We start from the raw sequence: 44,966 nt of genomic DNA, 5'->3' as shown, positions 1-44,966 counted from the left end.
AAATGCTAAGTTTATCCTAGCAGACAGTGGTTATCAAGGCATACAGCATTTATACAAGCAAGCCTTTACGCCACTAAAACAAACTAAGAAATATCCACTTGTACAAGAAGCCAAAGATTATAACGCATTATTGTCTAAAACACGGGTGAGAGTAGAACATATCTTTGCCAAGTTTAAGGCCTTTAAAATGTTCTCAACCACCTATCGTAAATCATTGGCAAGATTTGAACTTAGGGTAAAGCTCGTGTTTGGGTGGATTGGGTAGTTTTGCAGGATGTCTACTACAACTCTTTTTTTATCGCAATAAAACAGTGCTTAAAATTGGCGGTTTATAGGTCTTGACTTTTGGATTGAGCTGGTTATACTCATTGCGTAACTTCTCTTTTTGGGCGATTTTATCGTCATCTTATCCCCATTCTCAATCGGCAATTCGCCAACCTGACATTTAATTTATCATCTTTGCGAGCAATTTATGAGAATTGAGCGTTATCACGCCTGTGCGTCATTTGTCAAAGAACTACATAAAAACCAAGTAGATAAAGGTGGTGGTCCTTACTATCATCATTTGTATGAAGTGGCGGACAATGCCAAACAAATTTGCAATCAATTAAATATTAGCGATGAAAACTTTGTTTTTGACTGTATGGAAATTGGACTTTTGCACGACAGCGTGGAAGATTGTGGGTTATCTTATGATGTCATTCAGGCAAATTATGGCGAGACGGTTGCAAATGGCGTACGCTTAATGACCAAACCGTACAGTGATAATGATACAGCATTAAGCGAAAATTGTTTATTTAAACAAAATTATGTGGATTATTTGGTGCGGTTGTATCAGTATTATTTAGATGGGCAAGAAGTGGCATTTAAAGCAATGATTGTTAAATTGTCTGATTTAAAAAGTAATTTAAATTATCAAAGATTGGGTGTAAAAAGCATTGATGAATTAAACCAAAAACAACTCAAAAACCTTTTAAAATATCATACCGCCTATCAATCATTGGCAAGCATTATTTTTGATAAAAAGTGGATTGGTATTGATGCGTTTAAAACGCAATTATTATCCGCTAAATTTTCTGATAATATTGATATAGATTGCCTTAAACAGTCCATTCATCAAATCATCAGTTAACCCTTTTAATGGAGTTTTATGAGCAAAGAAATCGTCATTGACAAATTTAGCATTCCTGATTGTGGGTGTTATCAGGTGTATTATACGGGTAAACGATTTTATTTTACTTTGATTCCTGACTTTAAAATTTTAAAGGAAAAATATGGCAAATCAGCATTATTTTATGTTGATGATGAAACAATGGACGATGTTAATTATAACAAATATCCTTTTCAAACCATTGAGCGGATTATTAAGGCGATTGTAAATTATGTCAATCACTCGTCCTATCAACAGGGTGTTGATGAGATTAAACATTTTAGTTTTACATCAAGCACCGAGCGAAAAGATAATATTTATGAACGCTATGCCAAGCGTATTGTTGAAAAATTAAATGGTGATTGGGATTATAGCAGTTATGGGGGGTGAATTTCACTTTTTTATCAAGGAATAAATTGGGAGTTTTAAAAACCGATTGAGCAAAGTTTTGTGCTAAATAACAAAAATATGGACTATGTTTAAAAACCCCTTGAAATCCCCACAATTTTTAAGTAAAATAAGGATCTATCTTTTTATTGGAGTATGACCCATTAAACCGTCAAATCGTCTAAATGTCAATGAAGACATTCGTGCAAAAGAAGTCCGCCTAGTACAGGCTGACGGCGAACAGCTTGGCGTGGTAAGCCTAAAACAGGCATTAGAGACCGCTCGTGAAAACAATCTGGACTTGGTTGAGATTGTCCCAGATGCCAAACCGCCCGTTGCCAAGATTATGGACTACAAACGTCATTTGTACGAACAAAAGCAAAAAGCCAAAGAAGCCAAAAAGAACCAGAAACAGACCCAAGTCAAAGAAATCAAGCTAAGACCAGGTACCGAAGAAGCTGATTATCAGGTCAAATTGCGTAAAATTGTTGAATTTCTAGAAGACAAAGACAAAGTCAAGGTTTCTATTCGTTTTCGTGGACGTGAGATGAGCCACCAAGAGATTGGACGAGCCCAACTTGAACGTATCATCAAAGATACCGAAGAGATAGCCAGCGTAGAGCAAGCCCCCAAGGTGGAAGGTCGCCAAATGGGTATGCTACTAGGGCCTGCCAAGAAGAAGTGAGCGAAGTCCAAAAACCCCAATCAAAATGCCGATTGGGGTTTTATCTTATCTCATGTCCGCCTTAAAGCCACGTTTTTTATCCATTTGCCAATCACGTTCTTTGAGTGTGGCTCGTTTGTCGTGGAGTTTTTTGCCTTTGGCTAGGGCGATTTCGCATTTGACCCGACTGCCCTTCCAGTAGCAGGATAAGGGGACGACTGCATAGCCTTTTTGATTGACCATGCCAAAGAGTTTGTCAATCTGCTTGCGGTGCAAAAGCAGTTTGCGTGTGCGGATATTGTCAGGGTTGATGTGCGTGGAGCTAGTCAGTAGGGGCTGAATGTGAGCCCCGAACAAGAACGCTTCGCCATTTTTAAAAATCACATAAGCATCCGTGATTGCCATTTTGCCTGCTCGTATTGATTTGACTTCCCAACCTTCAAGCGATAAACCTGCTTCAAAGGTTTCTTCGATAAAGTATTCGTGGCGGGCTTTTTTGTTGGTACAGATTTGGTTTGACGGTTTTTTTGCCATGTTTGTATCTCAATATTGTCTAGGGCGTGCCTGCCTTTGGTGTTTGCAATGAAAAATAGAGGAAATTGTCCGTTTTTCAAGGAAAAGTCTGCCGTTGATATTGAAATATCAACAAGAATTTTGACGTAGAAAAACCAGATTTAGCCATTTTTCATGCAAAAATGGATTAAAGTGTTAAATTTTCATCTTATTTTATAAGAGTGTTATCAAGGGTAGACATGCCCTACCTATTATAAGAGATTTGGTGGATAATTACAAACAAAGTCACGCCCCTGTTACATTTGTCTAATAAAACAGCATTTGCCTTTGGAGGTAATACTTGATAAGATAAGGCAAATTTATCATCATAGGATTTGCCATGCTTGACTCAAAACCAACCCTAGAAACCCTGCTAAATCACCGCTCGGTGCGTAAATACACTGGCGAGCCAATCTCTGATGAGATGCTAACTGCTATTTTGGAAGCAGGGCGTGCTGTCTCGACATCAAGCTACCTACAAGCGGTGAGCGTGGTGCGTGTGCGTGATAAGGCAAAGCGGACGGCATTTCGCCAAATCTCCAACAACCTAAGCGAAGACAAATATAACAACCTTATCGCCCAAGGCAAGCGGTTGGGACATGGCTATGTCGAAGACTGTGCCGAATATTTGGTGTTTTGTATGGACGCTTATCGTCATCATGCCCTTGCCGATGTCAATACCGACTGGACAGAAGTCATGCTCATCGGGGCGATTGACTCGGCTCTTATGGCCCAAAATATGCTGGCAACTGCCGAGAGTCTAGGGCTGGGCGGGGTCTATATCGGCTCACTGCGTAACGACATTCAGCGAGCAGGCGAGCTGTTGGCACTGCCCAAACACGTCGTGCCACTGTTTGGGCTGTGTCTAGGACACCCTGACTGGGATTCCAAAATCAACCAATCGCAACGCCCACGCCTACCGCTTGATGTCATTGTCTCAACTGACACCTATCAAACCCCAAGCGATGACGTATTGTCCGCTTATAATGATGAAGTTAAAGCCTACTATGGCGGTCGTGGTTTGGAGCTTGACTGGAGGGCCCAAATTGCCGAGACCTTTGGTGGGGACGTGCGTCCGTTTATGCTGGACTATTTGCAATCGCAAGGTTTCGCCAAACGCTAAGAAAACACCAAAAGTCGGACAAAAGCTGGACAACAGTTCGGCTTTTTCTTTTTTTATAAAAATTTAAAATAAAATCCCCAAAACCGCCAAAAATTTGCTACCATAAGCACTTTTTAATATCATTTCTAGCAAATTATACAAGCCATGACTACAAAAAAAGCCCTATACCCCGGCACCTTTGACCCCATTACCAACGGACACATTGACCTTGTCAATCGTGCCTTAAAAATCTTTGATGAAGTCATCATCTCGGTGGCGTTCGCTCATCACAAAAAGCCGTTATTTAGCTTTGATGAGCGAGTGGCACTGGTGCAGGAGATTTTTAAGGGCAATGAACGGGTGTCGGTGGTCGGTTTTGAAGGGCTGCTGGTGGATTTTGTCAAGGAGCAAAATGCGGTGGCAGTCATTCGAGGCTTGCGTGCGGTGAGTGATTTTGAGTATGAATTTGGGCTTGCCAACATGAACCGTAGCCTAGATGAGAGCTTTGAAGCGGTATTTTTAACCCCCGCCCAAGAGTACTCATTCGTCTCATCCACGCTCGTGCGAGAAGTGGCAAAACTTGGTGGCGATGTCTCAAAGTTTGTGCCGTCTTGTGTGCTTGACGGCTTTGCCAAAAAGTTCGGTGGGTAAGACGTCATGTTTTTTGCGGTCATTAGTATCTTGCCCCAGATGTTCGGGGCGACCACAGAGTATGGCATTACGGGGCGTGCGGTGGGGCGTGGACAGGTGGTGGTACATACCATTAACCCCAGAGATTTTACCGCGGATAACTATCGGCGGATTGACGAGCGCCCCTTTGGCGGGGGGCCGGGCATGGTCATGCTTGCCGAGCCATTGGAGCAGGCGATATTGCACGCCAAAGCCCTAGCTGATGAGTATTTTGGGAGCGTGGGTAAGGATAACCCTACCTGCCCTGTCATCTATCTGTCGCCACAGGGCAAGACCCTAGATGAACAGACGGTGGTAGAATGTAGCCAGTTCGATGGCATGATACTGCTGTGTGGGCGTTATGAAGGCATTGATGAAAGGCTACTTAGTGCCTATGTCGATGGCGAGATTTCCATTGGTGACTATGTGCTGACAGGGGGCGAGCTACCTGCGATGGTGCTGATGGATAGCGTCATTCGCCGTCTGCCAAGCGTGATGAATGATGACCAATCCGCCCTAGAAGACAGCTTTGTCGATGGGCTACTAGATTGCCCCCACTATACCAAGCCTCTGATTTTTAAGGATAAAAAAGTCCCTGATGTCCTGCTGTCGGGTCATCATGCCAATATTGCCAAATGGCGGTTTTTAGAGCAAGTCAAACGCACCAAAGAGCGTCGCCCTGACTTATGGGAGCAGTTTAAACCCACCAAAGAGCAGGCGAAGTGGTTGGCGGAGCTTAATGAATAGTCACGCCCTATCCGTCATCATCATCACTGCCTCACTAATGTCAGAGAGCTTCTCACGCACCATAAACAGACGGTCAAGCCCCAACGCAATCCCACTACATGGCGGTAAATCATCGCACGCACGGATTAGGTTTGTATCAATCGGCATGATTGGCAAGCCTAGTTTTGCCCGCTCAACATTGTCCTGTGTAAATCGCTGATACAGCTCATCGCCACTGGCAAGCTCATCATAAGCATTGGCAATCTCTATGCCGTTGATATACAGCTCAAAGCGTTTGGCAACAGTATGACCGTCCACGTCTGTCGCCACTTTTGCCAAAGACGCAGTCGCCACAGGATAATCGGTGATGAGTGTTGGCAAATCAAACCCCAAAGTCGGCTCTATCGCATGACTAAATAACAAATCCAGCCAACCCTGTTTATCATCGCCCATATCTAGGTTGATGCCCTGCTGTAATGCCGTTTGTCGTAGTGTCTCAATGTCGGCAGAAAAAGGGTGAATGCCGAGCATGTCCATAAAGGCTTGGGCGTAGCGATAGGTTTTAAAGGGTAGATTTTTATGCAGTGCCACGCCGATGAGAGCATTTAATTCATTTGCCAAATCGTCCAAACTAAAATGCGGACGATACCATTCTAACATGGTAAATTCTATATTATGTTTATGCCCTTTTTCATTATCACGAAACACTTGACAAATTTGATAAATCGGTATTTGATAATCCGCCAATACTCTTTTCATGGCAAATTCTGGCGATGTGTGTAGATAACCTGTTTTTAATTGACCAGTTTGTTTAAAATTGACACTCACACTTTCTATAAAAATATCGGTATTGCCATGATTGGATAGTATGGGCGTGGTAATCTCTAACACACCCCGACTTTTAAAAAACTGACGAATGTCGCCAATCATCTCAGCTTTACTCATTGCCAAATCTAAGGTCATGCTTGGGCGGTAATCGGTATTAGTCATAAAGCCATTCTCTTTTTAAATCATATTCTTTTCTTAATTTATCAAAATCCGCTCCATGTACGTTATTGGTGCAAATGTGGCGTAACTCGTTGTCATCTTTTAAAATGTCATAATAGCTTTTTAAAATATCGGCATTTCCTTTTAATAATTCATTTTTTAATGTTTGCCAATGGTAAGGATTGGGCGGTAATAACTTATCCATATTTTGTAAAATAGGTAAATTAAAATGCTCACAAAATGCCTGATAAATCATGTCTGTCCCACGCAACTTGCCGTCTAGGGTATAGCCTGCAATGTGGGGTGTGGCAAGGGTAAGGTTATCAAGCAGTGCCTTATCAATGGTTGGCTCAAAAGGAAACACGTCTAATATTGCATTTAAATTTTTATTATCCATTGCCCATAATAAATCATCTTGTCGGATAATCTCACCCCGAGCGGTATTGATTAAAATGGCGTTGTTTTTTAATTGTTCAAAAACGGATTTATCAAATAATTGATAAGTAGGATAATCGCCTGTTTTGGTTAATGGCGTATGAATGGAGATAATGTCGCTATTTGCTAATAATTCATTAAAATTTGCGTTATTAATGTCCGATGTTGGTAAATAAGGATCATATCCTAAAATATCCCAATTTAAGTCCTTGGCATATTTGGCAAGCACTGATCCGATATTGCCCAAGCCAATAATGCCCAGTGTTATTTTTTTATGGATTGAGTTGGGAAATTTAGTTAAAATGGCGGTAATAACATATTGAGCAACCGAATGTTTGCTTGACCCTTTGGCATTGGCAAAATGGATATTGTTAAAATGAATAAATTCATTATCCACATGGTCTGTACCAATGGTTGCCGAGCCGATAAATTTGATGTTATGGGGGTTGGCAATGGTGTCGGCATTGATGGGTGTTACCGAGCGAATGAGTAGGGCGGTTGGGTTGTATTTGTGGATGGCGGATTGGTTAATCTCACGCCCTTTTAATTTGATGAGTGTGGTATTCTCATGGCAAAAATAATCATCCAAATGGGCGATATTTTCATCAGCTAAAATGGTTATCATGAGGTCATGCCTTTGGCGGGATGGGTATGTTAGATGGGTGAATACTATTTACTTTGGTAAATTAAGCCGAAGATAAGAATTGTACCTCTTTTAAAAATAATAAGGTGCAGTTAAGCACCCTATTAAAATGGCTTGAATTAATCACTAGCGATTGGTATTCACCTGCTGTAAAATCTGACTAATCTCGGCATTGGCTTCGTTTTCGGTGGCTAGGTCGCCATTGGGGGTTAGGTCGTTCACCACTTGTGGCAGTAGCTCGGCAATGCCTTGGCAGACTTCTGTCTCGCTGGCTCCTGTTTGCTGACAGGCACGGTTAATCTCATCTTTGCCAAACAGACTCATCACGTCTTGGGCGTCTAGTCCGTCATTATCGGTATCGATGTTTACCCATGATTGGGCTTTATTGCCCAGTCCGTTGCCTTGGAATTTGGCAAGCACGCCTGACAGACCGCCATTTTTTTGGATATAGCCCAGCACGATGGGGATAAGAGCAAGGAGTAGGGTGTTTTTGTTAAACCCGCCTTTTTGTTGGGCGGACTGACTGCCAAGCACTTGACCCAATACACTGCCTAGGTCACTGGCAGGGACGTTTTGGCGAGTCTGCCCACCGCCTAGGAGCGAGCCTAGCATACCGCCTAGTCCGCCTTGGGCTTGGGATTGACCACCGCCAAGCTGACTTGCCATCACTTGCCCAAGCATACCGCCCAGACCGCTGTTTTGTTGGGCTTGACCGCCAAGTACGCTACCTAGCATGCCACCGAGTCCGCTGTTTTGCTGTTGGGCTTGACCGCCTGTTAGGGCATTTTGGGCGACTTGGGTGATGATGTTTTGTAATAAACTCATGGAGTATCCTATCAAATAAAGTAAATATTGGCGAAATTGCCAAATCATGCATTATCTTATCAGAATTTTAGTGAACCTGCGTTATTTTTATTAAAGGTTTTTGTAAATGGATGAGGTATTAAGCGACGTGGGTTTGTTTATGGTGGTGTCTGTTTTATTTTACATCATGCCAAAAATTGACATAAGAAACATAATGATTTGGCTTTTATAAAAAATAATGTGGACATTATCCAAACTAGGATTTGCTCTATGGTTGTCTTGTAAAGGCATGGATTTGCCCCCATGATGGGTTATTCTAAGCTGTTTTTAAGCCATTTTTTTAGCCCATTTTGAGCCATTGCCATGACCGATTTATCCGCTGTTTTTGACCTTATTTATGACATTGTGCCTGCTGATGTGGCAGATGATGTTAATATGACGGATGCTTTGCATTTTGCGTTGACTGAGCGTCTGATAACCGCCGATGATGTGGCGTGTGTCAGTCATTTTTTTGATGCACGCCGTCTGCCTTGCCCCATGCCTTTGTTAAAGGCAAAAGTAACCTTGCGAGATGTGGGGGCAGGGCGGGGGTTGTATCTGCTTGCCACCGATAAAAATTCACAAACCGACCTTGTGGCGTATTGCCAAAAAAACGGGCTGACGGTCAAGACATGGGCGTATGGGCAAACAGATACAATCTTTCACTTTTTGATTAGAGCGTGTTGAACGTTGGTATTTGCAATGAAAAATACCTGTTTAAAAAAGCAAGGGAATCGCCTGTTTTTCAAGGAAAAAGTGAAGTTTGATGGTCGTTCTATCAGACAAGCTTTTGACTTCGAGCCACAAGATTTAACCATTTTTCATGCAAAAATAATTTAAAATCATAAAATTTCACCAAATGTTAATAAATGTTATCAATGTTCACACGTCCTAACAAAAAGGTGTAAAAATCGCTAGCATTTGGGCGGATTTCGGCTTAAAATGGGGTGATATTTAAGATATTTAAACTGATGATTTGTTGGTAGAAAGAAAACATGCCCAAAAATTATGATTATGATGGTTTTGATGACTTTGACGATTATGGCGGTGATTATGCCGATGAGCGTGATTTTAAGTCGTCTGATATGTTAGATGAAGATGAGTTGGATGATGGATTGGATGAGCTTGACGGTTTTTCTGATGAGCTACTGTCTGATGAGTTGTTATCTGATGAATTAGACGAATTGGACGGCTTTCATGAGATTGATGACGCTGATGAGCTGGCATTGGATGAGTCAGAGAGTGAATTAGAAACGGACGAGCAGTCCCATGATGGGGCGAGCCTTGCCCCTGTGCTTGCCAGTCATGCCCCGAATGCCGTACCACGCTATGACGTCGCCACCAAGGATTTGGTGCCTGCCATGCCCACCAATTTGACCGCCCCAGGGGTGAATTTGGGGGCGTACATCAATACCGTACATCAGATTCCTATCCTAACCCCCGATGAAGAGCGAGAGCTTGCCGAGCGGTACTATCAAGATGGCGATGTGGAAGCGGCACGGCTACTGGTCATGAGTCATTTGCGGTTTGTGATACACATCGCACGCAGTTATTCAGGTTATGGTCTGTCGCAGGCGGATTTGATTCAAGAAGGTAATTTGGGACTCATGAAAGCGGTCAAACGCTTTGACCCTACCAAGGGCGTACGCCTTGTGAGCTTTGCGGTGCATTGGATTAAGGCGGAGATTCATGAATTTGTCATCAAAAATTGGCGGATTGTCAAAGTTGCCACCACCAAAGCACACCGCAAGCTGTTTTTTAATTTGCGTAGCCTTAAAAAATCAAGCAATCAGCTTACCTTAGAGGAAGCCGAAGCCATCGCCAAAGACCTAAACGTCACGGTCAAGCAAGTCCTAGAAATGGAATCACGCTTGACCAGTTATGATGCGTCCTTTGAGTTACAAGACTCTGACGATGAAGATGGGCGTTATGCTCCCCAGCTTTTTTTAGAAGATGGGGTCAATCCTGCCGAGATGGTCGAAGATGCTGACTGGGAAGAGAATACGACCACCGCCCTAAAAGAAGCGATGGACGGCTTGGATGAGCGCTCTCGAGACATCATCACTCAGCGTTGGCTTGCCGACCAAAAATCCACCTTGCATGACTTAGCAGCGGTTTATAACATCTCAGCCGAGCGGGTGCGTCAGATTGAGAAAAATGCCATGGATAAAATCCGTGAAGCAATGACCATTGATAACATGCTTTTTGATTAGAACGAACAGATGAACAAATGATAAACTGGATAAAAGTAGCAGGCGTGAACCTTGCGACAGCGGTGGCACTCGGGGCGTTTGGGGCTCACGGCTTAAAGAAAATCGCCACGCCTTATGAGCTTGATATTTGGCAGACCGCCACACTCTATCTGTTCGTGCATGGCTTGGGGATATTGGCGTTGGGCGTATTGGGGGCGGTATCTGCCTATCGCATTCATAGGGTTGCCATGACCTTGCAAATAGGCATTGCCATTTTTAGTGGTACGCTTTACTTGATGGCACTGGGGATGCCTAGATGGCTTGGGGCGATAACCCCGATGGGTGGAACGCTACTCATCATCGGATGGCTGATGTTGGTTTTTGTCAAGAAGTCGGATGGCTGATGGGTTGATTGATGATTAATTATGATAAAAGAGCAAATTTTTGCTCTTTTTGTTTTTATCCAAACATCGCCATGCCCCACAGCACCGCCACCAAAATAAGTGCCAGCGACTGAGCGGACGAGCCGACATCTTTGGCGATTTTGGCAAGGGGGTGATGCTCCATAGATGTGTGGTCAACGGCAGCTTCTAGGGCGGTATTAAAAAATTCCACAATGAGCGACAAAAACGACCCTGCCACAAGCATCATCTTGACCGCCAACGCCATATCGAGCCACAACGCAAGGATTATCAAAGGCATATGGAGCAGGATAAGCTGAAAAATCGCAGGCTCTTTGATGGCCGCCTTAAAGCCGTCTTTGGAATACGACAGCGTATTGATGATGCGTTTTAGCCCTTTGGTTTTGTTAAATTCGGACATGGCGATTTGGTGGGTTGATAATGGGAAATTTGTGCCATTATACCCACCCATTATCTATTTTTCAATCCGCCCAAAACCTGCTAAAATACTAGGGCATGCCTACCATTGATAATATTCTTATAAAATAAGATGAAAACTACCCCATTCTCAAATCCATACAAGTGATTGATTTATCAAGGGAAAATTGCAATTTGCCCCTACAATCCAAAAAATAATTGTCAGACAATCAATAAGTTAGCGTCTTAAGCTAAGAGCGAAGTGAAAACTTAAAATTGCAATCAATTTTGCATGAAAAATGGCTATCCAACCGCTTAAATTTAAAAAATTAAGTTACAGCTAACAAAATTGAATTTTACCACACAAACCGTTCGCCACAAGCTTGCCTGCGGGTCGGTTTCCGTCATGGGCAGGCTTAGCTCACCACGAACGAAAAACCGTGGTACTTTTTCATTTTGTAGAGTGTAAAATTCTTAAAATTTACCCAGTTGAATGGTTCGGATTGTGGCTCGAATTTAAAAGCTTGTTTGATAGAATAACCATCAAGCTTCACTTTTTCCTTGAAAAACGGGCGATTTTTCGTGATTTTCATTGCAAATACAGAAGGTGGGCCTGCTTTATTTTATGTGGATTTGTGGTATTTTTTGGGGTTCGGTGGATGTACTTTCCAAAATATCAAGAGATTTTTGGGGGTTAAAGATGAGCTTGTAACAAACAAAAACGGCAAACCAAGTTGCCGTTTTTGTTATTTTTGAACAGGATTATATCTTTTGTGCTTATTAAATGAGCGGTCAAATAAGCGAAACAGTGCTAATATCAACCATGAGATAAGCAGATAGATGATACCTGCAGCAAAATAAATCTCTAAGGTCAGGTACGTCTTGGCGATGATGACTTTAGAGGCGTACATCAAGTCCATGACCGTGATGGTGCTTGCCAGTGCCGAACCTTTGAGCATAAAAATCACTTCGTTGCTGTATGCAGGTATCATAATCCCAAAGGCACGGGGCAGGGTAATGCGGGTAAATTTCTGCACAGGCGACATGCCCAAAGCGTCCGCCGCTTCAAGCTCGCCACGAGGAACTGCCTGTATCGCCCCACGCACAATCTCAGCGACATAAGCGGCGGTGTTTAGCGTAAAGGCGATGATGGCACACCAGTAGGCTTGACTAAGCACAGGCTTCCACAGCACGCTCTCTTGAATGGCTTTAAACTGCCCAAGACCATAATAAATCAGAAAAATCTGCACCAATAAGGGCGTGCCACGAAAAAAGAAAATGTATAAAAAAGGAAAAACCTGCACCAAAGGATTTTTGGAGAGTCTAAGCAGTGCCAAAACCACCCCAAAAATCAGCCCGATGACACTGGATAATACCACAAGCTCCAAGGTGGTGATGGAGGCTTTTAGAAGTTCGGGAAAGTGCGTGATAATCGCTTGCCAGTTCCAGCTCATGCGTTTGCCCCTGTATGTTTTTGTTTAAGTAATTTTTGGGCGTAACGTTTGGCGGGATTGGCTCGCCACTCGCCAAAACTGATGCAGGCAGTGACGACCGCTGTCAGGCATAGATAAATAAGAGCTGCCACAAGATAAAAGGTAAAAGGTTCTTGGGTGGACTGGGCGGCACGAGATGAATAATAAATCAAATCTTTAAGCCCGATGAGCGAGACAAGGGCGGTGTCTTTTAATAGCACCAAAAACAAATTGCCCAAACCAGGTAAGGCAACCACCCACATCTGTGGCAGGATAATGCGAAAAAAGGTCTGAGCAGGTCGCATGCCTAGTGATTGGGAGGCTTCCCATTGTCCTTTGGGAATCTCTTGGATTGCCATGCGAAACACTTCGGTGGCATACGCCCCAAACATGACCGATAGGGCGACCACACCCGGCCAAAAACTACCAATGTCAATCCGTCCGCCATAACCAAAGACTTCTTTGGCAATAAACGATACAAGAATATCGCCCCCAAAATAGATGGCAAAGACTACCAAGAGTTCAGGAATGCCACGCACCACCGTTGTGTAGATGTTGGCAAGGTTTTTAAACAGCCAAATATTAGAGAGCTTGGCAGTCGCCCCCAATAGCCCGAAAATCAAGCCGAAAATCAGGCTCGTTACGCCTAATTTGACGGTTAAAATCGTGCCTTGCCAAAGTAAATCGGTGTATCCGTGGAGTTCTAACATGGTGTGGCGGTCTTTGTGGTTATTGTGTTGATGGCTGTTCAATAAAAATAGACAAGGCTTGCTTGTCTATTTTGGCTGTATTGCTTTGTTAAGGGGTAACCTTATCAAAGGGGTAAAATAGAATAAAACGCTTATTTTACCAATTTTTCAAAAATTTTGCTTAACTATTTTTAGTGCTCTCACTCACCGCAGTATTTTGTGTCTCGCTTGTATCCGCAGGCTCGCTTACAGGTTTGGTATCGCCAGCAGGGGCAGGAGCGTTGTCAGGAACACTGGCAGACCCAGTGATTGCAAAGTATTTTGCCACAAGCTCGTCATATTTGCCGCTGGCTTTTAGGCTTGCCAAAGCGGTGTTAAACTCGCCTTTTAGGGCGTCATCTTTACGCACGGCAATGCCTACTTTGTCATTGATGTCAATCGGCTCGCCTTTAATCTCAAAGTTCGCCCCTGCATCGGTTTTTAGCCAATCAGACGCTGGCACGAAGTCGGCAAGCATATAATCAATACGCCCTGCACTTAGGTCAAGATGGACGTTGTCCTGCTTGTCATAAGCCTTGACGGTAGCGTTAGGCTGATGTTTGGCAAGATATTCGCCCGAGACGGTGGCTTGCTGTACGCCCACGGTTTTGCCCGCTAGGTCGTTAATGGTGATGTTGTCGCCTTTTTTGCCGACTAGGATAAGCGTGTTATCAAAGTAGGCATCAGAGAAATCCACCACTTCTAGGCGTTCTGGCGTGATAGACATGCCTGCCATGATGGCATCCGATTTGTTCGTTTGTAGACTTGGAATGAGACTGTCCCAGTCCTGTGCTACGATGTCGCAGTCGGCTTTCATCTCGGTGCATAGGGCATTGGCAAGGTCAATCTCAAAGCCGACCAGATTGCCTGTATTGTCCAAATAGCTAAATGGCTTAAAGCTCGATTCGGTCGCAATCAGTACTTTTTTGCCGTCATTGGTGCCAGTGGTGGCGGTGTTTGCGGTAGTATCGGCAGGTTTGTCACCGCCACAGGCAGTTAGGGCGAGGGTGGTTAAGGCGATGGCTAAGTATTTGATTTTCATGATAAAACCTTTTGGTTGGTGGGTGGTTTTAAATTATTCGCTTTTTGCAGGTTCGGCAGTAGCAGACTCTTCTGCTTTGACAGTGTCAGCAGGTTCGACAACCGCTGGCTTGGCAGTATCGCCAAAGTGCTGTTTTTCTAGCTCGGCAAGTCTGCCATTGGCTTTTAGGGTGGCGAGTGCTTTATCAAAGTCCGCTTTTAGAGCATCGCCTTTACGCACGGCAATGCCTAGATTGTCGTTGTTGTCAATCTCATCTCCGACCAGCCCAAAGCCATCGCCATTTTGTTTTAGCCAGTCCATTGCCGAGACTTTCTCTGCCATGACCGCATGATTTCGCCCTGCTTTTAGGTCAAGATAAGAGTTGGTGTAGGTGTCATAAAGTTGAACACGGTTGCCGTCTTTGCCATCATATTTTTGGGTGATGTAGTCTGCCCCTGTGGTAGAACGCTGACTGCCTAGTACCAGATTTTTGATGTTGCTCGGGTCAAATGAGCCGTCCGTTTTTGAGAGCCACACGATGGTATTACTAAAATACGGCTCAGAGAAATCAACCTGTGCTTGGCGTTCGGGCGTGATAGACATACCTGCGATGACTGCATCGTATTTGTTGGTCAAAAGACCGGGTAATAAGCCGTCCCAGTCCTGTGCCACGATGTCGCAGTTTGCTTTAATCTCGGCACAGACGGCATTGATGACGTCCACATCAAAACCGACAATTTTACCATCGGCAGTCATGTTATTAAAGGGTGGGTAATTGGCTTCGGTGGCGATGACCAGACTTTTGCCTTCGCCTGCTTGTGGAGCGGTGGCGTCTGTCTTTGGTACATCGGCAGGTTTGTCACCCCCACAGGCAACTAGGGTGCTGGCTGTGAGTAGGCTTAGGGAGAATTTGGTAAATGCGTTCATAACAATCCTTATGTTCGGGGTTGATAAAAAGTCGGTAAAAGGGTTGGGTGCTTACTTTATCGATGAGACGCCATAAATTCTTTGACACGCTCGGATTTGGGATTTTCAAACACTTCGGTTGGCGTACCCATCTCTTCGATACGTCCTTGATGTAAAAAGACGACTTTGGTTGAGACTTCTTTGGCAAATCGCATTTCATGGGTAACGATAAGCATGGTACGCCCTTCACTGGCAAGCTCACGCATGACCGCCAGTACTTCGTTTACGAGCTCTGGGTCTAGGGCGGACGTGGGTTCATCAAACAGCAGAACTTTGGGTTTCATGGCAAGCGAACGGGCGATTGCCACACGCTGACGCTGACCGCCTGACAGGTTGTCAGGGTAGGCGTCTTTTTTGTCCAGTAGTCCCACTTTGGCAAGCAGGCGTTCACCTTCGGCAATGGCGTCTGCCTTGCTCACGCCCAGCACATGAATGGGGGCTTCGGTGATATTCTCCAAAATGGTCTTGTGTGGCCATAGGTTAAATGATTGAAACACAAAGCCAATCTCAGAACGAAGTTTTTCAAGTTGTTTGGGATTTTTGGCGGTAAGCTCGCCTTTTTTGGGGGTGAGTTGTAGCTCTTCATTGCCCACAAAAATCTTGCCAGCACTGGGCTTTTCTAATAAATTGATACAGCGAAGCAGGGTAGATTTACCCGAACCTGATGACCCTAAGATACTGATGACATCGCCGTCATAAGCGGTCAAAGAGACACCTTTTAAGACTTCAAGCGAGCCATAATTTTTGTGAATGTCTTGTAAATCAAGGGCAATGGGGCGGTCAGTCATGAATTTCTCGGTTATTTTTTAAAATCAAAATTTAATCGTATATTTTGAACAAATCTGATAAAAAAGGCAAATCATTTTTACCAAAATCGGCAAAAATTTTTAATTTTTTTCAAAATAATTAGGTAAAAAGGGCAAAATGAGAAAAATTTGTTTTATAAATGAGCGAATTTGACAGATTTTTTACCAAGTCGGTCATTGTTGGTGGTTTATCAATTACTGACAATCGCCAAAAATATGCTATAATTAGCCATTTATTGTCCTATTCTCAATTTTAATCATTACCATTTTAATGCCATTGACATTGTTACGGTGAGCCATGCCAAACACCCAAAAAGCCAATCCCCCAGCCGCCAAAAATACAGGATTTTTTAATCGTCTTTGGCAGGGTTTTTTGACAACCGTTGGCACAGAGCGATTTTTTAAGATTTTCTCGCCGTGGGTCAAGTGGCTTGCCCTGATTGCCTTTGTACTCATGAGTATTGGCACGGTATGGGGACTCATGTTCGCTCCGCCTGATTATTTGCAGGGCAACAGTTATCGCATTATTTTTATTCATGTGCCGACCGCCAGCCTTGCCATGAGCATTTATTTTGCCATGAGCGTGCTTGGGGTCATTTTTTTGGTGTGGAAAATCAAAACCGCCAACATTGTCGCTCAAGCGGTCGCCCCGATTGGCTTTATCTGCTGTGTGCTAAGTCTCTTGACAGGCTCGATTTGGGCGAAACCGACATGGGGGACATACTGGGTGTGGGACGCACGTTTGACATCAATGCTGATTTTGGCGTTTTTGTATGCAGGGGTCATGGCACTTTTTAGTGCTTTTGAGCATAGCCAAAATCGGGGCAAGGCGGCGGCGATTTTATCCATTGTTGGGGCGGTCAATCTGCCGATTATCAAATACTCGGTAGAGTGGTGGAATACCCTACATCAAGGGGCAACGTTTACCGTAACCAACGCCCCAAAAATGTCCGCCAGTATGTGGGTGCCACTGCTTATCATGATGCTCGGTATGTATTTTATGGTGGCAGCTCTTGCCATTTATCGCACCAATTCCTTGATTTTACAACGTGAACACAACAAAGCATGGGTAGCCAACTACCTAAATGCCAAAAATAGCCAGCTCAAAAGGGGCAAGCAATGACACCGTATTTTCAAAATTTAGCAGACTTTATCTACATGAATGGTCATGGGGCTTATGTGTGGACGTGTTATGCCTTAGTGTTTGGGGCGATAGTGCTTATGATTTGGTATGCCAAAAGCGAACGCACCAAGACCATTGCCAAACTGTCCACCCAGACCAAAAAACTCACCAACAAACAACGCCAAGCACTGGCAAAGGGTTAAGTTATGAATAATGCACGCCAAAAAAAACTCATGTGGGTCATCGCCATGCTGGTGGGTGTGGCGGTGGCGGTGGGACTCATTTTGTACGCCATTCGTCAGCAGACGGATTATTATTTTGACCCGACCGCCATTACTGCTGGTAAAGCCCCTGAGAATAAGCGTATCCGTGCAGGGGGCATGGTGGTGGCAGGCTCGGTTAAGCGAGACCCCAATGACCCGTTAAATATCCAATTTCAAATCACCGATTATAAAGCGGTTGTACCAATGACGTATCGGGGTGTATTACCTGATTTGTTTGCCGAAAATTCAGGGGTAGTGGCAACAGGCGAGTTGCAGGGTGGGACGTTTGTCGCCAGTGAAGTGCTTGCCAAGCATGATGAAAACTACATGCCCCCCGAAGTTGCCAAATCGCTAAAAGCCGAACACGCCGAACGGGGAACGGACGTCAATAACGGGCAATTTATCCCTGCCACGAGTATGGCGGAGATTGACCAAAGACAAGCCGAGCAAAGTCAAAGTCAAAATCAAGCCCAAGCCCAAAGCTCAACCCAAAATGAGAGCCGTGCACCTCAGTAGCGTGTAAAAGCCATTTTATTTTACAGAATAAAAAGAGTGTCTATCATGGACACTCTTTTTTGTTAAATGATGATTATTTTAAAATGTTATAATATTTCAATTGGCTCTAGACCATCATAACCACTGGGGCAATCTAGATTATACCTTATCCCTACGAGCCAATAACGTGCTTGATGAAAAAGTGTATATCCATAACTCATTTTTGCCCTTTGTGCCACAAATGGGGCGTAATTTTAGCCTAAGTGCCACCGTTAAGTTCTAGGGCGTGCCTAACCTTTATAACACAATTTAAAATATAGAAATTTTTTAGAAATAAAACAATGTTTTTGCATGAAAAATGGCTAAATCTTGTTTTTCATAATAAAAGCTTGTTTGATAGAACGACCATCAAACTTCACTTTTTCCTTGAAAAACGGGCGATTCCCCTGCTTTTTTAAACGGGCATTTTTCATTGCAAATACAAAAGGCAGGCACGTCCTAGTATGGCATAAAAAATCCCCATGATTGGGGATTTTTGGGTTTATTCAAATGTCTGCTGACCGAACTCGGCTTGCTCGCTGTCTTTTTGTTCATCAACGGTTGGATAGCGAGTGCTGGGTTCTTGGGAAAATGAGCTTTGTTTGTTCATCGCTTTGTCGGCAGTGGCGGTCATGGCGTTACAGCCAGTTAGGGCGAATGCCAATAGGGCAAGTAGGCTAAGATGTTTCATAAAGATACCTTGCTAAAATGGAAAAATAAAAACCATCAATAATCACGCAATAGCCATGCAAGAATCATGCCGATTTTTCATACCGCACAAACTCAAACCCAATCCCGCTCTTATCGTCTGTCTGTCTATCCGACCGCCACACTTCACAAAAATCGTCCGTAACGGTAGGATAATGCGTGTCACCTTGCACGTCCAAATCCACTTCGGTGATTTCCAAAATGTCCGCCATGCTTAGGCTTTGGCGGTAAATCTCGCCCCCGCCAATGATAAAAATCCTATCCTTGCCCAGTCGCACTGCGTCCGTCTTAGCACTGTCGATAGCCGTCGGCAAGTCATGAGCGACCGCCACACCGTCCACCGTCCATGTCTTATCTTTTGTGATGACGTGGTGCGTGCGATTGGGCAGGGGGCGACCGAGCGACTGGAAGGTTTTTCGTCCCATGACAATCACGCCCCCTGTGGTAATTTCTTTAAAATGCTTTAAATCGGCAGGGATGTGCCAAGCCAAATTATTATCCTTGCCGATACAGTTTTGACGGTCTTTGGCGACCACATGGACGATTTTTGTCATAACAGCTCCTTATTTTTTACACCGCCACATCTGCCTTAATTCTTTCGTGCGATTGATAATTCACAATCTTAATATCATCAAAGTTAAATTCAAATAAATCTTTAACATCAGGATTTAACTCTAACTGACAAAGTGGCAAAGGCGTGCGGGTTAATTGCAATTTAGCTTGTTCAAAATGATTATGATACAAATGCGTATCGCCCCCCGTCCATATAAATTCGCCCACCTCTAAATCACACACTTGGGCAATCATATGCGTCAAAAGGGCATAGCTTGCAACATTAAACGGCACGCCCAAAAATACATCTGCCGAGCGTTGATAAAGTTGGCAAGAGAGTTTATTATTCACCACAAAAAATTGAAATAAAGTATGACAAGGTGGTAAGGCAACTTGTCCTGCTTCAATCGGATTCCAACCAGAGACAATCAAACGGCGAGAATTGGGGTTGGTTTTGATTTCGTTTACAAGCCACGCAAGCTGGTCAAAGCCGTCTGTATTATAGTCGCCATTGTCGTTTTTGCTTGCCCCAAAATTACGCCATTGATGACCGTACACTGCCCCCAAATCGCCCGCTTGTCGTCCAAAACGGGCGGTTTGCTCTGCCGTTGCCCACTCGTCCCAAATGGTTACGCCATTGTCTTGTAAATATTTGACATGGGTATCGCCTTTGATAAACCACAAAAGCTCATGCGTGATTGATTTCATATGCACTTTTTTGGTGGTGAGTAGCGGAAAGCCGTCCGCCAAATTAAACCGCATTTGATAACCAAAGACAGAGCGAGTGCCTGTACCTGTGCGGTCGCCTTTGTCATCGCCATTGTTTAGGATATGAGAGAGAAGTTCTAGGTATTGTTTCATGGGTTTTTCTCTTTTAATAAGTGTTCAAAAAATGCCACTGTGGTTTCGGTATCAAAATAATGCTCATCTAGGCGGATATAAGTGGCATTTACTTTGGCAAATTGTTGCCAATCGCCTTTTTCATCTTGATAAATAAACGCTAATGTATATATCAATTTGCCTGTCTTGTAATCTTTTACTTCATGGGCGTATAGTTTAGACGCTTCATAGGATAAATATCTGGGTTTGATAAGTTCATGTTCTACAAAGGCGATTTTGTCAGGATATAATATCAGTTTTGGTTTTTGATATAAAAATGCCATGACAGCAAACAAGATAAACATGACAATGCCAAATATCGCACCAAACGTATTTTTGCCAATAAGACCAGCAATTGCAAAAAATAAAGAAATCAGTGGAAAAAATACAGTAAAAATAAGACCGATACGCCCAAAATAAACATAAACCCTAATTGGAAATTCAAAAGTTTTGCCATCAAAGGTAAATGTATTCATGTCATATTTCCCAATTTAATCTTATTAAAAAATGCTAGGGTTTTTTGTTGGTCAAAATGATGTTTTTGATTGCCAAAATACGCATTTTTTGGATTAAGATAAATAAGCAGTTTTTGCTTATCTTTATCATTCTTATCAAGGGTATAAAAATACAATAAAGACTGCTTGCCGTTTTGGTTTGTTATTGTCTGTTCCAAAAAATACAAGTCTTGCCAAGCGATATGGTGTGGCGTGGGTCTTGTTATGACCACCTTGTCGGTGTGTAATATCATGGCAGGCTTTTTTGCGGATAATAATGCCGACGTTATCAATAGTGCAAATACGGCATATATCGCCAATGTCCATGCGTTTTGAGTAATTGTGGCAAACCCCACCGCCACACCAAAGCCGATAAGGTTTATGAGTATGGCGGTTAGTAATAGGGCTTTTTCCGAATAGGGCGTGGCATAGACGGCAATGGGAAATTCAAAAGTTTTGCCGTCAAAATTAAATGTATCCATTTGATTTTTTCACATTGTTGCAACCGTGCTTTATTTAGGCTTTTTGCCAATCATAAATCGGCTTTTTATAGGCAAGAGCCATTAACGCCACCCCAGCGATAATCATCGGCAGGCTATATAGTTGCCCCTTACTCATCCAGCCAAAGATGAGTTCATAGCCCACGTCAGGCTGGCGGAAAAACTCTGTGGTAAAACGGCTACACCCATAACCGAGTAAAAACAGAGCGGAGACGGCATAACGAGGGCGAGGCTTGCTACTAAACCACCATAAGAGGATAAATAACAGTACGCCCTCTGTAAAGGCTTGATAAAGCTGGCTTGGGTGGCGGGGCAGTAGGTAGTATTCGCCCATTTTCACGGCAATTTCATGTAAACTCGGGTCAGCATTGATAAGTTCATGGTCAGCGTGAACCGCTTGGGGAAAGTACATGAGATGAGCATAATCACCATGTGACACCCGCCCCCATAGCTCGCCGTTAATAAAGTTACCAATCCGCCCAAACAGCAAGCCTAACGGCACGCAAGGGGCGATAAAATCCAGCACGGCAAAGGCGTGTTTTTTGTATTTACGTCCAAAAAAGAACATGGCAACGACCACACCGACAAATCCGCCATGAAAGCTCATGCCCCCTTCCCACACCTTAAACAGATAAGCAGGGTTTGCCAAAAACTCGCCAAAATTGTACAAAATCACATAGCCAATACGACCGCCCAAAATCACGCCCATCGCCCCAAAAAATATCAAATCTGAGACCATCTCGCCTGTAAAATCGCCCCGTTTTTTGCCACGATAAGTCGCCAATATGTAGGCGGATAAAAAAGCAAGCAGGTACATGAGTCCATACCAATGCACTTGGAGAAAGCCCAAATCAAGGGCAACAGGGTCAAATTGGGGGTGTGTGATTGCCATAAAAAATCGTCAGCTAAATTGGTGATATGTAAAAACTTCGCCCGTTATTTACATTTTGTTTAAAATAAAACTCTAACCACCCACAAGAAGTAAAGGTCAAAGTTTTTCCTGTAATGTCATCTTTCTTGGCTAAAGATGAATGTGGCTTAATGGTGCTATAGAAATTGACAAAACGGTTTAGCTCTTGCTTGCGGTGTTCGCTGTCAGTAAATCCTGTTTTATCAGGCAGTATCGCAACAAACAGATATTCTCGTCTGTCTATAATGCTCTGTCCTTTGATCAGGGGTAAGGGAGCAACCCTGTGTTTTTGATGTTCATTTGCAGTATTTTGCCTATCCTGTAAATAACGGTGGTTTGTCTTACAGCTTGGGTTATTATTGTAGCATATTTTGGTTGTGGTGGATATGGTTTGATGATATCGAATAACCCCACTCTCAACTTAAAACCACCAAAGCAAGAGATTTATGGCACCTGTCTAATCGTGTGATTAGAAAACCCTTGGCTTACAGTCTTTGTGTGCAGATTAACAAACAACTTAGCAATCCACCACTTACACCCAAGAAACTTTAAAATTACTACAAATACAATGATGTGTGGACGTAGGGGCGTGCTGAGCATGCCTTGTATAGTAATATCATCAAAGGGTGTGCTCAGCACACCCCTACAAACCCGTGATAAATATCAAGTTGGTTGGGTGTACGTAATTGGTGAAAGCTACCGTAAGTGCTATTAAAAGAGCCTATGTTTAGGCTCTTTTTTATAATCAAGGCAGATTGTCATCTTATCACATCAAAATCTGCCGTTTACCAGCATTATCCATCGGACTGACCAATCCCGCCTCTTCCATCATATCCACGATACGAGCGGCACGGTTATAACCAATGCCCAGTTTACGCTGAATGCTGGATATGGAGACTTTACGGCTTTCCATGACAAAGGTCACCGCCTGATGATAATATTCATCATCACCGCCCTTACCCAGTCCATCCCCTGACCCTTCGCCTTCAAAAGTGTAACTATTTGACAGGTCAATATAATCAGGACTACCACGCTCACGCCACGCATCGCAGACACGGTTAACCTCATCATCATCCACATACGCCCCATGCACACGGCGTGGGGTGTTCTCGCCCGGCCCGATGAACATCATGTCACCATTACCAAGCATACTCTCCGCCCCACCCTCTTCGATGATGGTACGACTGTCCACCTTTGAGTTCACTCGTAGGGCGACACGAGAGGGGATATTTGCCTTAATCAGACCTGTGACGACATTCACCGTTGGACGCTGAGTGGCAAGCACCAGATGAATGCCAGCGGCACGAGCCTTTTGGGCAAGGCGGACAATCGGCTCTTCGGCAGTTTTACCTAACTGCATAATCATATCCGCAAATTCATCCGCCACGATGACGATGAGCGGTAAAGGCTTGAGCTTGGGGGCGGTCTTGATGCTGACATTTTCGTCCGCTCGCCACAGTGGGTCAAATATCGGCTCGCCTGAAGTCTCAGCTTGTAGCACTTTTTTGTTAAATTCTGAGATTTTACGCACACGCAGTAAGCTCATGAGCTGATAACGTCGCTCCATCTCATTCACGCACCACGTCAGAGCAGCGGTCGCCTCAGTCATGTCCGTAATCACAGGCGTGAGCAGGTGTGGTATGTCGCCATAGTTGGCAAGTTCTAGCTGTTTAGGGTCAATCAGCACCAGTTTGAGCTCATCAGGGGTGTACTTAAAGAGCATGGAGAGCAAGATAGAGTTCACAAAAACTGACTTACCTGAGCCTGTCGTGCCCGCCACCAGCATATGCGGGGCTTTGGCAAGGTCAGCGATGACCACCTTGCCGCCGATGTCTTTACCGATGGCGACACCGATTTGCTTATCAGGGTTTTTATAATCAGGTGTATCCAGCAGTTCGATGAGTCGCACCATCTCTCGCTTTTTGTTAGGCACTTCAATGCCGATATAAGGCTTGCCTGGTATGACTTCGACCACACGTAGGCTTGCCATAGAAAGCGACCGTGCCAAATCCTGTGCCGCTCCCGTCACTCGGCTTGCTTTAATCCCTGCCGCCAGCTCCACCTCAAAGCGAGTCACCACAGGACCGACCATGGCACTAACCACACTTGCTTTGATGTTAAACTCTTTTAGCTTAATCTCTAACAGTTCAGATAACTTTTCTATCTCTCGCTCAGTGTAGCTTGGCTGTTTGTTGGCATCAGGCTTATCTAGGATAGACAGCTCAGGAATAGGCGATAGGCTCATGCGATGGGTGAGCGTGTCCATCGCTCGTGACCGCTGTGGGTTTGGTGCATCCGCTCCTACATCTTTAAAATGTGCCTGCTTGGGTGTATCTTCTACGGACAAGGGTCTTTTTGGGATAAAATTATCAGAATGTAAAGGTGGCTGGGTCAGCTCTTCGTCCAATATCCCTGTCATTCCATCTGTTGTCACATCGTTTTTAACATCAGCTTTACCTGATGAATTTATTCGCATGCCCTCATTTAATCTCTCTTGTGTATCAATCTGCAAATCCTGTTCTTGTATTTCTTGATTTAGTAAATCCTTTGACAGTTTCACCCACTCATCATCAAAGACATTATCACGACTGATGTTAGTGGTTTGATTGGTTCGGTTGTTTTGGTAGACAAAATCCACCTCATCATCAACATTTATCTCAATCCCCATCTTTGCATCAACAGTTTGATTGTCATTGATATTTACTTGCTCATCAATATCATTCGTACTAACAATTTTTACCTTAGTTTTGGGCGTCAACTCAACGATATCATCAGAATCATGATTTAAAACCTCAATCATCTCATCATCATTCATGAACTCTAACGGCTTGCTCTTGCTCTCATGATGAATCCCATCTGCCTGCCGAGCATGCAACTGATTGGCGTCCAGTGTCAAATTATCTACTTTTAATACCACTTCATCAGCATGAATCTCCACACGACCCACTTGTGACTCTCCGTCTTGTTTGCCCTGCTGAGTATTTGCCAGTATCTCATCACGCAGTCCTGATGTCTGCAAAAACTCTGATAGGTCTTCACTATTGTGATGAACAGATGACACGATTGGTGCGTCATCCTTGACCACTTCAAACAGCTTGGTGTCTTCTTGATTTGGCTTGACCGATTCGGCAGGTTTGGCTTTTTTATCGCCATCAAGCCAACCCATGAACCAGCCAAAAAATGCTGATGGACGCACTTCAAATGCCAACACCGTGACAACACCCGTTATAATCAGCAAAAATATCGCTGTCGCCACATTGCCAAACTGCTGCACCAATGCCTGATATAATCCAGCCCCCATGACACCACCAGTGATAAGTCCTGTGTCATGCTCGCCTGCTGTCCCCCATCCTGCCAACAGCCCACTAAGGCACACCAACAAAAAACCATACGCAAGCACCCGAAGCTGCCACATGACCTGCGACTGTCGCCACCATAAAAGTGCCACTTCATACATCATGACCAGCACCAGCCACCATGACCCATACCCAAAAAACACGTGCAGAATGTCAGCAACCCAAGCCCCAAGGCGACCGCCAACATTGGTAATCTCCTGTCTGCCACCGACATGCGACCATGCAGGGTCTAAGGTGTTATAGGATAATAATGATAAAAACAAGAACCCAAGCACCGTCGTGCCAAACACGCTAAAAAACAGACGTTTGATGATGGGCATTTGACTGATGAACTCGGCGATTTTTTGATTTTGTAGTATTTTTTTCATGAGTGAATTTTGGGGCTAGGATGGCTTGGATGTTAAGCGGTCTATTATATCGAATAATGGCAGAGTTTATCAAAATTTTTTGATGGCTTGTAGCAGCGTGAATTTTGAAAATCTAATGTAATTTGTAGAGAATTTTACACAACTGCCGTAAGATTGGCAAACTTAGCTAAAAGAAAAACTTACACCCACTCATTTTTCCCTTGTAATTTCCCCCATTTTGTTACAAAATAGGGGGTTAATTTTTAAATTAGAGAATAATGATGAATGTATTGATTATGGCGGCAGGTACAGGCGGACACGTTTTCCCTGCGTTGGCGGTGGCGGACGAGCTGACAACTCGTGGGGCGGTGGTGCATTGGCTTGGCACGCCAAACGGCATGGAAAATGAGCTTGTCGCCAAACACGGCTACACCATGCACCATATTGATATGCAGGGGCTTCGGGGTAAGGGATTGGCACGCATGATTAAACTGCCCTTTATGCTGTTTAAAGCGGTTATGGCAAGTAAAAATATCATCAAAAACAATAACATAGACGTGGTTATCGGTTTTGGTGGTTATGTTACTGTACCGGGGGGACTTGCGAGCAAATTATCAGGCAAACCGCTCATCATTCACGAGCAAAACGCCATTGCAGGCATGAGCAACAAGACCCTAGCCCCCCATTCGGCAAAAGTGTTACAAGCCTTTGACGGGGCATTTAGTGGCATGGGCGACAGACTTGTTACGGTGGGTAATCCTGTACGCACTGCGATTATCAACGCCACACCGCCAAGCGAGCGTTATGACTTGGCGGATACATCGCCCCTAAAAGTGCTGGTGGTGGGCGGTTCGCTTGGGGCAAAAGCCATCAATGAAGCGGTGGTAGAGCTGTTAAAGTTGTCCGACAAGCCCCTAACCGTGCGACACCAATGCGGTAAAGACAACCATAACGCCATGTTGGTCGCCTACTCGCAAGCAGAGATTGACACAAGCCTTCATGTGTTTGAAGTCATGCCGTTTATTGATGACATGGCACAGGCGTACAGTTGGGCGGACGTGATTATTTGTCGGGCAGGGGCTTTGACGGTAACGGAGATTGCCAGCGTGGGCGTTGCTCCGATTTTTATTCCGCTACCGCACGCCGTGGACGACCACCAAACCGCCAACGCCAAGAGCCTAACCGAGCATGGGGCGGGGATTTTGTTGCCCCAACATGAGCTGTCGGGCGAAAAACTTGCACAGATTTTGGGCAATCTTGACCGTCAGCAATGTCTAGATATGGCAAATAACGCCCGAGCCTTTGCCAAAACAGACACGACCACACAAGTGGCGGATATCGTGGAGCGTGTGGTTAAGACATGAGTGATATCTCATTAACCCCTTATCAAGTTGTTAGTACGCCTGTATTTGACCGTTCGTTAAGCAAATTACGCAACAGACGTGTAAAAATGCAAATTATTGAACGCCTGTTTTGCATTGAAAATGAAGGATTTTTTGGCGACATCAATTCGGTCGGTGGCGTAGAGCATATCAAACAAGCCTTTTTGGTGGCTGAAAAAGCCCGTGCCAAACTGGATAAAGAAAATAATGAGATAAGTTTGAATGATTTAATCGCCAGTGCCATTGCCAAAGTAATGACCAATCAAAAAAGTGTTCAGTTTAGCTAATTGGGTATTAAAATGTTTTATTATAAAATCAACGACACATTAAGCCTAACCTTGGTGCATTCATCATTTGCTAGTCAGATGGCTGATATTGTCAATGCTCAAAAAGAATATTTGGGAAAATGGCTACCTTGGGCGAATCATTTTAGCGAAAATAGTTATGGTGAGTTTGTTAAATTTGCCTTGCATCAGTATGCTGATGATAAGGCTATTCATACCCATATTATTTATGATGATAAAATCATCGGGGCGGTGAGCTTAAATAACATTTATCATCATCTAAAAAAGGCAGAGATTGGCTATTGGCTACACCAAGAATATCAAGGGCGTGGTATCATGACCCTTGCCGTGCGTGCGATTATGGACATTGCCAAACATACCTATGGCATGGATGTGGTGGACATTAAGGCAGGCGAGCATAATACCCCAAGCCGACAAGTCGCCGAGCGATTGGGATTTGAGTTTTGTGGTATCATTGCCAATAATGAAAACGTTAATGGCGATATTATTAACCATGCGGTTTATATGTATCGGTTTTGATTTGAAAATAATGGGGTAAAATATTTGTCTTGATTTGCTAAATGAAATTTGATTTATATATTAGACTTCCTGCAAAACCCAAAATAAGGAAAACCGTTCGTGGTGAGCTTGTCGAACCATAACGGTTTTCCGCCACCCCTCAACAAGCTCGGGGCGAACGGAAAGCCTAGTTTTGCAGGAAGTCTATTAACAGTTAAATTTTAAATGAATTGGATATTTTAAATTAGAAGTTATCCAAATAAAAAATCATGGTAATTATTTACCAGCCCTATTTAACACCTAAAATAGAGAAAAAGTTATGCCAAATTCAACCAATGTCAAAACCCTGCCCAAACAACTCATTGAAATCCCAGAGATGAGACGGATTAACACCGTGCATTTTGTCGGTATCGGTGGGGCAGGTATGTGCGGAATTGCCGAAGTGCTTGCCAATCAAGGCTATACGGTTACAGGCTCGGACATCAAAGAAAGTGTGATTACCAAGCGTTTAGAGAGTCTGGGCATTACGGTGTTTATCGGGCATGATTCATCCAATATCAAAAACGCTGACGTGCTGGTGGTGTCGTCCGCCATTGACAAAACCAATCCCGAGATTCAGACCGCCTTGCAAGCCCGACTGCCTGTGGTTCGCCGTGCCGATATGCTAGGCGAGCTTATGCGATACCGCCACAGCATTGCAGTGGCAGGGGCTCACGGCAAGACCACAACCACAAGCCTGCTTACGATGATGCTCACCGAAGCGGGACTTGACCCAACTTATGTGATTGGCGGTAAATTGAACGCCTCTGGCAAAAATGCGTCTTTGGGCAGTAGCCGTTACCTTGTGGCGGAAGCGGACGAGTCTGATGCGTCTTTTTTGAGTTTGCGTCCCATGGCGAGCATTGTTACCAACATTGACGAAGACCACATGGATACTTATGGCGGTAGTTTTGATAAGCTAAAACAAGCCTACATTCAGTTTTTGCATAATATGCCGTTTTATGGGTTGGCGGTGGTGTGTGGCGATGATGATGAGCTATATGGCATGATTGATGACATTGCTCGCCCTGTGCTAACCTTTGGCTTTAAAGAGCATAATGACGTGCAAGCGGTAGACGTGGTGGTGGACGGCACTCGCACGCATTTTACCGTATTGCGTAAAGACCGTGAACCGCTTCGCTTGACCTTAAATATCCCCGGTGAGCATAACGTGCTAAATGCCTTGGGGGCGATTACGCTGGCGACCGATGAAGGCGTGGACGATGAGGCGATTGTGCGTGCGGTGGGTAAATTTGCAGGCGTGGGCAGACGCTTTGAACAGCAAGCGGATGTAAATCATGACGGGGGCAATATCCTGCTCGTTGATGATTACGGTCATCACCCTGCCGAAGTGCAAGCGACCATTCGTGCTGCCCGCCAAAGCTACCCCGACCGCCGTTTGGTGATGATGTTTCAACCACACCGTTACAGCCGTACACGGGACTGTTTTAGTGAGTTTGTCAATGTCTTATCGCAGGTGGATAAGCTTATTTTGCTGGATGTGTACAGTGCTGGCGAAGAGCCGATTAAGGGGGCGAGTAGCAACGATTTGGCTCGTTCACTGCGTGAGCGTGGGCAGGTTGAGCCGATTGTGCTAAGTGTCAATGACAAAGAACAAATCGCCCAAGTGCTAAAAGTTACCCTACACGCCAATGACCTTCTTATCACACAAGGGGCGGGCAATGTGGGGCAGATTTGTTTGGAGCTTCGGGATAATAATTTGTATTTATAGGAGGCGAATATGCAAACACAGCCTATTACTAGTATCAATCAAGCGGTCAATTATATCCAGTCATTACCAATATCCATGCAACAAGAAATGATTGATTGGATAAATGTATTTCAATCAGAAATTGGAAAAGATAAAATGAATACCAGTCAAAACTTTTTTGAATCGTGGCAAAATTGGCATGATAAAAGTGAGGTATTTTTGGATAATGATAATTCTTGGGCAGATACCAAGGATAGAAATGATATTGGGCGAGAAGTGAGTTTTGAATGAAACAGTTAATTTTGCCTGATAATAATATCTTTTCAGAATTGACCAAAAAACAACCTGAAATTAACGTTGTGCAAACATTTGAGCGATGTGCCAAAGATAGAAATAAACAGTTAATTTTGGCAATTACGGTTTGGCATGAATTGTTATATGGCTTACATAATATTAAAGCCGAAGAAATTAAAAAGAAAGAGCGAATTTCTGCCTTTCTTTTTAATAATGTTTTGTCTTTACCAATGTACCACTACACCCAAGAATGTGCCGACATTCATGCCAAAATCCGTGCCGAATGCCGAGCAAAAGGCAAAACTTTATCTTTTGCTGACAGTCAAATTGCGTCCATTGCCTTAGCCAATCATGCCCTTTTGGTAACTCGCAATGTGGATGATTTTAAATATATTGACGGTTTGATGATTGAAAATTGGTTTGATAATTAACCAACAATTAACCTTGTGCAATTTGCACTTATATAGAGAATAAAATATGAACAATGTAACAAAATTTGGCAAAGTCGCTGTGGTTTGCGGTGGGTTTAGTGCCGAGCGTGAAGTGTCTTTAAATAGTGGCAGGGCGGTGCTAAATGCCCTGCTTTTAAAAGGTGTGGACGCTCATCATTTTGACCCACAAGAGACCGACATTTCAAACTTGCGTGAGTATGACCGTGTTTTCAACGTGCTACATGGTACTTTTGGCGAAGATGGCAGTTTGCAAGGCGTACTTGACGGCTTTAAGATTCCTTATACAGGCTGTGGCGTGCTTGCATCCGCCATTGCCATGGATAAATTTCGTTGCCGTTTGGTGTGGCAGTCGCTAGGCTTGCCGAATGTGCCTTATGTAGTGTTGCACGATGACAGTGATTTTGATGCGGTGGAGACTGACTTTGGCTTACCGTTATTTGTCAAACCCGCCAGTGAGGGGTCTAGTGTGGGTGTGATGATGATAGAAGAGACAGGCGGTTTGGCAAAGGCGTATCCTAAGCTAAAACAGTATCATGGCGAGATTTTGGCAGAAAAAGCGATTACAGGGGGAGAGTACGCTTGTTCACTACTTGGCGATGATGTGTTGCCAAGCATTCGCATTATCCCTAAGGGCAAATTTTATGACTATGAAGCCAAATACCTGCGTGATGACACGGTGTATCAATGCCCGTCTGACTTGACGCCTGAGCAAGAGCGTGAAATGGGCGAGCTTGCCAAACGTGCTTTTTCTGCCATGGGTGGGCGTGGCTGGTCTCGTGTGGACTTTTTAAAATCTGATGACGGCAAGCTGTATGTCCTAGAAATCAATACCGTGCCGGGTATGACCGACCATAGCCTTGTGCCGATGGCAGCCAAAGAAGCAGGGATTGAATTTGCTGATTTATGTGTGAAGATTTTAGAACAGACGTTATAAATAATGATGTGTTTGCCATAAAGCCTAATATTGGTTGGATTACTGGGTAAATTATAATTTGCTTATTGATATATTAAACTAGGGCGAGTCTGATTTGCCCTAGTTTTTAAACTTATCATATATTTTAAGTGATAACAATGATTGTTTTATATTTTGAATGTCGGGATTGGTACGAATTAACCCCAACAATTTTATTGGTAAAATGTAACGCCATGTAAAAACAGTCATTTAGTGATGATTTTTACTTTAAATTAAAATAAGAATAGGGTAAAATATATAAATTTTAGCCTTGTTTAATAAAATATGTACGCAAGCGTTCATTTTTAAGCTTGTTTTAGCGATACATTTTTGATATTTGGCTATCCAATTGGGTGCAACCGTGGCAGAGATGACAGCAGACCATATCAACCATGAGCATGAGGGGCATGATGACAAGCATTTGTCAAAATCATGGCGATCGGCTTTGGTGACGCTTGGGCTGATGTTTGCCATTGGCTTTTTTGCCATGCAAACCATCGGCAAAAGCCCTGCCAAACCCATCCATGTGGAAGCGTCAAATTTGACCACACCAGAGAGCCAGTCATTGAAACAGGCAATCGCCCCTTTTGGAGAAATACCTTTTTTTGGGGGTAATTTGCACCAAATCCATGACAGTGTGACAAGCTTGTCGTGGGTGGAGCATGCGACCGTACGCCGTGACTGGTATCAGGGCATTACGGTTGAGGCGGTGCCACGCAAGCCCATCGCCAATTTCGGCAGTCAAGAGATGATTGATGCCAATGGCGTGGTGTTTAGACCTGCCGATAAAGGCGATGTCATGAACCCTGATTTGGTCACATTGCATGGCTCGGCGACACAGGCAGATGCCATCATGCGCCAAATGCAGTATGTCAATCAGCAATTTGCTCCGCTCGGGCTGACGGTGGATGATTTGATATTGACACCACGCAACACGTGGGTTATGCGTTTTCATAACGGGCTTAGGGTGGTTGTTGATGATGAGAATACCACACAAAAACTTCATCAGTTGGCACAGATTTTAAATGAGCGATTTGCTGAGCGTATCAATGACATGCAGTCGGTTGATTTGCGTTATAAAAACGGTTTTTCTATTGCGTGGCGAAATAAGAAATAAAGGCTATTTTAAAATTTGATTTATTTTATTTTTGATAGATTTTTAAAACAAGTGTTTTGACAATCTTGTTTTTGGGCAGAGCGATTTCCCCTAATTTTGGTCAATTATGATACCCGATTCTGACATTCATGCGGTGATTCATCTAAGTTCCACGGCGGTTTATACCGTTGTGGGCTATTTTGACGTTCATCATAAAAAAATCCAAATCATGGGACTTGGACTTGCCAAAACGGACGCGTTTTTTGGTGGTCAAATCGTCAATCGTGAACATCTACTCAGTGCCATTCATAAGTCGTTGCGAGAAGCCATTGACATGGCAGGGGTGCAAGTCTCTTATGTCGGGCTGTCTTTTGCCAGTCCTGCGATGATGGGCGAAAACGGCATTCAAGATAAAATCATCACAGGACAAAATCCCACGGGCGACACCCTTGGACGTAAGATAAACCATGATGATGTTCGGGATATTTTAAATGATGCCAAGGTAGGACTGGCACAAAAAGGACATAAAGACGTGCAGTTGTGCCAACAGCGTTTTTGGCTAGATGATGACCAAAGTGGCAAAGATGTTGTGGGCATGTTGGCTCATAAACTGACCGTTGGCTATCATCTTATCAGCGTGCCTAGCATGTTTTATGCCCAAATCAAGGATTTGATGGTCTCAAATAACCTAGAAGTTCATCCCATGTTTTTTGATGGGATAACCAGCAGTGAATACGCCCTAAGCAGTGATGAAAAACAGCGTGGTGTGTGCTTTATTGACATCGGTGCAGCACTCACCAAAGTGTGCCTGTACCAAGAAGGCATGTTGCTCTACACTCGCTGTCTGCCTGTGGGTGGGCAACTGGTGGACATGGACATCGCCAGTACGCTTGGACTGACTTTATTAGAAGCTGAATCTTTAAAAAAACATCACGGCTCAGCGAACGCCAGCAAACAAAGCAAAAGTGATTTTATCACGCTTAAAAAACGTCATCATGACAGCGAATTGACGGTTCATTTGTATAAACTTGCCAGTATCATTGAAGCACGTTATCTGGCATTGCTACATGAGATTTTTGATGAATTGACCGCCAAAGGACTAGACCAGTTCATGGACATGGGCGTGGTGTTGGCAGGTGGCGGGGCGGACATGAGGGATTTGCCCAGCTTGATAGAAAGACAGTTTGGTGTCGGCGTACGTCAAATGGACATCAACCCAAAGGTGGCGGTGCATACCGAACTGCTTAGCGATGATGATATCGGGCTTTTAAAAACACATCTGTCTGACCCGAAATTACATAGTATCATCGGGGCACTCATGTATTATCAAAGTGAGCAGTATGCTCGCGATGAGCGTGGGCAGTTTGGCGATTTGGATAGAGTGGGCTTTTTTGGTCGTGTTGGGCAAAAATGCCAATCATGGTTTGATAAATTAAGACAGCTACTGTGATGATATTGCGATTTTAAAGGTTAGGGTAAAAGATAATAAACGTCTATCTTGGCTACATTTGCCCATTAACAGCTTATTTCAAGCCAATCATTCACCCTGCTATTTAATATGGGGTGAATTGGTGTTATAATATCAAAATAGTTTCTATGCCAATATGATAAAAGAATTCGGAGAAATAAATGTCTAAATATGGTCTTGATACAGATGACGGTCAAGTAAACTACGGTAAAGCACGCTTTATCGTTTTTGGTGTGGGTGGCGGTGGCGGTAATGCGGTCGAGCATATGGTGCAAGAAGGTCTTAATGGGGTGACATTTGTCGCTGCCAATACTGACCGTACCGCTCTTGATAATCTGACCGTGCCACACAAGATTCAGCTTGGCTCGGAAGGTTTGGGTGCAGGTGGTAATCCTGAGGAAGGTCGCCGTTATGCCGAAGAAGACGAAGATGAAATTCGCTCGATGTTAGATGGCTATAATATGGTATTTATCACCGCAGGCATGGGTGGTGGTACAGGCACGGGCGCCGCTCCTGTGGTGGCTCGTGTTGCCAAAGAGATGGGTATTTTGACCGTTGCTGTGGTAACCACGCCATTTGACTTTGAAGGCAAAAAACGCATGAAGTCTGCCAAAGATGGCGTTAGCCAACTAACAGAGCTTGTGGATGCCATCATTACCATTCCTAACCAAAAATTGTTGAAGATTTATAAGCAAATCTCTTTTACAGATGCTCTTAAAAAAGCCGATGACGTACTTCTGCACGCAGTGAGTGGCTTGGTGCAAATCGTGGATACGGCGGATAACGTGGTGATTAACACCGATTTTAGAGACGTGCGTACTGCCATGACTGCCAAAGGCTATGCGATGATGGGTATCGGTCGTGCCAGTGGCGATGACCGTGCCAGACAAGCTGCCGAGAAAGCCATTCGCTCACCACTGCTTGATGACATTCGCCTTGAAAATGCCAAGGGGCTGTTGGTGAACATTACCGCAGCTGAGCTGATGATGAGTGAGCCTGAGGAGATTGCCGAAGCGTTGTCATCGATTGCTGACCTAGAAGAAGGTAATATCTTCTATGGCTATGTCCAAGATGAGAGCATGGGCGATGAGATTCATGTTACAGTCATCGCTACGGGTTTGACCTTGGATGACCGTCCAAAAGTCGCTGTGCAACAAGCTCCGATTCAGAATCTACAAACTGCCCCCGCAGGTCATGTCAGTGCCTTGGAGAGTAGGCAGCAAGCACAACAGGCTCAACCACAGGCACAGTCAGTGCAAGCACAGGCTCAGCCACAGACCGCTCCACAGGTCAAGACACGCATTGATGTGAATAGTTACCTAAAATCACAACAGCATAATAAGTGATATGTTCTTTGTGTAAACCCTACCATTGGTGGGGTTTTGTTTTATTTGACGGTAAAAATAAACAGTAAAATGAGATAAATAATCTATGATAAAAGTGGACTTACACAGTCACAGCACCCGCTCTGATGGCACATTCGCCCCTGCCCATGTAGTCAAGTTGGCTCATGAGATGGGCATTGAAGTTTTTGCCTTGACCGACCATGACACCACCGCTGGCATTGATGAAGCACGGCAAATGGCGAATGAGCTAGGCGTGCGTTTGATTGATGGGGCAGAGATTAGTTGTCATCATCAGATGAATGGTGGCTATGGCAAAAATAAATCCACAACCAAGACCATTCATGTGGTCGCCCTTAATTTTAAGGATAAAGAGCGATTAAATCAAAAACTTAACCATTTACAAAACTCTCGGGAAGCTCGTGGTCATGCCATTGTGGTAAAGATGGCGAAGATATTGGCAGACATGGCGGATTTTGCTCATATTGATGAGCAGGTATTATGGCAAGCGGTATTGGGTAAGGCAAACGGCAATGCCAAAGCCGTGGGACGGGCTCATATTGGACAAGTATTATTTGAACTGGGTGTGGTGCGAACGGTGCAAGATGCTTTTGATAAATATCTGGCGGATAATAAGCCAGCTTATGTTGCCATTGATAGCTTAACCATGGGTCAGACCATAGAGCTTATCCATGAATGTGGTGGGATTTCGGTACTGGCTCACCCCACTCGCTATGATTTGTCCGCCACTCGTGTGCGTAAGCTCATCGCTGACTTTGCCATGCTAGGTGGTCAGGCGGTTGAGTTGCCCAGCCCTAGCGAGCCCATGTCTACCCGAGCGATGATAGACAGATGTGTAGCAGAGCATGGACTCATGGTGTCGGTGGGGTCGGATTTTCACGGGGCAAACATGCCATGGCGAAAACTTGGACAAGTCGCCACACCTAAGGCGGAGCAGGTGGGAGTGTGGGAGCGGTTTTAACGGTTCTCGACCAAATTCTCACACAAAGCAAACAGCACACTGGTGGCAAAACTGCCAGTGGGCAACTCAAAGTCTAGCGTTAGACTGTCATCATGCCATTGCCAATTTAGCCCATGAACCCTTAGACGTAAGGGGCGTTGAGCCAGTTTGACCCCGACCTTTAAGAGTCCATTTTTGATAAGTTCAAATTCATCTTGTGCCAATACCGCCTGATAAATGCGTAGACTCTCATCGGTATTTTTTGGCTCGCCCACCCCAAACAGTGGGGCGGTGGGGTGAATGTCCTGTTCTGATACTCGTCGAATTATCTCATCATCAATATCAGCACAAAAAATAGAACCCGTTCCGTCTAAGTTGAACACATCTCCTGTTACTGCCTTATTCCAACACCCAAGCCGTACTCGCTCACCAAGCAAGGCATTAAACAGCATGCTTCTGGCGGATGACACATATAGGCTGTGCTTATCCATGTCTTTTTTAAAGGGCTTATAAGGCTTGGCAGATGAGAGTATTTTCTCAAAAAAGGCTTTGGCTTGATTGATGTTATCGCCATCACGCCCAAAGCGTTGCTCGCCAAAATAGTTTGGCACGCCTGCCTGCTTGATATGAGTAAGCTGTGCATTGATGGCGGACATCTCGCCTGCCACTTGTCTTAGCGTAATGGTAAAGGCATTGGCTTTGTGCGTGCCACGGTGGAGTTTTTTGTCGTGCCAGTGATGAGCGATGAGCGTTAGGCTTTCACCCTCTTTTAAATGGTTTTTGACAAACTCATCAAACTCTAATGCAGGCATACCACGCTTGGGCAATCTTAGGCTAAACCATTGATACGTCTGGGCATGGCGGTCTTTTAGTCCCGAGTAGCCGACATCACGCATGGCAATGTCCGCCCAGCCCGCCAAAAGTTTGGTGACAAAGGCGGTGTTCATGCCGACTTTGCAGACATGCACCCACAAATGCTCGCCTTGCCCACTAAAATCAACAGTCATCAGCTCTTTGACGATAAAGTCAGTAGGATAAGTCTTAAAATCAGCCGAGATGATGGCAGGAGCAAAAGGGCGGTGTAGGGCGTGATGAGTCATGACAATTCTCTTAAAATTTAGGGCGTGACTGCTTATAAATTGAAAAACGCTCAAGCACAGACTCGAGCGTTTGTATTTTAGCATGACTGTCAAGTGTTGCCAATTATTCTACCACATAGACAGTACGGTCACCTTGTGGCTGTACAGGGCGATTGTTGCCGTTGTAGAGCTTGCCAAGGTTATTTAGCTGTTCGCTGATTGGCTTGGCTTTTATAGCCATTGCACTTGCTCTGAGCATGGTGGGGTAGTAAGTGAGTCGTTATAAGCATAAGTTTTGCTGTCTTTGGGCATGATGGTGGAGACATCAAAGGCGGATAGTGTGCCTTTGTATCTGCCATCTTTGGATAGGTCGGTTAGGATTTTACCAAGGTCAGCATTGGTCGCTCCTTTTTCTACCAAGACGCCAACCACCGCCAAACCGCCATTGGCATTTTGGTGAACAAAGTGAATCTCTAATGGATAAAACGCATTCATCACGGTGTGTTCACTAGGTACATGGTAGTGAAATTGTAGCAATTTATAGTCCACGCCATTGACATTTGGGGTGTTTTTGTCATCTTTGACATTAAAGACGATGGTGTGACCGTTGTTTTCAACTTCAAAATCGCTGGCGGTGTAGCTCGGGGTTAGGGTGAAGTTGCCTTGTGAGTCAGGACGTGGCTTGACTACGGTGTCGATGTTAATGGGCGACTGCTCTACGCCTGTGCCACACAGTTTGTTCACTTCTAGGTCGCCCCATTTTTCTGGATGGGCATAGTCCCAGCCGTGGTCATGGTCGTGATGATGGTCATGGCTATAAGCATGAGCGTGTTCAGGCTTGACGCTTTGGGTGGTGGTACAAGCAGATAAGGCTAGGGCAAGTACGCTGATGGCAAGAGTAGGCTTTAACATAAGAGATTATTTTGAGCAAAATTAAAACAACTGTCTTTGGTTGAAAACTCTTACATTATATCCTAAATTTTACCTATGCGTTACCCATTTATCCCATAAAAAAACATCTCGAACTTAATAGTAATAAATAGAAAAAATTTTATTATATATCAATTCATTATTCATTAATGATACATATCCCAATCTCCATTCCACTTATTTTAGTACCTTATTTTCAACTTGACATAAATGACTGATTTGTCAAGGGCAAATGTAACTTACCCCTACAATTCAAAAAATAATTATTAGACTTCCTGCAAAACCCAAAATAAGGAAAACCGTTCGTGGTGAGCTTGTCGAACCATAACGGTTTATATTATAGTCAATAAGTTACTAGGGTATGTTGAACATTGATGACATTTTATAAAACAAGATGAGAATTTGACAATATCAATCAATTTTTGCATGAAAAATGGCTATCCGACCGCTTAATCATGTAGATTTTTAAGATTTTTAAAACTTAATCTCTTAAAATTAAGTGGTCGGATTGTTTGTCATAATAAAAACTTGTCTGATAGAAAACTCACAGCCTTTGTTTTTTCCTTGAAAAACGTGCGATTTTTCTTATTTTGCATTGCAAATACCAATGTTCAACACGCCCTATTTTAATTTGAGATTGGAGTAAAGAGAGTAAACCTAAATCTACTCTCTTAATGGGTTAATCTGCCCAATCAACCCTTAACAGTTTTACCTTTTAATTGCATAAAGGCTTGTTCTACACGTTCACTGTGGTCACGGATCTTTTGTTCCACTTGGGCGAACTGTTCTTTTAGGTATTCATCAGCTTCATGCAAGCGGTTAGCAAATTCGGTGCGTTTTAGCTCCATGGATTTGGTTTTAAGGGCGTGCCATTCTTCCACGGTATTGGTAAAGGCGTCGTATTCGGCACTGATTTTATCTTTAAACAGCATGAGCCTATCATCTAAGGACAAATCCCCACCTGCAATGCGAGCTTCGGCACGTTTAAACTGCATGGTAACTTCGGCGTGCTTGATGGTTAGGTCATCGACCGTTTTTAGCTCTTTGGCAAGACCGATTTTAGACAAGCCTGCGATGAGCCATTTGGTTGGGTCGTATTGCCACCATTTGACCCCGTTACGATAGTCGTATTGGAAATAATGATGGTAGTTATGATAGCCTTCGCCCCAAGTAAAAATCGCCAAAATCGGGTTGTCACGGGCGGTGTTTTCATCAGTATAAGGGCGTGTGCCGAACATGTGGCACAGCGAGTTGATAAAAAAGGTAAAATGATGGGTCAGCACCATACGCAGTAGCCCCACGATGATAAATGCCCCGAGCATGTCGCCAATGATAAGCCCGACAGCACTTAGGATGATGACATTGGTCAGTAGCACCCACAGTCCATAATGCTCATGTTGGTGTACCAGCACCTTGTCTTTTTTTAGGTCAGGGATGTTTTTGTAGTCGTATTGACCGCTGGGGTATTTTTTTAACATCCACTGCATGTGGCTAAACCAAAAACCACGACGTGCCGAGTAGGGGTCATCATATTCATCATCGACACGGCGGTGATGGACACGATGTCCTGAACACCAGTCAAAGGCAGAGCTTTGTACCGCTAAGGTCGCCCCGATGAGCAAAAAATATTTGACAACAGGGTGGGCTTCATAGGACTTATGGGCAAATAAGCGGTGATAGCCTGCGGTGATAGACAGCCCCGTCCACGCCATAAACAGCGAAAAGGCAATCCACAGGGCAGGGCTGGTGTCATGCGTCCACAGATACCACGGCACCAAAATCAAGGCGAGCAAGGGCGTGCTGATAAGAAAAACAGCAGGCACCCAGTTAATGGGGGGATTTTCAAAATCTTGGGGGTTGTGTTTGGCAGTCATGGTGTTTTCCTGTGTTGCCTGTTTTGGCGTGCTATTATACATGAATTTGCTAAAGATGTGAACGCCCATACACAAAAAATTTATTAAAAATGAACATTTGTTAAGCAATAAAAAGTGATTGTTTTTTAATAATTTTTTATCAAAATTTTGGGAATGAATGGTGTGTGGTAGGGTGGTTGTTTTTAACATATTTCACAATGTTTAAAATTTTGTTATAATTGAGAGAATTTTACATTTTTTGCCCACTCAGGGAATAAAGACATGAGCAGTCGTAAAGAACAGTTTGAGCACCGAGAGCGGCAGATTTTGGCGACTGCTGAACAGTTGTTATTAGAATCAGGCGACTATGATTTGACCTTGGACAGTTTGGCACGCCATTTGGATTTGGCAAAGGGGACGTTGTACAAGCATTTTGTGAGTAAGGATGAGTTACTGCTAAGACTACTCATAGAGTACGAAAAACGCTTGTATGAGATGAACGCCATCGATGACGGAGTGGGGGCGGGCGTGGCTCGCATGGTGCTACAACTGCTTTTGCGTCCACAGCGAGCGATGATGTTTCACCATCTAGAAGACAAGCTGTCATCGACAGCATCGGGGCTAAACCGTCTGTTCGGTGAGCTGTATAAGATTCGCCGTGAACGCATGAAGCGTATTTATGAGATTGCCGAGCGGTATCTGTCTGAGCAGAACAGCACCATGGCAACCCGAGATTTTTTGGCAAGCATTTGGGCGTTGGGACAAGGCGGGGCAGGGCTGTTCAATTCTAGCTTTTATCAGCGTTATCTGGGTGACAGAGACACCTTAAAGTATGCCTTTGTCGTGCAAATGCTGGACTTACCAAAACTCTACACCCAGGACATTGTCCAACATGCTGTTAAAGACCCCAATCAAGACACTGCGGTCAAGCCAATATCGTCACAGATAAACGACGAGACGGACATTGCCCCCACCAGCGATGAGCAAGCCCCTGCTATCACGCCCAAGCTGATTAAGCCATTAACACCGCCTTTGGTGTGATTTTAATAATCAGGCAAAGCCAACTTCACGGCTGAGTGTTTCATTAATCCACTGGTTTAGGCTAATACCCTTGGCGGTAGCAGTTTCTGCGATTTTTTGATGTAACTCTTTGGGTAGGCGTGTGACAAATTTGCCACTGTACGACTGATAAGGGCTAATGCCCTGTTCTTGACATACATCTAAAAAGGCTTGCAGGGATAAAGCCCCTTGTTCATTGAGACCATCTACGCTGTCAGCATAAAAATCTGCCCCGCCATTTAATCCGATAAACTCCCCCGCGAAACAGTCCTAACTCACTATCAAAAGTGATTAAGGCTTTATGATTGTTAATTGTCGTTGTGTTCATGAGTCTGCTCCTGTTCGTCGGTTTGTTTGTCTGCGTATTCATCTGTTTGGCTGTCGTCATCTAATGGTGTGATACCCATGCCATCAAGCCATTTTCTAATGCTCATAACCGCACCTTTGTCAGTATTTGGGCTTGGGTATGGGCGATGAAAAACCATGACTTGCCCGTTTAGCACCACAGCCATGCGTGAGCCTGCTCGCTCAGAGATGCTACAAATAAGGCCTCAATGTCCTTAAATTTGATGTTGGCGGATATGGGATTTTTAAAAATGGCTTGTAGGGTCTTTTGGTGTTTCTTTTGAATGATATCATCTCATAGTATCATTTTATGATAAACCTAAGTAAAAAATAATGCAATTGCATTTACCCCTGATTTTCGGTACAATCATTCATCACCAATAACCACACGACAATTAAGGATTAATGCATGCTCACCATTCTCACCGCCAACCAAAAAGGAGGCTGTGGCAAGACATCAATCAGTCTGACCCTAGCTGTCGCCTTGGCTCATGAAGGCTATAAAGTCGCCATCGCAGACGCTGACCCCCAAAAGTCCGCCTTGCGTTTTTTAAAATACCGCCCCGATGACGTCACGCCCATCATGGGCATTGACTGGCGAGACAGCGACGACATTGGCGATTTGCCTAAAAAGATAGACAAAGCCAAGCCTGATGTTCTCATCATCGACGCTCCAGGGGCGGTGGCAGGCGAGCGTGCCGAACGGCTTATTGGCGAGTGTGATTTGATGTTTGTGCCGGTGTTGCCGTCCTTTTTTGACATAGACAGCACCAAGCGATTTTTAAAGAACATCGCCGACATCAAGCGAGTCAGAAAAGGCAAAGTGGACGTTCATCTCATCGCCAACCGCATACGCCCACAGCTCATGGATGGGGGCGTGCCAAGCGACAAACTGTTGGCGATATTTGATGAGATAGGGCAACGCCCTTTGGCTTATATCAGTGAAAAAAGTGCCTACGCTCAGCTTGCCGATGACGCCCTAACCATCTTTGACAAGACACAAAAGCCCTATCAAGATGCCAAAGGGCAATGGCAACCGATATTGGCACTCATCAAAAATAAGCTGTCAGGCAACGGCAAATGTTCGGGCATGAGTACGGACGGCAGTTGGTTTTAGGTTTATTTGCCCTTTTTAATATTGGCAATTTAAATTTAACAGCCCACAAAAAATCCCGCCATAAGACGGGATTTTTATCAAGCAGATGATTATACATCTTCTTCGTTATACTGAGGAACAGGTTTTTTAAAGCCGTGTGTTTTGATAAGTAGCCACACAAAACCCACCGCCGCCCACGACAAGCCCAAAGTAAACGCTTGTTGTTCTGATTCGTGAAGCATCCACGCCACCGTAATAAAGCCAAGCACAGGCACGATGACATAATGAAACAGCTCTTTGGCGGTCTTGGTGCGTTTGTCACGGATAGCATATTTAGCAATCACCGACAAATTGACAAAAGCAAAAGCCACAAGTGCCCCAAAGCTAATCATATTGACCGCCGCATCAAGATTGACAGAACCTGCAGTCAATGCCACAAGACCTGCAATGATGATGTTATTGACGGGGGTAAAAAACTTAGGACTGATTTGCCCAAAGATTTTTTTGCTAATCACGCCATCACGCCCCATCACATACATAAGGCGTGATACGCCTGCGTGTGCTGAAATGCCAGACGCCATTACCGTAACAATGGCAAAACCTAGCACCCAACCTTGAAACACCGCACCGCCAACAATTTTCAAAATGTCAGGCTGTGTGCCTTCTGCCACCGCATCACCAAAATACGCCAACGCATCACCTGGGAAGTAGATTTGCATAAAATAAGTGCTGATGATAAAGATAATCCCTGCAATCAAAGCGGTCAAAAATATCGCTTTGGGCAAAGTATTTTTGGCGTCTTTGGTTTCTTCGGCAAGGCTTGACAAGGCATCAAAGCCTGTAAAAGAAAAGCACAAAATGGTCGCCCCACTAATCACCGCTGACAACTGGGTCATCTCATTCCAAAATGGCGTCATACTCCACAGCTGATAAGCATTGGTCGCATCAATGAGACCATCGGCGTTACGCCCAGCTTCAAGCTGATTAAAGGTCATCCACACAAACACAGCAATAATGGCAAGCTGTACAAACACAATCCAACTGTTAAAATACGCCACCACCTTTGAGCCAAAAATATTGACCCCTGTCATCAAAGCGGTCAATGATACCACCCACACCCACGCATTAATACTAGGGAACAAGGCTTCTAAATAAATCACCGCCAGCACAATATTGACCATTGGCGAGAGCAAATAATCAAGCCAGCTTGACCAGCCGACCATAAAGCCTATCGCAGGGTGAATGGATTTTTGGGTATAAGTATAAGCAGAACCTGATGACGGATACGCCTTAATCATATTACCATAACTGATAGAAGTGAGCAAAATGGCAAACAGTGCAAAAATATAGGACATTGGCACATGTCCGTGACTGGCGTCCGAGACCTGACCAAAAGTATCAAGCAAAGTCATCGGCTGAATATAAGCCAAACCAATGATGATGACGTGCCATAGACCAAGATTTCGCCGCAATTTTGCAGCTTGGGTAGTAACAGGTGTACTCAACGTAGAGTCCTCCAAAAAGCGTGCGTAAACGCAAAACTTCAGAAAAGGCGTTGGGGGTGCTAATACTGTTATCAAACGTACTTTTGGCAGATAAAATCTGTTAGCGGGCGTGTTTGAGATTTGATTAAGCTATCAACTCCGAGTTAAAAAATGATTGACCGAAATGGCAATCTCTTTGCAAATTTTTACAGACGTAAAAAACGGCTAATTTTACCCCAAAAATTGACCCATGCCAATGCGTTTTTAAAAATTTCATTTATATCTAACAAGATTTTTGTAACATTGATGGGTTTTTAATCAAAAAAATCCACATAAAAAGTAAGTCTTTATTTCTAAAATATGTCTAAGTTGTAAATAGTGTTATCAAGCACGCCCTAGGTAAGCGTTTTTGACATGATAAATTTGTCATGATTTGACATAAATATCGTAGGGGCAAATTGCAATTTGCCCTATCTGATTTTAAAGCAACAATTTACCAAACGTTTTAATCCTTTATCAATACATAACCAATCCTCACACCTGCCCATGCTCGGCAAGCAGTGCCATAAACTCATCTTCGCCCACCACACGCACGCCAAGCTCATTTGCCTTATCTAGCTTAGAACCTGCCCTCTCGCCTGCCAGTAGTACGCTGGTTTTGGCAGACACTGACCCTGAGACTTTAGCCCCCAACGCCTGCAAGTGGGCTTTGGCTTCGTCTCGCCCCATTGCTCCAAGTGTGCCTGTTACCACCCACGTTTGTCCGTCAAGGGGGGCATTGCCTGTATCCTT

Annotated in this window: 50 protein-coding genes and 2 pseudogenes (1 of these 52 only partly in view); 28 read left to right on the top strand and 24 right to left on the bottom strand. The window is 44.2% G+C overall.

Translation table 11 applies throughout. The features are described from left to right. The 4 genes from K941_RS0102455 to infC form a co-directional block, all read left to right on the top strand. Positions 1 to 265: transposase family protein (locus K941_RS0102455; RefSeq protein ID WP_029102360.1), on the top strand; the 265-nt coding region annotated here is incomplete at its 5' end. Between the two features lie 207 nt (positions 266 to 472). Continuing rightward, positions 473 to 1,132: an HD domain-containing protein gene (locus K941_RS16310; protein ID WP_051225809.1), complete on the top strand. Its 660-nt coding sequence runs from the start codon at positions 473 to 475 to the stop codon at positions 1,130 to 1,132. Positions 1,133 to 1,150: 18 nt separating this feature from the next. Beyond that, the gene (locus K941_RS0102445) at positions 1,151 to 1,540 is read left to right on the top strand and encodes a hypothetical protein (RefSeq protein ID WP_029102359.1); all 390 of its coding nucleotides are present in this window, start codon (positions 1,151 to 1,153) and stop codon (positions 1,538 to 1,540) included. A 160-nt stretch (positions 1,541 to 1,700) separates the two neighbouring features. Further along, positions 1,701 to 2,222 carry a translation initiation factor IF-3 gene (gene infC / locus K941_RS0102440; RefSeq protein ID WP_036387272.1) on the top strand — a complete coding sequence of 174 codons (522 nt, stop codon included), beginning with the start codon at positions 1,701 to 1,703 and terminating at the stop codon, positions 2,220 to 2,222. Between the two features lie 45 nt (positions 2,223 to 2,267). On the opposite strand, the gene smpB is transcribed toward infC, so the two are convergent. After that, positions 2,268 to 2,735, bottom strand: a complete 468-nt coding sequence (smpB, locus tag K941_RS0102435) for an SsrA-binding protein SmpB (RefSeq protein ID WP_029102357.1) — start codon at positions 2,733 to 2,735, stop codon at positions 2,268 to 2,270. A gap of 358 nt (positions 2,736 to 3,093) precedes the next feature. Here smpB and nfsA point away from each other — a divergent pair, with 358 nt between their 5' ends. From nfsA to trmD, 3 genes are all read left to right on the top strand, one after another. Next, on the top strand, positions 3,094 to 3,876 hold the full coding sequence (nfsA, locus tag K941_RS0102430) for an oxygen-insensitive NADPH nitroreductase (protein ID WP_029102356.1): 783 nt from the start codon (positions 3,094 to 3,096) through the stop codon (positions 3,874 to 3,876). 144 nt (positions 3,877 to 4,020) lie between these two features. Next, entirely contained in the window at positions 4,021 to 4,506 is a 486-nt protein-coding gene (gene coaD, locus K941_RS0102425; protein WP_029102355.1) for a pantetheine-phosphate adenylyltransferase, read from the top strand. 6 nt (positions 4,507 to 4,512) lie between these two features. Next, positions 4,513 to 5,271: a tRNA (guanosine(37)-N1)-methyltransferase TrmD gene (gene trmD / locus K941_RS0102420; RefSeq protein ID WP_029102354.1), complete on the top strand. Its 759-nt coding sequence runs from the start codon at positions 4,513 to 4,515 to the stop codon at positions 5,269 to 5,271. On the opposite strand, the gene epmA is transcribed toward trmD, so the two are convergent. From epmA to K941_RS0102405, 3 genes are all read right to left on the bottom strand, one after another. After that, complete coding sequence (gene epmA, locus K941_RS0102415; protein ID WP_029102353.1) at positions 5,272 to 6,240, bottom strand: EF-P lysine aminoacylase EpmA; 969 nt, start codon at positions 6,238 to 6,240, stop codon at positions 5,272 to 5,274. It lies immediately after the preceding gene. Beyond that, the gene (locus K941_RS0102410; RefSeq protein WP_029102352.1) at positions 6,233 to 7,297 is read right to left on the bottom strand and encodes a 4-phosphoerythronate dehydrogenase; all 1,065 of its coding nucleotides are present in this window, start codon (positions 7,295 to 7,297) and stop codon (positions 6,233 to 6,235) included. Before K941_RS0102410 ends, epmA begins: the two co-directional genes overlap by 8 nt. 144 nt (positions 7,298 to 7,441) lie before the next feature. Then, positions 7,442 to 8,140, bottom strand: a complete 699-nt coding sequence (locus K941_RS0102405) for a YidB family protein (RefSeq protein ID WP_029102351.1) — start codon at positions 8,138 to 8,140, stop codon at positions 7,442 to 7,444. A gap of 342 nt (positions 8,141 to 8,482) precedes the next feature. Between K941_RS0102405 and K941_RS14490 the strand changes: the two genes are divergently transcribed. The 3 genes from K941_RS14490 to K941_RS0102380 all read left to right on the top strand — a co-directional run bounded on the left by K941_RS14490 (position 8,483) and on the right by K941_RS0102380 (position 10,754). Then, the gene (locus K941_RS14490; RefSeq protein ID WP_115341049.1) at positions 8,483 to 8,845 is read left to right on the top strand and encodes a sulfurtransferase TusA family protein; all 363 of its coding nucleotides are present in this window, start codon (positions 8,483 to 8,485) and stop codon (positions 8,843 to 8,845) included. A gap of 674 nt (positions 8,846 to 9,519) precedes the next feature. After that, positions 9,520 to 10,371, top strand: coding sequence for an RNA polymerase sigma factor RpoH (gene rpoH / locus K941_RS0102385; RefSeq protein WP_208854347.1), 852 nt, complete (start codon positions 9,520 to 9,522; stop codon positions 10,369 to 10,371). Between the two features lie 17 nt (positions 10,372 to 10,388). Further along, complete coding sequence (locus K941_RS0102380) at positions 10,389 to 10,754, top strand: DUF423 domain-containing protein (protein WP_029102349.1); 366 nt, start codon at positions 10,389 to 10,391, stop codon at positions 10,752 to 10,754. 55 nt (positions 10,755 to 10,809) lie between these two features. On the opposite strand, the gene K941_RS0102375 is transcribed toward K941_RS0102380, so the two are convergent. The 6 genes from K941_RS0102375 to K941_RS0102345 all read right to left on the bottom strand — a co-directional run bounded on the left by K941_RS0102375 (position 10,810) and on the right by K941_RS0102345 (position 16,143). After that, complete coding sequence (locus K941_RS0102375) at positions 10,810 to 11,172, bottom strand: diacylglycerol kinase (RefSeq protein ID WP_036387301.1); 363 nt, start codon at positions 11,170 to 11,172, stop codon at positions 10,810 to 10,812. Positions 11,173 to 11,914: 742 nt separating this feature from the next. After that, the gene (locus tag K941_RS0102365; RefSeq protein WP_029102347.1) at positions 11,915 to 12,622 is read right to left on the bottom strand and encodes an ABC transporter permease; all 708 of its coding nucleotides are present in this window, start codon (positions 12,620 to 12,622) and stop codon (positions 11,915 to 11,917) included. Beyond that, complete coding sequence (locus tag K941_RS0102360; RefSeq protein WP_029102346.1) at positions 12,619 to 13,350, bottom strand: ABC transporter permease; 732 nt, start codon at positions 13,348 to 13,350, stop codon at positions 12,619 to 12,621. Before K941_RS0102360 ends, K941_RS0102365 begins: the two co-directional genes overlap by 4 nt. Positions 13,351 to 13,510: 160 nt before the next feature. Beyond that, positions 13,511 to 14,410, bottom strand: coding sequence for a transporter substrate-binding domain-containing protein (locus K941_RS14485; protein ID WP_084137651.1), 900 nt, complete (start codon positions 14,408 to 14,410; stop codon positions 13,511 to 13,513). 33 nt (positions 14,411 to 14,443) lie between these two features. Beyond that, positions 14,444 to 15,316, bottom strand: coding sequence for a transporter substrate-binding domain-containing protein (locus tag K941_RS14480; RefSeq protein ID WP_084137650.1), 873 nt, complete (start codon positions 15,314 to 15,316; stop codon positions 14,444 to 14,446). A 56-nt stretch (positions 15,317 to 15,372) separates the two neighbouring features. Further along, positions 15,373 to 16,143: an ABC transporter ATP-binding protein gene (locus tag K941_RS0102345; RefSeq protein WP_029102345.1), complete on the bottom strand. Its 771-nt coding sequence runs from the start codon at positions 16,141 to 16,143 to the stop codon at positions 15,373 to 15,375. A gap of 316 nt (positions 16,144 to 16,459) precedes the next feature. On the opposite strand from K941_RS0102345, the gene K941_RS0102340 reads away from it, so the two are divergent. From K941_RS0102340 to K941_RS17015, 4 genes are all read left to right on the top strand, one after another. Beyond that, on the top strand, positions 16,460 to 17,284 hold the full coding sequence (locus tag K941_RS0102340) for a heme ABC transporter permease (protein WP_029102344.1): 825 nt from the start codon (positions 16,460 to 16,462) through the stop codon (positions 17,282 to 17,284). After that, on the top strand, positions 17,281 to 17,487 hold the full coding sequence (gene ccmD, locus K941_RS0102335) for a heme exporter protein CcmD (protein ID WP_029102343.1): 207 nt from the start codon (positions 17,281 to 17,283) through the stop codon (positions 17,485 to 17,487). Before K941_RS0102340 ends, ccmD begins: the two co-directional genes overlap by 4 nt. A 3-nt stretch (positions 17,488 to 17,490) precedes the next feature. Next, positions 17,491 to 18,063, top strand: coding sequence for a cytochrome c maturation protein CcmE (ccmE, locus tag K941_RS14475; RefSeq protein WP_051225808.1), 573 nt, complete (start codon positions 17,491 to 17,493; stop codon positions 18,061 to 18,063). 100 nt (positions 18,064 to 18,163) lie between these two features. Beyond that, a complete protein-coding gene (locus tag K941_RS17015) occupies positions 18,164 to 18,325 on the top strand; it encodes a TonB-dependent receptor (RefSeq protein ID WP_172462007.1) in 162 nt (53 codons plus the stop codon). Positions 18,326 to 18,583: 258 nt separating this feature from the next. On the opposite strand, the gene K941_RS0102320 is transcribed toward K941_RS17015, so the two are convergent. From K941_RS0102320 to lgt, 6 genes are all read right to left on the bottom strand, one after another. Next, positions 18,584 to 18,772 (bottom strand): hypothetical protein, encoded by a 189-nt coding sequence (locus K941_RS0102320; protein WP_029102342.1) that lies wholly within the window; start codon positions 18,770 to 18,772, stop codon positions 18,584 to 18,586. A gap of 64 nt (positions 18,773 to 18,836) precedes the next feature. Then, entirely contained in the window at positions 18,837 to 19,343 is a 507-nt protein-coding gene (locus tag K941_RS0102315; RefSeq protein ID WP_029102341.1) for a dihydrofolate reductase, read from the bottom strand. 16 nt (positions 19,344 to 19,359) lie between these two features. Beyond that, a complete protein-coding gene (locus K941_RS0102310; protein ID WP_029102340.1) occupies positions 19,360 to 20,202 on the bottom strand; it encodes a thymidylate synthase in 843 nt (280 codons plus the stop codon). Further along, positions 20,199 to 20,696 carry a hypothetical protein gene (locus K941_RS0102305; protein ID WP_029102339.1) on the bottom strand — a complete coding sequence of 166 codons (498 nt, stop codon included), beginning with the start codon at positions 20,694 to 20,696 and terminating at the stop codon, positions 20,199 to 20,201. The genes K941_RS0102310 and K941_RS0102305 overlap by 4 nt, the downstream gene beginning before the upstream one ends. Further along, positions 20,693 to 21,196: a hypothetical protein gene (locus K941_RS0102300; RefSeq protein WP_029102338.1), complete on the bottom strand. Its 504-nt coding sequence runs from the start codon at positions 21,194 to 21,196 to the stop codon at positions 20,693 to 20,695. The genes K941_RS0102305 and K941_RS0102300 overlap by 4 nt, the downstream gene beginning before the upstream one ends. 34 nt (positions 21,197 to 21,230) lie before the next feature. Further along, positions 21,231 to 22,106 carry a prolipoprotein diacylglyceryl transferase gene (gene lgt, locus K941_RS0102295; RefSeq protein WP_029102337.1) on the bottom strand — a complete coding sequence of 292 codons (876 nt, stop codon included), beginning with the start codon at positions 22,104 to 22,106 and terminating at the stop codon, positions 21,231 to 21,233. A 441-nt stretch (positions 22,107 to 22,547) separates the two neighbouring features. Between lgt and K941_RS18155 the strand changes: the two are divergent. Beyond that, a pseudogene (locus tag K941_RS18155) lies at positions 22,548 to 22,676 on the top strand (IS982 family transposase); the annotation flags it as partial. Positions 22,677 to 22,890: 214 nt separating this feature from the next. On the opposite strand, the pseudogene K941_RS16700 reads toward K941_RS18155, so the two are convergent. Continuing rightward, positions 22,891 to 25,761 (bottom strand): annotated as a pseudogene (locus K941_RS16700) (DNA translocase FtsK); the annotation flags it as partial. Between the two features lie 347 nt (positions 25,762 to 26,108). Here K941_RS16700 and murG point away from each other — a divergent pair. From murG to K941_RS0102235, 11 genes are all read left to right on the top strand, one after another. Beyond that, a complete protein-coding gene (murG, locus tag K941_RS0102285; protein ID WP_265596807.1) occupies positions 26,109 to 27,191 on the top strand; it encodes an undecaprenyldiphospho-muramoylpentapeptide beta-N-acetylglucosaminyltransferase in 1,083 nt (360 codons plus the stop codon). Further along, positions 27,188 to 27,496 carry a hypothetical protein gene (locus K941_RS0102280; protein ID WP_029102334.1) on the top strand — a complete coding sequence of 103 codons (309 nt, stop codon included), beginning with the start codon at positions 27,188 to 27,190 and terminating at the stop codon, positions 27,494 to 27,496. Before murG ends, K941_RS0102280 begins: the two co-directional genes overlap by 4 nt. 12 nt (positions 27,497 to 27,508) lie before the next feature. Then, positions 27,509 to 28,033, top strand: a complete 525-nt coding sequence (locus K941_RS0102275) for a GNAT family N-acetyltransferase (protein WP_029102333.1) — start codon at positions 27,509 to 27,511, stop codon at positions 28,031 to 28,033. 298 nt (positions 28,034 to 28,331) lie between these two features. Then, positions 28,332 to 29,783, top strand: coding sequence for a UDP-N-acetylmuramate--L-alanine ligase (gene murC, locus K941_RS0102270; protein ID WP_029102332.1), 1,452 nt, complete (start codon positions 28,332 to 28,334; stop codon positions 29,781 to 29,783). A gap of 9 nt (positions 29,784 to 29,792) precedes the next feature. Then, positions 29,793 to 30,053, top strand: a complete 261-nt coding sequence (locus tag K941_RS0102265) for a hypothetical protein (RefSeq protein WP_029102331.1) — start codon at positions 29,793 to 29,795, stop codon at positions 30,051 to 30,053. Beyond that, positions 30,050 to 30,487 carry a PIN domain-containing protein gene (locus K941_RS0102260; RefSeq protein WP_029102330.1) on the top strand — a complete coding sequence of 146 codons (438 nt, stop codon included), beginning with the start codon at positions 30,050 to 30,052 and terminating at the stop codon, positions 30,485 to 30,487. The genes K941_RS0102265 and K941_RS0102260 overlap by 4 nt, the downstream gene beginning before the upstream one ends. Before the next feature lie 46 nt (positions 30,488 to 30,533). Next, positions 30,534 to 31,442 (top strand): D-alanine--D-alanine ligase, encoded by a 909-nt coding sequence (locus K941_RS0102255; RefSeq protein WP_029102329.1) that lies wholly within the window; start codon positions 30,534 to 30,536, stop codon positions 31,440 to 31,442. A gap of 388 nt (positions 31,443 to 31,830) precedes the next feature. Then, the gene (locus K941_RS0102250; protein WP_228130354.1) at positions 31,831 to 32,577 is read left to right on the top strand and encodes a cell division protein FtsQ/DivIB; all 747 of its coding nucleotides are present in this window, start codon (positions 31,831 to 31,833) and stop codon (positions 32,575 to 32,577) included. A gap of 106 nt (positions 32,578 to 32,683) precedes the next feature. Further along, positions 32,684 to 34,006, top strand: coding sequence for a cell division protein FtsA (gene ftsA / locus K941_RS14470; RefSeq protein WP_051225806.1), 1,323 nt, complete (start codon positions 32,684 to 32,686; stop codon positions 34,004 to 34,006). Positions 34,007 to 34,185: 179 nt separating this feature from the next. Beyond that, positions 34,186 to 35,370 carry a cell division protein FtsZ gene (ftsZ, locus tag K941_RS0102240; protein ID WP_029102327.1) on the top strand — a complete coding sequence of 395 codons (1,185 nt, stop codon included), beginning with the start codon at positions 34,186 to 34,188 and terminating at the stop codon, positions 35,368 to 35,370. An 85-nt stretch (positions 35,371 to 35,455) separates the two neighbouring features. After that, positions 35,456 to 36,349, top strand: coding sequence for a PHP domain-containing protein (locus tag K941_RS0102235; RefSeq protein WP_051225805.1), 894 nt, complete (start codon positions 35,456 to 35,458; stop codon positions 36,347 to 36,349). Here K941_RS0102235 and truD read toward each other — a convergent pair. The 3 genes from truD to K941_RS0102220 all read right to left on the bottom strand — a co-directional run bounded on the left by truD (position 36,346) and on the right by K941_RS0102220 (position 40,211). Then, the gene (gene truD, locus K941_RS0102230) at positions 36,346 to 37,428 is read right to left on the bottom strand and encodes a tRNA pseudouridine(13) synthase TruD (RefSeq protein WP_029102325.1); all 1,083 of its coding nucleotides are present in this window, start codon (positions 37,426 to 37,428) and stop codon (positions 36,346 to 36,348) included. The genes K941_RS0102235 and truD overlap by 4 nt on opposite strands. Before the next feature lie 210 nt (positions 37,429 to 37,638). After that, the gene (locus tag K941_RS14465; RefSeq protein ID WP_084137649.1) at positions 37,639 to 38,319 is read right to left on the bottom strand and encodes a carbonic anhydrase family protein; all 681 of its coding nucleotides are present in this window, start codon (positions 38,317 to 38,319) and stop codon (positions 37,639 to 37,641) included. A gap of 710 nt (positions 38,320 to 39,029) precedes the next feature. Further along, a complete protein-coding gene (locus K941_RS0102220; RefSeq protein ID WP_029102324.1) occupies positions 39,030 to 40,211 on the bottom strand; it encodes an acyl-CoA desaturase in 1,182 nt (393 codons plus the stop codon). 261 nt (positions 40,212 to 40,472) lie between these two features. Here K941_RS0102220 and K941_RS0102215 point away from each other — a divergent pair, with 261 nt between their 5' ends. Continuing rightward, positions 40,473 to 41,231 carry a TetR/AcrR family transcriptional regulator gene (locus tag K941_RS0102215; RefSeq protein WP_029102323.1) on the top strand — a complete coding sequence of 253 codons (759 nt, stop codon included), beginning with the start codon at positions 40,473 to 40,475 and terminating at the stop codon, positions 41,229 to 41,231. A 9-nt stretch (positions 41,232 to 41,240) separates the two neighbouring features. Here K941_RS0102215 and K941_RS18065 read toward each other — a convergent pair whose 3' ends face one another. Beyond that, on the bottom strand, positions 41,241 to 41,426 hold the full coding sequence (locus tag K941_RS18065) for a type II toxin-antitoxin system HicB family antitoxin (protein ID WP_228130353.1): 186 nt from the start codon (positions 41,424 to 41,426) through the stop codon (positions 41,241 to 41,243). Positions 41,427 to 41,557: 131 nt separating this feature from the next. Beyond that, positions 41,558 to 41,761: a hypothetical protein gene (locus tag K941_RS17470; RefSeq protein WP_208854346.1), complete on the bottom strand. Its 204-nt coding sequence runs from the start codon at positions 41,759 to 41,761 to the stop codon at positions 41,558 to 41,560. A 242-nt stretch (positions 41,762 to 42,003) separates the two neighbouring features. Here K941_RS17470 and K941_RS14455 point away from each other — a divergent pair, with 242 nt between their 5' ends. Further along, on the top strand, positions 42,004 to 42,711 hold the full coding sequence (locus K941_RS14455; protein WP_051225804.1) for a ParA family protein: 708 nt from the start codon (positions 42,004 to 42,006) through the stop codon (positions 42,709 to 42,711). Positions 42,712 to 42,800: 89 nt separating this feature from the next. Here K941_RS14455 and K941_RS0102200 read toward each other — a convergent pair whose 3' ends face one another. Further along, positions 42,801 to 44,195 (bottom strand): APC family permease, encoded by a 1,395-nt coding sequence (locus K941_RS0102200; protein ID WP_029102322.1) that lies wholly within the window; start codon positions 44,193 to 44,195, stop codon positions 42,801 to 42,803. A 513-nt stretch (positions 44,196 to 44,708) separates the two neighbouring features. Then, positions 44,709 to 44,966 carry the final stretch of an NAD-dependent DNA ligase LigA gene (gene ligA, locus K941_RS0102190; RefSeq protein ID WP_029102321.1) on the bottom strand. 1,818 nt of this gene lie beyond the right edge of the window, so the window shows 258 of its 2,076 coding nt (coding positions 1,819–2,076); the start codon falls outside the window, past its right edge — the gene reads right to left on this strand; the stop codon is at positions 44,709 to 44,711.

The sequence above is a fragment of the Moraxella caprae DSM 19149 genome, from assembly GCF_000426885.1.
In the GTDB taxonomy this organism is placed as follows: Bacteria; Pseudomonadota; Gammaproteobacteria; order Pseudomonadales; family Moraxellaceae; genus Moraxella; species Moraxella caprae.
Note: the sequence above shows the minus strand (reverse complement) of the source record. Positions and strands in the feature narration are given on the sequence as shown.

What these genes read in the sequence shown, in the direction of transcription:
- K941_RS16310 (WP_051225809.1), top strand. Translation starts at nt 473, where the DNA reads ATGAGAATTGAGCGTTATCACGCCTGTGCGTCATTTGTCAAAGAACTA.
- K941_RS0102445 (WP_029102359.1), top strand. Translation starts at nt 1,151, where the DNA reads ATGAGCAAAGAAATCGTCATTGACAAATTTAGCATTCCTGATTGTGGG.
- smpB (WP_029102357.1), bottom strand. Translation starts at nt 2,735, where the DNA reads ATGGCAAAAAAACCGTCAAACCAAATCTGTACCAACAAAAAAGCCCGC.
- nfsA (WP_029102356.1), top strand. Translation starts at nt 3,094, where the DNA reads ATGCTTGACTCAAAACCAACCCTAGAAACCCTGCTAAATCACCGCTCG.
- coaD (WP_029102355.1), top strand. Translation starts at nt 4,021, where the DNA reads ATGACTACAAAAAAAGCCCTATACCCCGGCACCTTTGACCCCATTACC.
- trmD (WP_029102354.1), top strand. Translation starts at nt 4,513, where the DNA reads ATGTTTTTTGCGGTCATTAGTATCTTGCCCCAGATGTTCGGGGCGACC.
- epmA (WP_029102353.1), bottom strand. Translation starts at nt 6,240, where the DNA reads ATGACTAATACCGATTACCGCCCAAGCATGACCTTAGATTTGGCAATG.
- K941_RS0102410 (WP_029102352.1), bottom strand. Translation starts at nt 7,297, where the DNA reads ATGATAACCATTTTAGCTGATGAAAATATCGCCCATTTGGATGATTAT.
- K941_RS0102405 (WP_029102351.1), bottom strand. Translation starts at nt 8,140, where the DNA reads ATGAGTTTATTACAAAACATCATCACCCAAGTCGCCCAAAATGCCCTA.
- K941_RS14490 (WP_115341049.1), top strand. Translation starts at nt 8,483, where the DNA reads ATGACCGATTTATCCGCTGTTTTTGACCTTATTTATGACATTGTGCCT.
- rpoH (WP_208854347.1), top strand. Translation starts at nt 9,520, where the DNA reads ATGCCCACCAATTTGACCGCCCCAGGGGTGAATTTGGGGGCGTACATC.
- K941_RS0102380 (WP_029102349.1), top strand. Translation starts at nt 10,389, where the DNA reads ATGATAAACTGGATAAAAGTAGCAGGCGTGAACCTTGCGACAGCGGTG.
- K941_RS0102375 (WP_036387301.1), bottom strand. Translation starts at nt 11,172, where the DNA reads ATGTCCGAATTTAACAAAACCAAAGGGCTAAAACGCATCATCAATACG.
- K941_RS0102365 (WP_029102347.1), bottom strand. Translation starts at nt 12,622, where the DNA reads ATGAGCTGGAACTGGCAAGCGATTATCACGCACTTTCCCGAACTTCTA.
- K941_RS0102360 (WP_029102346.1), bottom strand. Translation starts at nt 13,350, where the DNA reads ATGTTAGAACTCCACGGATACACCGATTTACTTTGGCAAGGCACGATT.
- K941_RS14485 (WP_084137651.1), bottom strand. Translation starts at nt 14,410, where the DNA reads ATGAAAATCAAATACTTAGCCATCGCCTTAACCACCCTCGCCCTAACT.
- K941_RS14480 (WP_084137650.1), bottom strand. Translation starts at nt 15,316, where the DNA reads ATGAACGCATTTACCAAATTCTCCCTAAGCCTACTCACAGCCAGCACC.
- K941_RS0102345 (WP_029102345.1), bottom strand. Translation starts at nt 16,143, where the DNA reads ATGACTGACCGCCCCATTGCCCTTGATTTACAAGACATTCACAAAAAT.
- K941_RS0102340 (WP_029102344.1), top strand. Translation starts at nt 16,460, where the DNA reads ATGCCAAACACCCAAAAAGCCAATCCCCCAGCCGCCAAAAATACAGGA.
- ccmD (WP_029102343.1), top strand. Translation starts at nt 17,281, where the DNA reads ATGACACCGTATTTTCAAAATTTAGCAGACTTTATCTACATGAATGGT.
- ccmE (WP_051225808.1), top strand. Translation starts at nt 17,491, where the DNA reads ATGAATAATGCACGCCAAAAAAAACTCATGTGGGTCATCGCCATGCTG.
- K941_RS0102320 (WP_029102342.1), bottom strand. Translation starts at nt 18,772, where the DNA reads ATGAAACATCTTAGCCTACTTGCCCTATTGGCATTCGCCCTAACTGGC.
- K941_RS0102315 (WP_029102341.1), bottom strand. Translation starts at nt 19,343, where the DNA reads ATGACAAAAATCGTCCATGTGGTCGCCAAAGACCGTCAAAACTGTATC.
- K941_RS0102310 (WP_029102340.1), bottom strand. Translation starts at nt 20,202, where the DNA reads ATGAAACAATACCTAGAACTTCTCTCTCATATCCTAAACAATGGCGAT.
- K941_RS0102305 (WP_029102339.1), bottom strand. Translation starts at nt 20,696, where the DNA reads ATGAATACATTTACCTTTGATGGCAAAACTTTTGAATTTCCAATTAGG.
- K941_RS0102300 (WP_029102338.1), bottom strand. Translation starts at nt 21,196, where the DNA reads ATGGATACATTTAATTTTGACGGCAAAACTTTTGAATTTCCCATTGCC.
- lgt (WP_029102337.1), bottom strand. Translation starts at nt 22,106, where the DNA reads ATGGCAATCACACACCCCCAATTTGACCCTGTTGCCCTTGATTTGGGC.
- murG (WP_265596807.1), top strand. Translation starts at nt 26,109, where the DNA reads ATGAATGTATTGATTATGGCGGCAGGTACAGGCGGACACGTTTTCCCT.
- K941_RS0102280 (WP_029102334.1), top strand. Translation starts at nt 27,188, where the DNA reads ATGAGTGATATCTCATTAACCCCTTATCAAGTTGTTAGTACGCCTGTA.
- K941_RS0102275 (WP_029102333.1), top strand. Translation starts at nt 27,509, where the DNA reads ATGTTTTATTATAAAATCAACGACACATTAAGCCTAACCTTGGTGCAT.
- murC (WP_029102332.1), top strand. Translation starts at nt 28,332, where the DNA reads ATGCCAAATTCAACCAATGTCAAAACCCTGCCCAAACAACTCATTGAA.
- K941_RS0102265 (WP_029102331.1), top strand. Translation starts at nt 29,793, where the DNA reads ATGCAAACACAGCCTATTACTAGTATCAATCAAGCGGTCAATTATATC.
- K941_RS0102260 (WP_029102330.1), top strand. Translation starts at nt 30,050, where the DNA reads ATGAAACAGTTAATTTTGCCTGATAATAATATCTTTTCAGAATTGACC.
- K941_RS0102255 (WP_029102329.1), top strand. Translation starts at nt 30,534, where the DNA reads ATGAACAATGTAACAAAATTTGGCAAAGTCGCTGTGGTTTGCGGTGGG.
- K941_RS0102250 (WP_228130354.1), top strand. Translation starts at nt 31,831, where the DNA reads ATGACAGCAGACCATATCAACCATGAGCATGAGGGGCATGATGACAAG.
- ftsA (WP_051225806.1), top strand. Translation starts at nt 32,684, where the DNA reads ATGATACCCGATTCTGACATTCATGCGGTGATTCATCTAAGTTCCACG.
- ftsZ (WP_029102327.1), top strand. Translation starts at nt 34,186, where the DNA reads ATGTCTAAATATGGTCTTGATACAGATGACGGTCAAGTAAACTACGGT.
- K941_RS0102235 (WP_051225805.1), top strand. Translation starts at nt 35,456, where the DNA reads ATGATAAAAGTGGACTTACACAGTCACAGCACCCGCTCTGATGGCACA.
- truD (WP_029102325.1), bottom strand. Translation starts at nt 37,428, where the DNA reads ATGACTCATCACGCCCTACACCGCCCTTTTGCTCCTGCCATCATCTCG.
- K941_RS14465 (WP_084137649.1), bottom strand. Translation starts at nt 38,319, where the DNA reads ATGTTAAAGCCTACTCTTGCCATCAGCGTACTTGCCCTAGCCTTATCT.
- K941_RS0102220 (WP_029102324.1), bottom strand. Translation starts at nt 40,211, where the DNA reads ATGACTGCCAAACACAACCCCCAAGATTTTGAAAATCCCCCCATTAAC.
- K941_RS0102215 (WP_029102323.1), top strand. Translation starts at nt 40,473, where the DNA reads ATGAGCAGTCGTAAAGAACAGTTTGAGCACCGAGAGCGGCAGATTTTG.
- K941_RS17470 (WP_208854346.1), bottom strand. Translation starts at nt 41,761, where the DNA reads ATGGCTGTGGTGCTAAACGGGCAAGTCATGGTTTTTCATCGCCCATAC.
- K941_RS14455 (WP_051225804.1), top strand. Translation starts at nt 42,004, where the DNA reads ATGCTCACCATTCTCACCGCCAACCAAAAAGGAGGCTGTGGCAAGACA.